The sequence below is a fragment of the Endozoicomonas elysicola genome, from assembly GCF_000710775.1.
Taxonomy (GTDB): domain Bacteria; phylum Pseudomonadota; class Gammaproteobacteria; order Pseudomonadales; family Endozoicomonadaceae; genus Endozoicomonas; species Endozoicomonas elysicola.
In genome coordinates, this window is sequence record NZ_JOJP01000001.1 from 3,137,429 (window position 1) to 3,195,099 (window position 57,671).

At 45.2% G+C, this 57,671-nt stretch carries 51 protein-coding genes, 4 tRNA genes and 1 pseudogene (2 of these 56 running past the window's edge); 33 read left to right on the forward strand and 23 right to left on the reverse strand.

Features of this window, described 5'->3' with window-relative positions; genetic code table 11:
* The 4 genes in view from GV64_RS13450 to GV64_RS13465 are tightly spaced (at most 23 nt apart) and all read right to left on the reverse strand, a layout consistent with a single transcriptional unit that may run on beyond the window.
* Positions 1–285, reverse strand: the 5' portion of a protein-coding gene (locus GV64_RS13450; protein WP_020583442.1) for a sulfatase-like hydrolase/transferase. Its footprint begins 1,377 nt before the window's first position; only the first 285 of its 1,662 coding nucleotides appear in the window; the start codon lies at positions 283–285; its stop codon lies beyond the left edge, outside the window.
* A gap of 23 nt (positions 286–308) precedes the next feature.
* Positions 309–1,127, reverse strand: coding sequence for an SDR family NAD(P)-dependent oxidoreductase (locus tag GV64_RS13455; protein ID WP_020583443.1), 819 nt, complete (start codon positions 1,125–1,127; stop codon positions 309–311).
* A gap of 21 nt (positions 1,128–1,148) precedes the next feature.
* On the reverse strand, positions 1,149–1,538 hold the full coding sequence (locus GV64_RS13460) for a DUF4260 domain-containing protein (RefSeq protein WP_020583444.1): 390 nt from the start codon (positions 1,536–1,538) through the stop codon (positions 1,149–1,151).
* Positions 1,535–2,755: an NADH:flavin oxidoreductase gene (locus GV64_RS13465; protein ID WP_020583445.1), complete on the reverse strand. Its 1,221-nt coding sequence runs from the start codon at positions 2,753–2,755 to the stop codon at positions 1,535–1,537. The genes GV64_RS13460 and GV64_RS13465 overlap by 4 nt, the downstream gene beginning before the upstream one ends.
* A gap of 106 nt (positions 2,756–2,861) precedes the next feature.
* Here GV64_RS13465 and GV64_RS13470 point away from each other — a divergent pair, with 106 nt between their 5' ends.
* Complete coding sequence (locus tag GV64_RS13470) at positions 2,862–3,431, forward strand: TetR/AcrR family transcriptional regulator (protein ID WP_201772490.1); 570 nt, start codon at positions 2,862–2,864, stop codon at positions 3,429–3,431.
* Here GV64_RS13470 and GV64_RS13475 read toward each other — a convergent pair.
* A complete protein-coding gene (locus GV64_RS13475; RefSeq protein ID WP_020583447.1) occupies positions 3,418–4,485 on the reverse strand; it encodes a hypothetical protein in 1,068 nt (355 codons plus the stop codon). The genes GV64_RS13470 and GV64_RS13475 overlap by 14 nt on opposite strands.
* Before the next feature lie 209 nt (positions 4,486–4,694).
* Positions 4,695–6,011, reverse strand: coding sequence for an isocitrate lyase (aceA, locus tag GV64_RS13480; RefSeq protein ID WP_020583448.1), 1,317 nt, complete (start codon positions 6,009–6,011; stop codon positions 4,695–4,697).
* A 155-nt stretch (positions 6,012–6,166) separates the two neighbouring features.
* Here aceA and GV64_RS13485 point away from each other — a divergent pair, with 155 nt between their 5' ends.
* From GV64_RS13485 to GV64_RS13505, 6 genes are all read left to right on the forward strand, one after another.
* Complete coding sequence (locus GV64_RS13485) at positions 6,167–7,099, forward strand: LysR family transcriptional regulator (protein WP_020583449.1); 933 nt, start codon at positions 6,167–6,169, stop codon at positions 7,097–7,099.
* A gap of 181 nt (positions 7,100–7,280) precedes the next feature.
* Complete coding sequence (locus GV64_RS26130) at positions 7,281–7,412, forward strand: hypothetical protein (protein ID WP_020583450.1); 132 nt, start codon at positions 7,281–7,283, stop codon at positions 7,410–7,412.
* A 201-nt stretch (positions 7,413–7,613) separates the two neighbouring features.
* A complete protein-coding gene (locus tag GV64_RS13490) occupies positions 7,614–8,774 on the forward strand; it encodes an alpha-hydroxy acid oxidase (protein WP_020583451.1) in 1,161 nt (386 codons plus the stop codon).
* 238 nt (positions 8,775–9,012) lie between these two features.
* Complete coding sequence (locus tag GV64_RS13495; RefSeq protein WP_020583453.1) at positions 9,013–11,193, forward strand: malate synthase G; 2,181 nt, start codon at positions 9,013–9,015, stop codon at positions 11,191–11,193.
* A gap of 201 nt (positions 11,194–11,394) precedes the next feature.
* Positions 11,395–12,420: an HlyD family secretion protein gene (locus tag GV64_RS13500; protein ID WP_020583454.1), complete on the forward strand. Its 1,026-nt coding sequence runs from the start codon at positions 11,395–11,397 to the stop codon at positions 12,418–12,420.
* A complete protein-coding gene (locus GV64_RS13505; RefSeq protein ID WP_020583455.1) occupies positions 12,410–13,906 on the forward strand; it encodes a DHA2 family efflux MFS transporter permease subunit in 1,497 nt (498 codons plus the stop codon). The genes GV64_RS13500 and GV64_RS13505 overlap by 11 nt, the downstream gene beginning before the upstream one ends.
* Before the next feature lie 2 nt (positions 13,907–13,908).
* Here the strand turns inward: GV64_RS13505 and purB are convergent, their stop codons facing one another.
* From purB to mnmA, 3 genes are all read right to left on the reverse strand, one after another.
* Complete coding sequence (purB, locus tag GV64_RS13510) at positions 13,909–15,279, reverse strand: adenylosuccinate lyase (protein WP_020583456.1); 1,371 nt, start codon at positions 15,277–15,279, stop codon at positions 13,909–13,911.
* Positions 15,280–15,420: 141 nt separating this feature from the next.
* A complete protein-coding gene (hflD, locus tag GV64_RS13515; RefSeq protein WP_020583457.1) occupies positions 15,421–16,032 on the reverse strand; it encodes a high frequency lysogenization protein HflD in 612 nt (203 codons plus the stop codon).
* Positions 16,033–16,140: 108 nt separating this feature from the next.
* A complete protein-coding gene (gene mnmA / locus GV64_RS13520; protein ID WP_282706024.1) occupies positions 16,141–17,274 on the reverse strand; it encodes a tRNA 2-thiouridine(34) synthase MnmA in 1,134 nt (377 codons plus the stop codon).
* A gap of 340 nt (positions 17,275–17,614) precedes the next feature.
* On the opposite strand from mnmA, the gene icd reads away from it, so the two are divergent.
* The 3 genes from icd to clpA all read left to right on the forward strand — a co-directional run bounded on the left by icd (position 17,615) and on the right by clpA (position 21,933).
* Positions 17,615–18,871 carry an NADP-dependent isocitrate dehydrogenase gene (gene icd, locus GV64_RS13525; RefSeq protein ID WP_020583460.1) on the forward strand — a complete coding sequence of 419 codons (1,257 nt, stop codon included), beginning with the start codon at positions 17,615–17,617 and terminating at the stop codon, positions 18,869–18,871.
* A gap of 378 nt (positions 18,872–19,249) precedes the next feature.
* On the forward strand, positions 19,250–19,606 hold the full coding sequence (gene clpS, locus GV64_RS13530; RefSeq protein WP_026258388.1) for an ATP-dependent Clp protease adapter ClpS: 357 nt from the start codon (positions 19,250–19,252) through the stop codon (positions 19,604–19,606).
* A gap of 20 nt (positions 19,607–19,626) precedes the next feature.
* Complete coding sequence (gene clpA / locus GV64_RS13535; protein WP_020583462.1) at positions 19,627–21,933, forward strand: ATP-dependent Clp protease ATP-binding subunit ClpA; 2,307 nt, start codon at positions 19,627–19,629, stop codon at positions 21,931–21,933.
* Between the two features lie 33 nt (positions 21,934–21,966).
* Here clpA and infA read toward each other — a convergent pair whose 3' ends face one another.
* The 3 genes from infA to aat all read right to left on the reverse strand — a co-directional run bounded on the left by infA (position 21,967) and on the right by aat (position 23,711).
* Complete coding sequence (infA, locus tag GV64_RS13540) at positions 21,967–22,185, reverse strand: translation initiation factor IF-1 (RefSeq protein WP_020583463.1); 219 nt, start codon at positions 22,183–22,185, stop codon at positions 21,967–21,969.
* Positions 22,186–22,287: 102 nt separating this feature from the next.
* Positions 22,288–22,995, reverse strand: a complete 708-nt coding sequence (locus tag GV64_RS13545) for an arginyltransferase (protein ID WP_020583464.1) — start codon at positions 22,993–22,995, stop codon at positions 22,288–22,290.
* The gene (aat, locus tag GV64_RS13550) at positions 22,995–23,711 is read right to left on the reverse strand and encodes a leucyl/phenylalanyl-tRNA--protein transferase (RefSeq protein ID WP_020583465.1); all 717 of its coding nucleotides are present in this window, start codon (positions 23,709–23,711) and stop codon (positions 22,995–22,997) included. Before aat ends, GV64_RS13545 begins: the two co-directional genes overlap by 1 nt.
* Positions 23,712–24,095: 384 nt before the next feature.
* Between aat and GV64_RS13555 the strand changes: the two genes are divergently transcribed.
* A complete protein-coding gene (locus tag GV64_RS13555; protein WP_020583466.1) occupies positions 24,096–24,491 on the forward strand; it encodes a hypothetical protein in 396 nt (131 codons plus the stop codon).
* Between the two features lie 242 nt (positions 24,492–24,733).
* Positions 24,734–25,012 carry a 4a-hydroxytetrahydrobiopterin dehydratase gene (locus GV64_RS13560; protein WP_020583467.1) on the forward strand — a complete coding sequence of 93 codons (279 nt, stop codon included), beginning with the start codon at positions 24,734–24,736 and terminating at the stop codon, positions 25,010–25,012.
* 466 nt (positions 25,013–25,478) lie between these two features.
* Here GV64_RS13560 and GV64_RS13570 read toward each other — a convergent pair whose 3' ends face one another.
* Positions 25,479–26,417, reverse strand: a complete 939-nt coding sequence (locus tag GV64_RS13570) for a YiiX/YebB-like N1pC/P60 family cysteine hydrolase (RefSeq protein WP_020583469.1) — start codon at positions 26,415–26,417, stop codon at positions 25,479–25,481.
* A gap of 199 nt (positions 26,418–26,616) precedes the next feature.
* Here GV64_RS13570 and GV64_RS13575 point away from each other — a divergent pair, with 199 nt between their 5' ends.
* Positions 26,617–27,192 (forward strand): DUF1285 domain-containing protein, encoded by a 576-nt coding sequence (locus tag GV64_RS13575; protein ID WP_026258389.1) that lies wholly within the window; start codon positions 26,617–26,619, stop codon positions 27,190–27,192.
* Positions 27,193–27,240: 48 nt separating this feature from the next.
* Here GV64_RS13575 and GV64_RS13580 read toward each other — a convergent pair whose 3' ends face one another.
* On the reverse strand, positions 27,241–28,899 hold the full coding sequence (locus tag GV64_RS13580) for an electron transfer flavoprotein-ubiquinone oxidoreductase (RefSeq protein ID WP_020583471.1): 1,659 nt from the start codon (positions 28,897–28,899) through the stop codon (positions 27,241–27,243).
* A 436-nt stretch (positions 28,900–29,335) separates the two neighbouring features.
* On the opposite strand from GV64_RS13580, the gene GV64_RS13585 reads away from it, so the two are divergent.
* From GV64_RS13585 to GV64_RS13630, 10 genes are all read left to right on the forward strand, one after another.
* Positions 29,336–30,085 (forward strand): electron transfer flavoprotein subunit beta/FixA family protein, encoded by a 750-nt coding sequence (locus GV64_RS13585; RefSeq protein ID WP_020583472.1) that lies wholly within the window; start codon positions 29,336–29,338, stop codon positions 30,083–30,085.
* Positions 30,085–31,014: an electron transfer flavoprotein subunit alpha/FixB family protein gene (locus tag GV64_RS13590; RefSeq protein ID WP_020583473.1), complete on the forward strand. Its 930-nt coding sequence runs from the start codon at positions 30,085–30,087 to the stop codon at positions 31,012–31,014. Before GV64_RS13585 ends, GV64_RS13590 begins: the two co-directional genes overlap by 1 nt.
* Positions 31,015–31,209: 195 nt before the next feature.
* On the forward strand, positions 31,210–31,854 hold the full coding sequence (uvrY, locus tag GV64_RS13595; protein ID WP_020583474.1) for a UvrY/SirA/GacA family response regulator transcription factor: 645 nt from the start codon (positions 31,210–31,212) through the stop codon (positions 31,852–31,854).
* Between the two features lie 209 nt (positions 31,855–32,063).
* Positions 32,064–33,908 carry an excinuclease ABC subunit UvrC gene (gene uvrC, locus GV64_RS13600; RefSeq protein WP_020583475.1) on the forward strand — a complete coding sequence of 615 codons (1,845 nt, stop codon included), beginning with the start codon at positions 32,064–32,066 and terminating at the stop codon, positions 33,906–33,908.
* 65 nt (positions 33,909–33,973) lie between these two features.
* Entirely contained in the window at positions 33,974–34,537 is a 564-nt protein-coding gene (pgsA, locus tag GV64_RS13605; protein WP_026258390.1) for a CDP-diacylglycerol--glycerol-3-phosphate 3-phosphatidyltransferase, read from the forward strand.
* Positions 34,538–34,636: 99 nt separating this feature from the next.
* A tRNA-Gly gene (locus tag GV64_RS13610) sits at positions 34,637–34,712 on the forward strand.
* Positions 34,713–34,718: 6 nt separating this feature from the next.
* Positions 34,719–34,792, forward strand: a tRNA-Cys gene (locus GV64_RS13615).
* 61 nt (positions 34,793–34,853) lie between these two features.
* Positions 34,854–34,940: transfer RNA gene (locus GV64_RS13620), tRNA-Leu, on the forward strand.
* Positions 34,941–34,975: 35 nt separating this feature from the next.
* Positions 34,976–35,049 (forward strand) — tRNA-Cys (locus GV64_RS13625).
* Positions 35,050–35,228: 179 nt separating this feature from the next.
* Positions 35,229–35,705, forward strand: coding sequence for a nuclear transport factor 2 family protein (locus tag GV64_RS13630; protein WP_020583477.1), 477 nt, complete (start codon positions 35,229–35,231; stop codon positions 35,703–35,705).
* 92 nt (positions 35,706–35,797) lie between these two features.
* Here GV64_RS13630 and GV64_RS13635 read toward each other — a convergent pair whose 3' ends face one another.
* The 5 genes and pseudogenes from GV64_RS13635 to GV64_RS13655 form a co-directional block, all read right to left on the reverse strand.
* Entirely contained in the window at positions 35,798–36,619 is an 822-nt protein-coding gene (locus tag GV64_RS13635; RefSeq protein WP_152554058.1) for a hypothetical protein, read from the reverse strand.
* Positions 36,620–36,755: 136 nt separating this feature from the next.
* Entirely contained in the window at positions 36,756–37,373 is a 618-nt protein-coding gene (locus GV64_RS25905) for a protein DA1 (RefSeq protein WP_020583479.1), read from the reverse strand.
* Positions 37,374–37,703: 330 nt separating this feature from the next.
* A pseudogene (locus tag GV64_RS26280) lies at positions 37,704–37,814 on the reverse strand (hypothetical protein); the annotation flags it as partial.
* A 73-nt stretch (positions 37,815–37,887) separates the two neighbouring features.
* Positions 37,888–39,003, reverse strand: coding sequence for a tyrosine-type recombinase/integrase (locus GV64_RS13650; protein ID WP_020583481.1), 1,116 nt, complete (start codon positions 39,001–39,003; stop codon positions 37,888–37,890).
* Positions 39,000–40,079 (reverse strand): coiled-coil domain-containing protein, encoded by a 1,080-nt coding sequence (locus tag GV64_RS13655; protein ID WP_020583482.1) that lies wholly within the window; start codon positions 40,077–40,079, stop codon positions 39,000–39,002. The genes GV64_RS13650 and GV64_RS13655 overlap by 4 nt, the downstream gene beginning before the upstream one ends.
* A 123-nt stretch (positions 40,080–40,202) precedes the next feature.
* Between GV64_RS13655 and GV64_RS25290 the strand changes: the two genes are divergently transcribed.
* Positions 40,203–40,355 (forward strand): hypothetical protein, encoded by a 153-nt coding sequence (locus GV64_RS25290; protein WP_020583483.1) that lies wholly within the window; start codon positions 40,203–40,205, stop codon positions 40,353–40,355.
* 580 nt (positions 40,356–40,935) lie between these two features.
* On the opposite strand, the gene GV64_RS13660 is transcribed toward GV64_RS25290, so the two are convergent.
* The gene (locus GV64_RS13660) at positions 40,936–41,265 is read right to left on the reverse strand and encodes a MarR family winged helix-turn-helix transcriptional regulator (protein WP_020583484.1); all 330 of its coding nucleotides are present in this window, start codon (positions 41,263–41,265) and stop codon (positions 40,936–40,938) included.
* A 586-nt stretch (positions 41,266–41,851) separates the two neighbouring features.
* Here GV64_RS13660 and xthA point away from each other — a divergent pair.
* From xthA to GV64_RS13680, 4 genes are all read left to right on the forward strand, one after another.
* Positions 41,852–42,664, forward strand: coding sequence for an exodeoxyribonuclease III (gene xthA / locus GV64_RS13665; protein WP_020583485.1), 813 nt, complete (start codon positions 41,852–41,854; stop codon positions 42,662–42,664).
* A 130-nt stretch (positions 42,665–42,794) separates the two neighbouring features.
* Positions 42,795–43,943 carry a hypothetical protein gene (locus tag GV64_RS13670; RefSeq protein ID WP_020583486.1) on the forward strand — a complete coding sequence of 383 codons (1,149 nt, stop codon included), beginning with the start codon at positions 42,795–42,797 and terminating at the stop codon, positions 43,941–43,943.
* Between the two features lie 272 nt (positions 43,944–44,215).
* Entirely contained in the window at positions 44,216–45,325 is a 1,110-nt protein-coding gene (locus GV64_RS13675) for an efflux RND transporter periplasmic adaptor subunit (RefSeq protein WP_020583487.1), read from the forward strand.
* Positions 45,326–45,331: 6 nt separating this feature from the next.
* Positions 45,332–48,427 carry an efflux RND transporter permease subunit gene (locus GV64_RS13680; protein ID WP_020583488.1) on the forward strand — a complete coding sequence of 1,032 codons (3,096 nt, stop codon included), beginning with the start codon at positions 45,332–45,334 and terminating at the stop codon, positions 48,425–48,427.
* 52 nt (positions 48,428–48,479) lie between these two features.
* Here GV64_RS13680 and GV64_RS13685 read toward each other — a convergent pair whose 3' ends face one another.
* Complete coding sequence (locus GV64_RS13685) at positions 48,480–49,322, reverse strand: MOSC domain-containing protein (RefSeq protein ID WP_152554059.1); 843 nt, start codon at positions 49,320–49,322, stop codon at positions 48,480–48,482.
* 80 nt (positions 49,323–49,402) lie between these two features.
* Between GV64_RS13685 and GV64_RS13690 the strand changes: the two genes are divergently transcribed.
* Complete coding sequence (locus GV64_RS13690) at positions 49,403–50,233, forward strand: TatD family hydrolase (RefSeq protein WP_020583490.1); 831 nt, start codon at positions 49,403–49,405, stop codon at positions 50,231–50,233.
* On the opposite strand, the gene GV64_RS13695 is transcribed toward GV64_RS13690, so the two are convergent.
* Together GV64_RS13695 and GV64_RS13700 are read right to left on the reverse strand one after the other, a co-directional pair.
* A complete protein-coding gene (locus GV64_RS13695; RefSeq protein ID WP_020583491.1) occupies positions 50,190–51,173 on the reverse strand; it encodes a cation diffusion facilitator family transporter in 984 nt (327 codons plus the stop codon). The genes GV64_RS13690 and GV64_RS13695 overlap by 44 nt on opposite strands.
* A gap of 38 nt (positions 51,174–51,211) precedes the next feature.
* Positions 51,212–51,460 (reverse strand): glutaredoxin family protein, encoded by a 249-nt coding sequence (locus GV64_RS13700; RefSeq protein ID WP_020583492.1) that lies wholly within the window; start codon positions 51,458–51,460, stop codon positions 51,212–51,214.
* A 137-nt stretch (positions 51,461–51,597) separates the two neighbouring features.
* Here GV64_RS13700 and GV64_RS13705 point away from each other — a divergent pair, with 137 nt between their 5' ends.
* The 4 genes from GV64_RS13705 to GV64_RS13720 form a co-directional block, all read left to right on the forward strand.
* Positions 51,598–53,562, forward strand: a complete 1,965-nt coding sequence (locus GV64_RS13705) for a cation:proton antiporter domain-containing protein (protein WP_020583493.1) — start codon at positions 51,598–51,600, stop codon at positions 53,560–53,562.
* 129 nt (positions 53,563–53,691) lie between these two features.
* The gene (locus GV64_RS13710) at positions 53,692–55,284 is read left to right on the forward strand and encodes a hypothetical protein (protein ID WP_020583494.1); all 1,593 of its coding nucleotides are present in this window, start codon (positions 53,692–53,694) and stop codon (positions 55,282–55,284) included.
* Positions 55,285–55,542: 258 nt separating this feature from the next.
* Entirely contained in the window at positions 55,543–57,327 is a 1,785-nt protein-coding gene (locus GV64_RS13715) for a hypothetical protein (protein ID WP_020583495.1), read from the forward strand.
* A 245-nt stretch (positions 57,328–57,572) separates the two neighbouring features.
* On the forward strand, positions 57,573–57,671 hold the 5' portion of the coding sequence (locus GV64_RS13720; protein WP_020583496.1) for a DUF2970 domain-containing protein. The gene runs 105 nt beyond the window's last position; the window shows 99 of its 204 coding nt (coding positions 1–99); its start codon is at positions 57,573–57,575; the stop codon falls past the right edge of the window.

Genomic DNA, 57,671 nt, shown 5'->3' on the forward strand with positions numbered 1-57,671 from the left:
AACGCCAAGGCGCATAGGGTCCCGCCCTGTCATCAGTGCCGCACGGGTAGGGGAACAGATTGGGGCAGTATAGAAACGGTCAAGGGTCATGCCTTCTTCTGCAAGGCCATCCAGCGATGGGGTGTCTATACCTGATCCCCTGAAACCGGGGTCTGCATAGCCGATATCATCCGCCACCATAATGATGATATTCGGTTTATCCGGAACCGGTGGATTATTTTCGGCAAGTGCTGGGAGGCTGACAGCAACAGCAGCTGCGAGAGCAGTCTTTATTATTTTTTTCATTAGTAGTGCTCTTTTTAATAGACTCAGGCCGCCCTGGATTGTCTGGCAATTTTCACCATGGGTTTCAGGATAGCAGTCGGTAGTAGTCGTTTAATAATGTCCATAATGATGGCATCTTTACCAATTCTCAGACGGACTTTGTTCTTTTCAATGGCTTCAATAATCTCATTGGCGGCAAATTCCGGAGTAACTCCCATCTTTTGAGCCATTTTGTAGTTTCGTTTCGCAACGGCAATATTGTCAGACTCTTTGAGTGTTGCCTGTATCATTTCGGTTTTAATGCATCCCGGATGGACTGAAGTGACTCCGACACCATCGTCTTTCAACTCAGACCAGAGTGTTTCACTTAATCCTCGAACACCTGCTTTAGTCGCACAGTAGGAACCCTGATTAGGCAGCCCTGTATAGGCAGCCATACTTGAGAGGTTAACAATATGAGCATCTTTGGACTGTTTTAAGGCATTCAGGAAAAAGTGACAACCGTATATCGTTCCCCACAGATTAATATTGATCATCCGCTCCCAGTCAGTCAGCGAGTGGGTCGCCATGCTTTTCTGAATGGTGATGCCAGCATTGTTAATCAATAAATTGATGGTTCCAAACTTTGTAATAACGGCAGTGGCCATCTGTTCCATCTGCTCACGATTGCCAATGTCGGTGGTAAACAACAGAACATCAATACCTGGGCGCTGAACTTGCTTTTTGGTTTCCTCAAGCGCCTGGAGATTGATGTCAATAAGAGCAAGGTGGCAACCGCGACTGGCAAGCTGTTTAGCAAGAGAACGACCCAAACCACCACCAGCACCGGTAATAACGGCAACATGTCCTTTTTTTATTTTCATTGTCAGGTTAACTCAGTCAGATTATTTCAGCAGGGGCGTATCAATTGGTAACTGATTCGTCCCCAGATCGGTGTGGCAGAAGCTGTCTTCATATTTCAGCCCCCAGCCAATCGTACGATCGAATGCGCAGTGGGCTAACCATACAAGGCCGATCTGTTGCGCCATTGGAATCTCAACAGTAAGCCCTACAACCAGCAACAGGGTTGGCCAGATAAAGCAATGCACCAAATTGTAGGTAAAGGCTCCAAATGATTTACTTCTGAGATAGCCCAGTATGGAGAGATCAGGCAGAGCAAAGGTCAGGGCAAAAAACAACCATGAAAAGCCGAAGTAATGGTACAAGTAGAGGCTGCAGGCCAGAACTGCCGTTGCTTCCAATCGTTTCTGAATCGTCGGATCAGTAAACTTCATGCAACCTGTTCCTGCTTGATGTTCAACGGACAGTGAACGCCACCAGGCACTTCGATTGTCGTCACACAACGGTTGCAATGGGTGCAGCCATTTACATAGTTACTTTGCTGAACCATGGCATTTTTGACGTAATCAGGATCTTTAATTAGCGCACGACCAATCTGAACAAAATCGATGCCTTCAGCCATGACCGTTTCCAGGCTTTCCATGGTGTGGCAGCCACCGATATAAACCAGCTGGGCATTTTTTACCCGGTCGCGAACCCGCTTACAGCCTTCCAGAAAATAGAGTTCTTCGTATGGGTATTCCTTGAACATCTTTGGGCCCATGAATTTGAAGGCGGCTTTCATGATGGGGTTGGTTTGCGACTCTGCCATACCCTCAGCAATTGAGTCGCCCCGGAACATGTGCATCACGTTGTAACTACTGGTGCCGCCACTGGTAATCAGGGCGTCTATACCGCCTTTATCAAGATGGGCCGCCACTTCAATGGCTTCATCCCTTGATAAGCCGCCACGAACTGCATCGGTCAGCCCCATTTTCCCAAGAATTGGAAAATCATCACCAACTGCTTTACGAACCGCTTCAAGGGCACGGAGTGGAAGGCGCATACGGTTTTCGAGGCTTCCCCCGTAGCGGTCAGTCCGTTTGTTGGTCTTGGGGCTAATAAACTGGCTCAGACCATAGCCATGACCGAAATGAATTTCGATGGCATCAAAGCCAATCTCCTTCATCATCAACCCAGCCTCATAATAGGTACTGACCATATAGTCGATGTCTTTCTCAGTCATGGCATCAGACCATGGCTTACCAACTGTCAGCCCTAACGGATTGACCATTGCAGTAGGGCCTTTTGGGCGCTTCAACCGCTGGAGTTTACGGTTTTTGGAAAAGTGGCCGCAGTGAGCCATCTGGCCAGAAACTCTGGCGCCTGTAGATTTCAGGTCGGCAAGCATATCGCCCAGAGGCTTACGGACGTAGTCGCCCATATACATCATCTGGTCATTGACCCGACCATCAGGGTCTGTGGTGCAATAACCGATGGTGGTCATGCCAACACCGCCATCACAAAACTGTCGATGAAACTTATGCAAAGCCTCACCGGGAATGCCATCCGGTGTCTTACCTTCAAAGGTGGCAGCCTTGATGATACGGTTACGAAGTTCAAGTGTTCCCAGCTTTGCGGGGCTGAATGCTTTCTGGAGTAGTTGGCTCATTTTCTTATTGTTCTGATTTATGTAATGATGATGCATAAGTTATGCAATGAGATTGCATAAATCAACTTTTTTATGGATTTCTGAGAAGGGCTGCTGTAGATCTGTGGTGGAAAAAAGAAAAACTCAGGCAGAAAGAAGGGCTGAAACACGACAACAGGTTCTGGATAGTGCCTGTCATTTATTCGGCAAAAATGGCTATAACAATACTTCTCTGGAAGAGATAGCCAGTAACTGCGGCCTGACTACCCGTCCTGTATACCATTATTTTGGGAACAAACTGGCTCTTTTTCAGGCAGTTAATGATGTGATGGTGTCACGGATTCTCGATATACAGCATCAGCCTCGATCTGGTGACAAAACGTCCAGGTTTATGGCTATCTGGGAAGCTTTTCTTAATCTCTGCGATGACCCAGGGTTCAGGCAGGTAGTTCTTATTGATAGCCCAACAATACTTGGGCGTGAGCGTTGGAAGAATAGTCCGGTTACTGCCAGGGCTGAGTCTCTCTTGCTAAATCATCAGCAAGGAAGTGATGGACTTTTCCGGCAGAAATTACTGAGTAGAATGGCCATCGCTGCGATGGCAGAAGCCGCACTGATGATTGCTGAAGCGGAGGATATTCAACAGGCGAAGCAGGAGGCCAGGGAAGTCGTTAACCTGGCCATTAATCTTCTATAGAGAAAAGAATAGTCAGGGAAAATTCAGCTTGTTTAAGCTGTTTTTGGCCCTCATCTCTGATGATCATAGCTGCTTCAGATGTCAATGTTTGTGGGATTTCTGGTTTTGGAAATTGAAATAATGAGTTAGCAAAGAAATTGCATAACATCTGTTTATCTGTGAGCCCATCTCTTCCCTCATTTGGAGCATGCTGATATGCAAGTTTCATGAGGTAAAGTGTATCTTTAAACCATGCTTTCTCCGCAGGCATTTTAGGGGTTACACTCTGATATGTTTTTTTCACAAGGGCTAAAGCTTTTTCTCGTCCTTGCTTACTTCCGGAGAGGGAAGCTGCGTGCAGCATGTTGGATGTTAATTGTTCAGTAAAAGGTGCTGATGACTTAACCACTGCTTTGAACAGACTGGATAGCAAGTCAGGGTTATTTAATTGCTCTTGCTCGAGAGGAGTTATTGCTATCTCTTTTGCAGGCTTCTGATACTGGCCTGTTACACCTGACTTTCTGAATAATCCGGGTTGATAATTGTTGATATACTCTTCTAATTGTTTTTTGATGAGTTTTTTGTTGATGGCTTCCAGATAGGGCGAAGTGAGTTGGTGCTTCCCTTTTTTGCGGGCAATACTATTCTCCAATGTTTCTTTCGCAGCTTGGGCCAATGAAAAAAGCTCAACGATACTACATTGTTCCAGCAAGCCCCAGAATCGGGATAAATCCTGGCCAGCCTCCTTTATACAGCGAAGAGCATCGGCACAGGCTGTCGCTACCTCGGGAGAAGGGGCTGGCTGAACAACCACTTCACTAGATAGTTTTGGATCTATTGATGAATGCGATGAGGAGTCACGCTCTTTCAGTGCTTTATTGAGTTCTGGCAAAAAAGCGTTTGCTTCGTTTGGTTGAAGTCTTTTGGTGGCTTCCCACACAATGACTTTACGAGTACAAAAGCTGCTGACCGCTTTTGAAAAAGCCTTCAGGGTCTTTAGTCTGCTATTCGGGTGAGCATCCAGATAGTTACGATAAGTTTGCTTGGCTGCATCTATGCGTTCGCTGAAGGACATGGCTTCCTTTCCATGGCATGTATCAGGAGGTTGTCCTTAAAGAATATGTCATGATTATTCAGTGTTCAAAGTTGGATGAGAATTGGGTTGTTGATCAAGGTAAAACAATAAAGGGTGGCCGCTTTAGATCAATCAAAACCTTATACATGTTTTGGTTAGATAAAAAAAACCCGCATTCGCGGGCTTTTTCAGAGATTCTGTCTAGGAGATCAGAATTGCTCTTCTTCAGTAGATCCGGTCAGAGCTGTTACTGAAGACTGACCACCCTGAATTACTGTGGTCATATCATCAAAGTAACCTGTACCTACTTCCTGCTGGTGAGCAACGAAGGTGTAGCCTTTTTCTGCAGCAGCAAACTCTGGCTCCTGAACCATTTCTACATAATGCTTCATGCCTTCGCCTTGGGCGTAGTTATGAGCCAGTTCAAACATGTTGTACCACATGTTATGGATACCGGCGAGGGTAATGAACTGGTACTTGTAGCCCATATCGCTCAGTTCCTGCTGGAATTTGGCAATGGTGGCATCGTCAAGGTTCTTCTTCCAGTTGAAAGAAGGAGAGCAGTTATAAGCCAGCAATTGATCAGGATATTCAGCTTTGATGGCGTCAGCAAACTTGCGGGCTTCATCCAGATCTGGAGTTGCAGTTTCACACCACAGCAGGTCAGCGTATGGTGCATAGGCCAGACCACGGGCGATCGCCTGATCAATACCTGCCTTGGTGCGGAAGAACCCTTCAGCGGTTCTTTCGCCAGTCAGGAAAGGTGCATCGTACGGATCACAGTCAGAAGTAATCAAGTCAGCTGCGTTGGCGTCGGTACGAGCCAGAACAATCGTTGGCACGTCAGCAACATCCGCTGCGAGGCGGGCCGCAACCAGTTTTTGTACGGCTTCCTGAGTGGGAACCAGTACTTTACCGCCCATGTGGCCACATTTTTTCACAGAAGCCAGCTGGTCTTCAAAATGAACGCCGGCAGCCCCTGCCTCAATCATGGCCTTCATCAGCTCATAAGCATTCAAGACTCCCCCAAAACCTGCTTCTGCATCCGCTACGATAGGCGCGAACATATCAACATAGGTTTCATCATCAGAGGTTTTTCCAGTTTTCCATTGCACCTGGTCGGCACGACGGAAACTGTTATTAATGCGTTTAACCACTGCAGGCACCGAATCAACCGGGTAGAGAGACTGGTCAGGGTACATGGTACTGGCACTGTTGTTGTCTGCTGCAACCTGCCAGCCGGAAAGATAGATCGCTTCAATACCTGCCTTTACCTGTTGAACTGCCTGCCCACCAGTCAACGCGCCCAGACAGTTTACATAACCTTTTTTTGCCTGATTCCCGTATACCAGGTCCCAGAGTTTCTCTGCACCCTGTCTGGCGATGGTATTCTCAATATTAATGGAGCCTCTCAGGCGAACCACGTCTTCTGCCGTATAGGTTCTCGTTACATTTTTCCAGCGAGGATTTTCTGCCCAATCTTTTTCGATGCGGGCGATTTCTTCTGAGCGGTTGTAGCGAGCCATCTTATTTTCCTCCCCCGGGAAGCGAGGTGTAGTTATACGACTATTTATTCATAAAAAATGGAATAATTCAAACAATCGTTTGATTTACGGTATCCATCCTAAACACCTGAGAAAGATTCTGGTAATTTATAAGCGTTATCTCGGGTATTTATAAAATGAATATTGCACGTGTTGATCTGAATCTGATGGTTTATCTGGATGTCCTGCTGAGAGAACGGAATGTTACCCGTGCAGCAGAACAACTTGGTATCACCCAGCCCGCCATGAGTAACGGACTTCGTCGGCTTCGTGAATTGTTTGGCGATCCTTTATTAATAAGAACCAGTGAAGGTATGACTCCGACTGAGCGAGCTCTGGAGCTACAGCCGTTGATCCGGGACGCGTTGCTGGCCATGGAAAAGACAATACAGCCCAAGGAAAAGTTTGATCCACAAAACAGTCAGCGGGTATTCCGTATCATGGCATCGGACTACGCTGAGTCAACTCTGATCCCACTGGTTTTGAAGCAGGTGCGTTCACTTGCCCCGTACGTCACGCTTGATGTATTAACGCCCAGTGATGTCAGTTTTCATGATGTAGAGCAGGGCTGGATTGATATGGCAATTAACCGCTTTGACAGTTTGCCTCAGTCATTTTATCAATCTCGCGTATGGCAGGATGATTTCTCCTGTGTGGTTAGTAAAGAAAACCCGATACTGAAAAACTTCACCCTGGATAGCTATCTGGAAGCCCAGCATATCTGGGCGAGTAAGACTGGAATGGGTATTGGCGTTGGGGTTAACCCCGAAGATGTGCAGCGGTTAGGGTGGGTTGATGAAGCATTGGCTGCCGTTGGCAAAAAACGTAAAATCAGTGTTTTTACTCGGCATTATCAAGTTGCGATGCTCCTTTCTGCACAGAATGACCTGATCGCGACGCTGCCAAGCCGCCTTGCAGATATAGAGCGTTTTAATAGCTCGCTGGCTGTTGTCAGGCCTCCTTTTGAGGTTCCTCCCTTTGATTTGTCTATGGCCTGGAGTCCTTTGTTACATCATGATTCTGCACATCAGTGGCTGAGAAATATCATTAAATCAGAGGCGATCGGCTGAGCTGGCTGCTTAAAAATCACTCATAAAAACATTAATTAACATCTATGGACATATATTTCTGTTATCCAATGTTATTGTATGTTCTAATCTGACTGCTTTCGCTGATTTGTGCGAAATCAGAGGTGTTGAGTTATCATCCCTAGCAGAAGTATAAAAATCAGTTGGATAACAGGAGATAAAAATGGATTGGCTGAGTGATTTGGAAGCAGAACATGCACTGTATGATGTTGCTGAAGAGTGTAAGGAGTTTATGGCCGAGTCATACTACTTGTTAATCTCTGAGCAGCAGCAGGATGTTGTTCTGGACGACTGATGTACTCGTTAGATTACTAATTTTTCTTAGAAACCCTTTTCCTTTGTGACTTCTATTAAGGAAAAGGGTTTTTTATTTGTTCGCGAACATTGAAGAATACCCCCTCCTATTGTCTTCCTAATCATTTCCCCCATGTTTCACTGGCTAAAACATTCTTACTAGCTAGATTTAGTCCACTCTGTTGTCATGATGGACAATCACATGTTTGCAATTCGCTCTCCTCTGGACAAGGTTTGTACCATTGAAGATTTACAGGTTCTGGCGAGGAAACGAGTTCCTAAAATGTTCTATGAGTACGTAGACTCAGGTTCATGGACAGAAGGAACTTATCAGCAGAATGAGCAAGATTTCAAAAAAGTCTTCTTTCGCCAGCGTGTTGGTATCGATGTATCTCAACGCAACACCTCGTCCTTTATGGCTCAAACAAAGGTGACTATGCCTGTTGCACTCGCCCCTGTGGGGTTGACGGGCATGCAATATGGCGATGGCGAGATTCTTGCTGCCCAGGCAGCAGAAGCATTTGGCGTTCCTTTTACTTTATCCTCCCTGAGCATCTGTTCTATAGAAGATGTTGCTGAGCAAACGGAGCAGCCTTTCTGGTTTCAGCTTTATGTATTTAAAGATCGGGAATTTACTCAACAGTTATTAAAACGGGCAAAGTTAGCGGGCTGTAAAACATTGGTTGTAACGTTGGATTTGCCAGTGATGGGCCAGAGGCATAAAGATGTTAAAAACCAGCTGTCAGCACCACCCAAAGTTTCCATATCCTCACTTATCCAGTTTCTGAATCATCCCAGGTGGTGCTTTAACATGATGCGTTCGAGCCACCGTACCTTTGGCAACATTGTTGGACATGCCAGGGGGGTTAACAGTCTCAGCTCTCTCGCTAAATGGACATCAGAGCAATTAGACGCAACATTAACCTGGAAAGACCTTCAGTGGGTTCGGGATGAATGGGATGGTTTTTTGATACTGAAAGGTATTCTTGATGTTGAAGATTTGTACCAGGCCGCCAGCATCGGTGCTCAGGCCGTTGTCATTTCAAACCATGGCGGGCGTCAATTAGATGGGGCACCGACAACCATCAGTGTTTTGCCAGAAATTATAAGCGCTGCAAATAACCAGACTGATATATATATGGATGGCGGTGTCCGTTCAGGGCAGGATGTTTTAAAAGCAATAGCACTGGGCGCGAAAGGCGTCTTTATAGGACGTGCTTTCATTTATGGATTGGGTGCCGCTGGAGGGGCCGGTGTAACCCATGCACTGGAAATCATCCATAAAGAGATGCTCACTACCATGGCCTTGCTTGGTGAAAGTAAAGTCTCTGGAATCGGACTGCATAATTTGCGGTTACCATAGATCCTCACCTTTTCTGGCCACTTTTACACCATTCATGTGAAAAATAGCCGGCATTGCTGTTGTTAATTGGAAATCTGACCGTGCTTGGATACCATGGGAAACGTTTAAAAAGCCAGTAGATAGTTTCAAGACCATATTGTGTTTCTGTCTACCCACTCGTTGACTTTTCCATCGACTGAGCAGCAGGATAGTGCTTGTGACAGTTGCATAATAATGACAATCAGGAAATGAGGTTTAAATGACTGAACGTATCCAGAAGGGTGGCCTGCAAATAGCACCGGTACTCTACGATTTACTGGTAAATGACATTATTCCTGGAACTGGTATTGATGCTGACCAGTTCTGGCATAGCCTGGAAAATATAATTATTGACCTTGCCCCTGAGAATAAGGCATTACTGGCTCGCCGCGATGAGTTTCAGCATCAAATTGATCAATGGCATCTGCAGAATGCGTATACACCGGATACTCGTGCGAACTATAAGTCCTTCCTTGAGAGTATTGGTTATTTATTGCCAGAAGGTGATGACTTCGCCATTACGACTGAAAATGTAGACAGTGAGATTGCCTCTCAGGCAGGCCCCCAGCTTGTTGTGCCAGTAATGAATGCCCGCTTTGCCTTGAATGCTGCCAATGCCCGCTGGGGAAGCCTTTACGATGCATTGTATGGTACAGACGTTATTCCCGAAACGGATGGTGCTGAAAAAGGCAAAGGTTACAACCCTGTTCGTGGCAGAAAAGTCATTGAGTTTGGCAGGGAGTTGCTCGACACCGCAGCACCTTTAGCCGTAGGTAGCCATAAAGATGCCATTCAGTATCAAGTGCTTGAAAGCAATCTCGCCGTTTCTCTGAAAGATGGCTCAATAACTTCACTGAAAGATACCGGACAGTTTGCCGGCTTCACCGGATCAGAAGAAAAGCCGCAATCAGTTTTATTAAAAAACAATGGATTACATATCGATATTCAGGTTAATCCTGATGGCGTTATTGGCAAAGAAGATGCTGCCGGTGTTCAGGACCTGGTCATTGAAGCGGCAATTACCACCATCATGGATTGTGAAGATTCAGTGGCGGCTGTTGATGCGGACGACAAGGCTCAGGTATATCGCAACTGGCTTGGCTTAATGAAGGGAAATCTTGAAGATACGTTCATGAAGGGTGGCAAGTCCCTGACCCGCACACTGAATGCTGACCGCGTTTACACGGCTCCTCATGGTAGTGAATTGGTTTTACCCGGCCGAAGCCTGATGTTTGTCAGGAATGTGGGTCACCTGATGACCAATGACGCCATTCTGGATGCCCAGGGCAATGAGATTCCTGAAGGCATTATGGATGGGATGTTCACTTCTCTGATAGCCATCCATGACCTGAAGAGCAACGGTCAGCGCCGGAACTCTCGTGAAGGCAGTATCTATATTGTAAAGCCAAAGATGCACGGCCCTGAAGAGGTTGCCTTCACCTGTAAGCTCTTCAGTCGTATCGAGCAAGCTCTTGGTCTTGCGGTCAATACCCTGAAAGTTGGCATTATGGATGAAGAGCGTAGAACGTCTATTAACCTGAAGGCGTGTATACGTGCCGCGAAAGAGCGGATTGTTTTTATCAATACCGGGTTTCTTGATCGAACGGGGGACGAGATTCATACCAGTATGGAAGCAGGCCCAGTGGTTCCTAAAGGGGAGATGAAGCAGTCAACCTGGATTCAGGCCTACGAAGACCAGAATGTAGATATTGGTCTGCTTGCAGGTCTTCCTGGTAAAGCCCAGATTGGTAAAGGTATGTGGGCCATGCCTGATGAAATGGCAAAGATGATGGAACAGAAGATTGCTCACCCTCAGTCTGGAGCCAACACTGCCTGGGTTCCTTCTCCAAATGGAGCCACACTCCATGCGGTTCATTATCATCGAGTTAATGTTCTGGCCAAGCAGGATGAACTGTCTAAGCGTAAAAAAGCCAGTGTTGATGATATTCTGGAAATTCCGTTGATGGCAAATCGAGACAATCTTCCTGCTGAAGTGATTCAAAAAGAGCTGGACAATAATGCCCAAGGCATACTGGGCTATGTCGTACGCTGGATTGATCAAGGCGTCGGCTGCTCCAAAGTGCCTGATATCAATGATGTTGGTTTGATGGAGGACCGGGCAACATTGCGAATCTCCAGTCAACACATTGCTAACTGGCTGCGCCATGGCATTTGTTCAGAAGACCAGGTGGTAGAGACTCTTAAGCGTATGGCGAGTGTCGTGGATCGGCAGAATACCGGTGATGACACTTATCAGGCAATGGCTCAGGACTTTGACAACAGCATAGCCTTTACGGCAGCCTGTGATCTTGTATTCAGGGGATGTGAGCAGCCTAATGGCTACACAGAGCCTGTTTTGCACAGACGCAGGAAAGAGTTCAAGGCCAAGCAACAGGGATAAACCTTGTCTGGCATCGGGTAACAAACAGTTAAAATGCGTTCTTAATCAGAGAATTATAACTCTGATTGAGAGCGCTTTCTAAATTAGACCATCTCTCCTCTCTATACTAACCTTTTTCTGCATCACCACTTCAAATCTCTTTATTAAAAATTCTTTTTTAGCAAAGAGAGTTCGGTTTCTTCCTTTATTCTGGTTTCGAGAATGGATAATACAGCCCCTCATCCAGTACGACGCTGGTTACTTACAGTTGCTGTTCTACTGCTTGCATTCATTGCAGGCTATTTCTATTTTGAACACCAGAAAAACTATCCCAGCACGAATGATGCCTATGTCCATGGCAATATTATTTATATAGCCCCCCAGATAGGGGGGCGAATCAGTGTCGTTAATGTCGACAATTATGAGCATGTCCATACGGGAGAAATGCTGCTTCAGATTGACCCTTCCTCCTATGAGGCGCAACTGAATAAAGCGAAGGCATCCTATCAAGTAGCTACTGAAGAAAATGAAGCGGCCAGCGAAGGAATACTGGCTGCGAGTACCAATATCTCAACGGCAGCGGCAAATCTTCGAAAAGTCCAACTCAACTTTAGACGAACCATGACACTGGTTTCAGAAGGTGTTCTTCCACAGCAGGAAGCCGATACAGCCCGGGCAGCATTGGCAACAGCGCAGGATAGCCTTACCAGTGCAAGGGCCCATATGGCGCAACTGATCGCAGAGCAGGGGGCTGAAGGCGAAGAGGCCCCTGCAGTCCAGGAAGCTGCAGCTGCTTTGATGCTCGCCACGTTGAACCTCTCTTATACCAATATTGCAGCACCAGCAGACGGTGAGCTGGGCAAAGTTAATGTCCATCCAGGAAGCGTTGTTTCTGTTGGGCAGGCATTGATGCCATTGGTCGTTGCAGAAAGCTTCTGGATTCAGGCGAATTTTAAGGAAGATGATCTTGGTCGGATTCAACCCGGCATGTCAGCCAGAGTCCAGTTGGATATGTATCCAGATTCAAGTTTTTCTGGGAAAGTGGAATCAATTTCTCCTGCCAGCGGTTCAGCCTTTTCACTGTTGCCCCCGGAAAATGCGACGGGAAACTGGGTAAAGATCACTCAGCGTTTTCCGGTAAGCGTGCGGCTGGCAGATGCCGACAACCAGCGCGGAAAAGAGCCTTTGAGAGTAGGTGCCAGCGCCACTGTAACAGTAGATACGATAGCCGCTGATCATGAGCAATAATATCAGCCGTCAGGCAATTACCATTACCATCATTTTATCCTCATTGATGGTGTTGATTGACATGACGGTAGCAAATGTTGCGTTGCCGGACATGATGGGGACACTGGGAGCCACTTCTGAGCAGATTACCTGGGTATTGACCAGTTTCAGTATGGCGGAAGCCATTTGTATTCCTTTAGCGGGCTTTCTGACCTTGCGCTTTGGTGAGCGTCAGTTGCTGCTTTATTCCATCGCCGGGTTTATCGTAATGTCAGCCATGTGTGGTCAGGCTGACTCACTGATGGAAATGATCTTTTTCAGGATATTTCAAGGGATATTTGGTGCCGCGGTTATCCCGCTGAGTCAGTCAGTTCTAATGCAGGTCTACCCAAAAGAAGAGCAGGGGAGAGCCATGGCGCTGTTCGCTATTGGTGTTATGGTCGGCCCTGTTCTTGGACCGGTTATTGGGGGCATTCTCACGGAGCATCTTAACTGGCGTTGGGTGTTCTATATCAATTTGCCAGTAGGTGGTGTGTGCCTGTTACTGATTTTTAGAAATATACAGATCAGTAATCGAGGTAAGTCATCGGTAGACTGGCTTTTGATCATAACAATGGCTCTGGGGATAGGGTTACTGCAAATGGTGCTTTCTCAGGGTAATGAGAAAAACTGGTTCAGTTCAGACTTTATCCTGCTCTCAACCATCATCAGTGTTTTGATGATCACCGCTTTTATTATTCGCTCATTCTGGACCAAAGGTGAGATCGCACCTGTGTGGCTGTTAAAAGACCGTAATCTTGCAATTTCCTGTCTTATTGTCAGCTGTTTTGCTGTGGGGACCTTTGGTGTCCTTCAACTGCAACCCATGCTTCTTCAGGAGTTGCTCAATTATCCCGTTGAGACATCAGGTTTTATAATGGCTCCACGAGGGGTAGCATCGGCGGTTGTGTTGATTATGGCTGCACCCTTGATGGATAAGCTGGACAGTCGGATTCTGATTTTTGTCGGGCTTGTATTCAATGCTGTGGGTGTTTGGCAGATGAGTTTGTACTCTCTGGAAATAGACCCGTTCTGGATTGTTCTTCCATCGATTATTCAAGGTGCAGGATTGGGGCTTGTATTTGCTCCATTATCGAAAATTGCTTTCTCTACCCTTGATCCAGCGTTCATCACGGGTGGAACCGCCATGTTTAATCTTTGCCGGACTATTGGGTCATCGATTGGAATTGCGGTTATTAACACCTACTTCAGTTATGTGAAACAACTGGAGTGGCAAAGTCTTGGGGGCAGTTTATCGCCAGATAACAGGCTCTTACAGAATTATGCTGAAGTTGCAGGTCAGGGTATTACAAATACCGATTTTCTTGAACAGATTGCTGCTTTACTCAAGCAGCAATCTTCCATGCTGGCATTTGTTTATTGCTTTACCCTGATGGTTTTTATCTATCTGTTTCTTATCCTGTTACTGCCTATTTTCAGGAAAAAAGCCCCAGCCAGCTCGTCTTAGGCTCAGATTGCCAGAGCCTGCTCAACAGCATTACCGATATAGGTAGCAGGGGTCAGTGCCTTGAGTTCCTCTTTAATGTTGGCTGGAAGCTCCAGACCATCAATAAAGGTTGCCAGGGAGGCCTTGGTAATACCATCCTGGCCACGGGTCAGTGCCTTGAGTTTCTCGTAAGGCTGCTCAATACCATAGCGACGCATCACGGTTTGAATCGGCTCCGCCAGCACTTCCCAGGCATTATCAAGGTCTTGCTCAATACGGGCAGGGGAAGCTTCCAGTTTGCCAATGCCTTTCAGTGTGGCCGCATAAGCAATAAGACTTTGTCCCAGACCAACACCCATGTTACGCAATACTGTTGAATCCGTCAGGTCACGCTGCCAGCGGGAAACTGGAAGCTTTGCCGCCAGATGTTGCATGATGGCATTGGCGATACCCAGGTTGCCTTCAGAGTTTTCAAAATCAATCGGGTTCACTTTATGAGGCATGGTGGAGGAACCAACCTCTCCGGCCACAGTCTTCTGCTTAAAATATCCCAGAGAGATGTAACCCCAGACATCCCGGTCGAAATCGATCAGAATGGTATTGAAACGGCAAATGGCATCATACAATTCTGCAATGTAATCATGGGGCTCAATCTGAGTTGTATAGGGATTCCAATCAAGGCCAAGGCTGGTAACGAACCGTTCAGCATGTTCTGCCCAGTTAACTTCCGGGTAAGCCGAGAAGTGAGCGTTGTAGTTGCCAACCGCACCGTTGATTTTCCCCATCGGTACTATGCTTTCGATCTGTTTAAGCTGTCGCTTAAGGCGATAGGCAACATTGGCCATTTCCTTGCCCAGCGTTGTCGGTGATGCTGTCTGGCCATGAGTTCTAGATAGCATTGGCTGGCTGGCATGGGTTTTGGCCAGGTTTTCAATGGACTCGATAATCGTGCGCATTACAGGCAGAACTGCTTCGTCCATACCGGTTTTCAGCATTAATCCATGGGAAAGGTTATTAATATCTTCTGAAGTACAGGCAAAATGGACAAACTCGCTGATAGACGCCAGTTCCTCATTACCCTGAAAACGCTCTTTGATAAGATATTCAACCGCTTTCACATCATGATTTGTAGTTCGTTCAATCTCTTTGACCCGTTCGGCTTCAGCCATGGAAAAATCAGTCACCAGACTATCCAATAGCTGATTCGCCTTGTCTGAAAACGCTGGAATCTCCGTAATAGACGGATGGTTAGCAAGAGTTTGCAGCCAGCGAACCTCAACAGCTACCCGGAATCGAATCAATCCATATTCACTGAAAATGGTTCTGAGGGATTGAGTCTTGTCACCATAGCGCCCGTCAATGGGGGAGACGGCGGTCAGTGCATTCAGCTCCATGTTTTATGCCTTAAGCTCAGGGGGAAAAGGGCGCATCATAACTGATACCTCTGACAGTTTCTAATCATTGCCGGATACCATGCATCTGATGCTTTTTCAAAATGTATATGAATGGGTACCGGGAAGTACCCATGTAAACGTTTAAAGGCTATTCAGGCCATCCTGTAGCTTTTTACGGCTGATGAACAAATGCCAGCGACTGCCACCGCATTGACGCCAGAGGGTGGCAGAACGAATACCCGCTAAAAGGATCGCGCGGATCCGGTTGGCATTGACCGGATTCTGCAAATAACGCATATCACCGGCAACCTGCACTCGTGTTCTGAAGGTGCTGATGGTATCGAGGTAGATACTGGCAAGACTGGACATCACATTTTCATGAAGCATTCCAAAATGTTCCACCTGCTCTTTGGTTCTACCCAGGCGTTGGCCAATGGTATTAAGCATTTTCGGGTTTCTACTGAGTTTTTTCTCAATGTGGATCAGAGCCAGAGCATAACGAATAACATCTCCCTGAATCGCAGAGCTGTCTCTGCTCAGAACGGAGTCCAGCGTTTTACGGCCCATCATTAATTTGTCGAAGCCGCCGTATACCTCTGACACATCACCGGGTGAAGTGACAAAAATGCTATGGATAGAAGGGGTCAGAGCCTCTTCACTCAATTGCCCGGTTCTGGCCAATTTGTCTACCAGCTCTGCGGCCTGGAATACACCAGATAATGCAGCCGCCTGATCCTTTGTAGAATATCGCACCAATCTTCTTCTCTGGGAGTTTTCGTTGTGGTTGAGAACGTTTTCTATGTGCCCTGAGGGTCAAATAGATGCCGGAAGCCTGTCGCGGGTCAGCGCGACGCACCCCTTTTAAGTCCGTGTTTCAATAACACCACCGCCAAGACAGACCTGGTCGTCATAGAAAACCACTGACTGGCCTGGAGTTACTGCTCTTTGCGGATGGTCAAATGTAACCTGATAATCGCCATCAGCTTCTCTGGTCAAGACACAGCTCTGATCCTGCTGGCGATAACGTACTTTTGCCTTGAGCTTACAGGGCATTACCGGTGCTTCGCCTGAGACCCAGTCAATATGTGAACATGTCAGGCTCTGGGAGAAGAGCAGTGGGTGATCCTTGCCCTGGCCGACGATCAGGACATTTCTTTCGAGGTCTTTATCCAGAACATACCAGGGTTCTTCATTTGCATTTTTCAACCCGCCAATGCCGAGTCCCTGTCGTTGGCCAATGGTATGATACATCAGCCCGGAATGTTCACCGATTACTGCACCTTCAACGGTTTCAATATTGCCCGGCTGGGCAGGCAGGTACTGCTGAAGAAAATCCTTAAACCGGCGTTCACCAATAAAACAAATACCCGTACTGTCTTTTTTATTATGGGTAATCAACCCATGCTCTTCTGCTATATGCCGTACTTCCGGCTTTTCAAGCTCTCCTACGGGAAACAGAGTTCTGGCAATTTGTGCCTCATTGACGGCATGCAGGAAGTAGGTTTGATCCTTATTATTATCAACCCCTTTGACCAGATAGCTGTGACCATCCCGGTCAATCCTGCGACAATAATGCCCCATGGCAATTAAATCACTGCCCAGCGTCAGCGCGTAATCCAGGAAGGCCTTGAATTTGATTTCCTTGTTACAGAGGATGTCAGGGTTAGGCGTTCTGCCATTGCGATACTCATGAAGGAAATGCTCAAAAACATTATCCCAGTATTCCGCGGCAAAATTAGCTTTATGTAATGTAATGCCCAGTTTGTCACATACCGCCTGGGCATCAGCCAGATCAGTCATGGCAGTACAATATTCAGAGCCGTCATCCTCTTCCCAGTTCTTCATGAAGAGACCTTCCACCTGGTAGCCCTGCTGCTGCAGAAGCAAAGCGGATACGGATGAATCAACACCGCCGGACATGCCAACAATGACCCGGGGGTTCTTTGCAGAGCGTTGCGAAGAGGGCTGTGGGGGAAGGGAAGGTTGTTTTATCACTGGGGAATACTGCCACCTGTCAAAAAATAGCTGCACATTTTACCTTTACCAGCAAATAAGCGCCAGAACGCTTGAAATTTATAGTGGTAAATCCAGATGACAGTTTCGCTTTTGTAACAAATCTTCATTTATTCCTGATTAAGGATGGTATATGGTATACGCGCTATTTCATGAGCCACGGCGTTGTCCAGACAGAGTCTTTGTTGTCGGTTATAAGTTTTTCTGGCATGACTGTCGGATTCAACTGCCTGTTTATATAACGGCTTTGATATTAAGAAAAAAGTAGCGTTGAACCAGGCTTTCATCTGGCCAAACCGATGATTAGAGAACGGAGTTGATAATGGGATACCAAAAGATCAAGGTGCCTGCCAGCGGTGACAAAATCACTGTCAACGAGGACCTCTCCCTGAATGTTCCAGACACCCCTGTTATTCCTTACATTGAAGGCGATGGCATTGGTGTTGATGTATCACCAGCAATGCTTAAAGTAGTTGATGCAGCTGTTGAAAAAGCTTACGAAGGTAAGCGCAAAGTTGAGTGGATGGAAGTCTTCTGTGGTGAAAAAGCGACTCAGGTGTACGATGAAAACACTTGGATGCCGGAAGAAACACTGGAAGCTCTTAAAGAATATGTTGTCAGTATTAAGGGCCCTCTGACTACCCCTGTGGGTGGAGGCATTCGCTCGCTGAACGTAGCGCTTCGTCAGGAACTGGACCTGTTTGCCTGTATCCGTCCGGTTCGTTGGTTCCAGGGCGTACCAAGTCCTGTTAAAGAGCCAGGAAAGACAGACATGGTCATCTTCCGTGAAAACTCGGAAGACATCTATGCCGGCATCGAGTGGAAAGCTGGTAGTGCAGAAGCAGATAAACTTATTAATTTCCTCCGTGATGAAATGGGTGTTACCAAAATCCGTTTTGAAAAAGATTGCGGTATTGGTGTTAAGCCTGTTTCCAAAGAAGGTACTGAGCGACTGGTAAAAAAAGCCATTCAGTTTGCCATCGATAATAATCGTAAGTCTGTTACCCTGGTTCACAAGGGTAACATCATGAAGTTTACTGAAGGCTCTTTCAAAGACTGGGGCTATGAGACTGCCGTAGAATATTTTGGTGGCCAGCCTTTGGATGGTGGTCCATGGCACACTGTCAAAAACCCGAACACCGGTGAAAACATTGTCATTAAGGATGTCATTGCTGACGCTTTCCTGCAGCAGATTCTCCTTCGCCCTGAAGAGTATGATGTTATTGCTACGTTGAACCTCAATGGCGACTACATCTCCGATGCACTGGCAGCTCAGGTAGGTGGTATCGGTATTGCACCTGGTGCAAATATTGGTGCGCCAACTGCAGTGTTTGAGGCCACTCACGGTACAGCACCAAAGTACGCAGGTCAGGACAAGGTTAACCCTGGATCTGTTATCCTTTCAGCTGAAATGATGCTCCGCCACATTGGGTGGAATGAGGCTGCAGATCTCATTATCAAGGGTATGGATGGAGCTATTGCAGCCAAGACCGTTACTTACGACTTTGAGCGACTGATGGACGGTGCAAAACTGGTCAAGTGCTCTGAGTTTGCTGATGAAATCATTAATCACATGTAATTTTTTCAGTTAATTTTTAACAAGTTAAAGCCGGAAATCCATTTTCCGGCTTTTTTGTATTAAACCTGTTCACTATAAGTTTTTCTCATTTTTCTCACTTCTGACAAATACGTTATCTGATCAATTTCTGGTAGCTCATCATTGTGATTTGCTCAAGTATCTTTAGAATGAGAAGGGAAGTCTTGGCAATATTGTCAATTTCTTAATATATGTGCACTAAATTTATCTTCTGTTATCAAATGTCTGTAAACAGTGCCGATCAGTTATTTGTACTCGTTGTTTTTATTATGATTGGCAGTAGTAGCTTTAGGCATCATTATTGTGGTGCGAGTTACCAGACAGTAAAGTTGGATATTGAAGGTTGGCAGTCATAAAACCATGAGTAATCTCGAACTGTTTCGTCTAAGCTTGGAAAAAGAGGGAGAGGAACAGGAAGGTGATCTGGACGTTGCAGTCGTTCCGGAAAAAACTAGACTGGCTCCCCCTCCCATGTATCAGGTCTTGCTCCTGAACGATGATTTTACACCAATGGATTTTGTTGTTGAGGTACTGGGGAAGTTTTTCAGTATGCCGGAGGAGAAGGCGACTCAAATTATGCTGATGGTACACACTCAGGGAAAAGCAGTTTGTGGTGTATACAGCAAGGATGTCGCGGAAACCAAGGCTCAGCAGGTTAATGAATATTCCAGAGAAAACGACCATCCCCTGCTGTGCAAGACAGAAAAGGCCAATTAGCGTTTTCAAGGTTACACCATATGCTCAACAAAGACCTCGAAGCAACACTGAATAATGCATTTAAAGATGCCCGTGATAACCGTCATGAATTTATGACTGTGGAGCACCTTTTACTTGCCTTGCTTGATAATGAGTCCGCAGCAAGAGTCCTGGTTTCTTGTGGCATTGATCTCAATAAACTTCGCCAGGATCTCACAGAGTTTGTCAGCTCAACAACACCACTAATCTCTGATAATGACAATGAGCGAGAAACTCAGCCAACACTTGGTTTTCAAAGAGTGCTCCAGCGGGCTGTTTTTCATGTTCAAAGTTCAGGTAAGAAAGAGGTTACCGGAGCTAATGTACTTGTCGCGATATTTAGTGAGCAGGAGAGTCAGGCTGTTTACTTCCTGAAACAGCAGGATGTAGCTCGAATAGATGTTGTTAATTTTATCGCCCATGGCATTTCCAAAACCCCGGGTCAGGAGCTTGAAGAGCTTGGTCATGATCTGACTGATGATATGGAGCCAGAATCACCAAGCGGTAGCAGCAAGAATCCTCTTAAGCTATACGCTACTGATCTGAACGATCAGGCTCGCCTTGGTAGAATTGATCCACTGGTTGGCCGGGCTGAAGAAGTTGAGCGTGTGTGCCAGATTCTAACTCGTCGCCGTAAGAACAACCCATTACTGGTTGGTGAGGCCGGCGTGGGAAAGACAGCCATTGCTGAAGGTCTTGCCCGGCGTATTGTTGATGGTGATGTGCCAGAAGTCCTGTCCAAGGCTGTTGTGTATTCTCTGGACCTGGGCTCGCTTCTGGCTGGCACCAAGTATCGCGGCGATTTCGAAAAGAGATTCAAACAGTTACTGAGTGAACTTAAGAAGCATGATCATGCTATTTTGTTCATTGATGAGATTCATACCATCATAGGTGCGGGTGCGGCATCGGGCGGTGTCATGGATGCATCAAACCTTCTTAAGCCAATGCTCACCTCTGGAGAGTTACGCTGCATCGGCTCGACAACGTTTCAGGAATTCCGTGGCATTTTTGAAAAAGATCGAGCTCTTGCCCGAAGGTTCCAGAAAGTCGATATTACTGAGCCCAGTGTTGAAGATACTATCCAAATCCTTCTTGGGCTTAAGAAAAAATTCGAAGAACATCATGAAATCCAATACCTTGATGAAGCATTAAAAGCAGCTGCCGAATTAGCTGGTCGTTATATCAATGACCGTCATATGCCGGATAAGGCTATTGATGTTATTGATGAAGCGGGGGCCTATCAGCGTCTCCAGCCCGAAGAAAGCAGAAAGAAAGTCATTGATGTTGATGATGTAGAAAGCATCGTAGCAAAGATGGCAAGAATTCCGCCTAAGTCAGTTTCTTCTTCTGATAAAGAGTTACTCGGCAAGCTTGAACGCAACCTGAAAATGGTAGTTTTTGGTCAGGATGACGCGATTGCGTCTTTATCTACTGCCATTAAATTATCCAGGGCAGGGCTCAAGGCGCCTGAAAAACCCGTTGGTTCTTTCTTATTCTCAGGCCCAACCGGGGTTGGTAAAACAGAGGTTTGTCGTCAATTGGCTAAAGCTCTTGGTATTGAGCTGGTGCGCTTTGATATGTCTGAGTACATGGAGGCACACACCGTATCAAGGTTAATTGGCGCGCCTCCAGGTTACGTTGGTTTTGATCAGGGTGGTCTGCTCACTGAAGCTATTAATAAAACACCTCACTGTGTTTTATTACTGGATGAGATTGAAAAGGGTCACTCTGATGTCTTTAACCTGCTATTACAGGTTATGGATCACGGCACTCTGACGGATAACAATGGTCGTAAAGCCGACTTCCGCAACGTCATTCTTATCATGACCACTAATGCGGGCGCTGCGAATATGACCCGAAGCTCAATTGGCTTCCTGGAGCAGGATCACACGACTGATGGCAATGAAGCTATCAAGAAGACGTTTACACCTGAGTTCAGAAATCGGCTGGATGCGATTATTCCTTTTGCCTCACTGAATGACGATATCATTAAACATGTTGTCGATAAGTTCCTGACTGAGCTGCAGGCCCAGTTGGATGAAAAGCGGGTTCAGTTAGATGTTGATGATAAGGCCAGAGGCTGGTTAGCTGAAAAGGGATTTGATCGTCAAATGGGTGCAAGACCCATGGGACGAATCATTCAAGAGCATTTGAAGAAGCCAATGGCTGAACAGATTCTCTTCGGTAAGCTTGCGGAGAATGGCGGCAACGTTAAAGTTACGGTTCGAAAAGGGGAGCTTTACCTTAAGTTTGAGGCAGCCAAAAGCAGAGCTTCAGATCTTGAGGCTATCGATGGTGGTGCGGGGTAGAAGTAGAAAACTCAGGGGCTGAGTGCCCCTGTTTTAGCGAGAACGGTAAGTGATTCGACCTTTGGTCAGATCATATGGAGTGAGTTCTACTTTTACCCGGTCGCCAGTCAGAATTCGGATATAATTTTTGCGCATTTTGCCGGAAATGTGTGCAGTGACAACATGACCATTTTCCAGTTCTACACGAAACATGGTATTTGGAAGGGTGTCGATAACAACACCCTCCATTTCCAGACTCTCTTCTTTTGCCATTAAATAACTACCTCAGAGGGGTTGGTACGGCTTGATTAAATTTGCTGGGCATTCTGCCTGAAAATAATTTGTAAAGCAAAGCACCCTTGATCTGCAAGAGAATTATTTCAATTGCCTCCACTCCTGACTGATATAAAGTTCAACAGGACGGTACTCAATTTTGTAATTCATTTTCTGACAGTTTCGGATCCAATAGCCAAGCTGGAGATAGGGTAATCCCAGCTTTTTCGCTTCCTGAATGAGCCATAAAATACAATATTTTCCAAGGCTGCGCTGCGAGAAATCAGGGTCGTAAAAGGTATAGATAGCCGAAAGGCTAGTTTTCAGGTGGTCTACGACAGATACTGCCAGTAGCTGTCCTTTAAGTCGGAATTCATAGAATGAAGTAAACGGGGGGCTCTCCACCAAGAATGGTGAGTATTGCTCAACAGATGCAGGATACATGTCACCATCCTGATGGCATTGGTTGATGTAGCGCTCATACAGCTGATAATGCTCATCCTGGTAACTTGCTGGCACCCGATCCACCATCAGGCTCAAATTTCTGTTCCAGGTCTTTCGCTGTGTTCTTCGCATCATAAAGAGTTTAACCGGTATTCTTGCCGGTATACATGCTTTGCAATGACTGCAGTGTGGCCGGTATATGTGTTGCCCGCTTCTTCGAAATCCTAACTCAGCAAGATCGCTGCATAACTGTTGATCAAGTAAAATCTCGGGATCCATGAATAATGTGGTTGCCTGCTCCTCTGGCAGATAACTGCACTCATGGGGTTGTGTGGCATAAAATTTCAGATCTTTGTACTGGCTCATTATTGATGGTCATTCCATTGCCATTCCTGTTTCCAGTTTGCACAGGAAGACATCTCTGAGCAATACCGTTTGAGATAATCAGAAAATTGATTTCTGGGCATCAACCAGGCTCCCATTGATTCAAGGTGAGCCGAATGAATCTGGCAATCGACTAACTCAAACTGCCATCTGGAAAGCTGGTCTGACAGTGCGGCCATGGCAATCTTTGAAGTGTTGTTTTCGATGCTGAACATGGATTCAGCATAAAAGATCTTACCCAGAGCAACGCCGTAGAGACCTCCAACCAATTTGCCTGTCTGCCAGATCTCAACAGAGTGGGCATAGCCGGCATTATGTAATGCTAAATAGGCATTAATCATATCGGTGGTAATCCAGGTGCCTTCCGAGTCTCGGCGAATAGCTGCACAGCCATGCATCACTGCGGGAAAATCATAATCAAAGGTAACCTGATAAATGTTCTTTCGAAGCAGCTTTCTCAGGGATCGAGAAATATGAAGCTCCCCTGGGGTGAAAACCATTCTTGGTGATGGAGACCACCACAGGATCGGATCACCATCGTTAAACCAGGGAAAAATGCCCCGCTGATAGGCCATGACCAACGTATTCACTTGCAGGTTCCCCCCAACAGCCAATAAGCCCTCTGGTTTCTCAAGCGCATAATCCAAAGGAGGGAATTCAGTAACATTTTCAGGCAAGAAGGTAATTGTGTCTCGCATTATTCCAAGCACTTGTTTAGAGCGTTATTTTCATAAAGTACAATACATCATTAACTCATACCTGCAATGAGGTTATCCTATAATACTGGCTGATCATATGGCTTTTCGCGCCGGCTATATTGTCATCTGGCAACATCGGATTTGGAATTGGGCGATTATGCCCGCAATAATTTTCGGAATTTTCCAGTCAGAGCTTTTCATATCCTGTTTTATGTATTAGAATCCGCCACCTAGTCTACTGATATTCTGCTATTTACCAGCCGCTTAATGAAGAATAACTCATATCTTCTTAATTTTTCTCTCGCTTCAGTGCGTAAACGTCGCGCTGGTAGAAGCTTTTTATTTTTTCCTATCCAATAAAACTCCCCGGAGGTAATCGAATCTATGGGTACCCTGAGCATGGGCGGAAGTATTGATACAAGCAATGAAATGGATATCATTGAACAGCAACGCCTGGCAGCTCTTATTGAAATTACAGAGCAGCACAATCGGGAAGTAAGTCAGCTCAAATCTCGCCTGGAAACTGCTGAGAAGAAAGCTGAAAAATCCGCTGCCCAGCTGAAAAATATGGAAAATGAGCTGAAAGACCTGAGAGCTAGCAATCCTGACCGAATGAAGAAGCAAATCAAGCGTCTTCAAGAGCAGAATCGTACGCTCACTGGTGAAAACAGCGGCCTGAAGAGCAAACAAAAGCAGCTTACTCAGCAGCTGAACACAGCGACTCAAGAGCTTGAGCAATTGAAGTCTGAAGAAGCTGAAGCAGAAACTGAGAAGGCATAATTCTATTAAGCTGAATTAGCAGTTCAGTAGGCATCCGGTAACTACTCAATCCCGTGCGTTGGGCTGTTACCGGTAGGCAAGCTGCAGGACATCTTTGTGCTGCTGGCTATGACATAATTCAGATAACCGCACATCCGCATGGCCAGACATTCCACATACCTGCATTTCTGATGCTAACCCCGTATATTTGAATTAGACTGTTTTTCTGTCTTTATTCAATAATCAATACTAGGAGTGCAAGTATGAGTGAGTGGATTTCCTGTCAATATGACAATATTGATCACATTGAAAAAACCTTTGTATTTAAGAAATACTCTCGTGCCCTGGCATTTTGTAATGCCATTGCTTGCCTTGCCGAAGCACACATCCATCACCCTCGCATTGTGATTGAGTGGGGAAGGGTTTCTGTGGCCTGGGGAACCCATCAGTCAGATGAGGGAAGTGGTGTGCTTGCTATTGATAAAGCATTGGCTCAGCGTTGTGATGCACTGTATGAACAGCTTAATCTCCCTCTCTCCTGACATCTTGTTCGTGCAGCCCAGACACAGCCCCCTCGGGTTGCACTCGACTTGAAGAGTATTCAACTGCTGTACTAAGCAGAGCACTCACCTATCAATAGTATTCAGTTCTTGGTTATTCCATACGTTGCAAAACAGTATTCTATCTCTGCCAGAGAGAGTAGCTCAGCCCTTATGCTCCGGTTTATGGATGATTAAATGGAAAAAAACAGCGCAAAACTCTAATTCTTTTAACGCATCTTATTATTATGAAAAGGTCTTAAAATTCAATGGACGTATTCTGATTCTGAATCATACTTATCATGCTGATTTGATCGACTTCCCCCTACGATTGAATCAGCCTAGGTCAGAAATGACCTTGGTACTTGGATTGTGTACCTATGTTTCACTCCTAATGGTCTTAGCCCGTGTCTTCTTCCCCCAGAAGCGCGGGTTTCTTTTTGCCTGACCATCAGGCTTTTTACCTCATTTAATGCGTTGATATTGGACCACTCTCACCACCATCCTTCTTATTATCGGCTAGAAAGAACGAGGAGTCTTGCAGACTTTCATCATCAACAGAGCTTTCTTTTTGCAACTGCCGGATTTGCTTGGAAGACATATAGAAGTCAGCCTCTTTTCCTTCGAGCACTCCATGCCCATGCCATGGCAGCAGACGATAATCTGCGTGATGACCGTAATCCAGAAATGGATACTTTATGATCTGAAAGTAGGGGGAGTAATCAAAGTCACTAGGGGTGCAGAGTTTTGGGTTTCGCTGAAAAAGCTGAACACCCGACTCACCATCATGTTTAACTAATGGCAGTATCGGAAAATGGATAAAGCTAAAAGCTTCAGCAATCATTGTGGAGCAGACTGTTTTGGTTTCCTGGCCCGGAGAATGCTGAAACAGTGAAGAGCCAAGACGTCTTGGAAGAAAAGAGTAGGGGAAGAAAAATCTGGCTAAATCAAGAATTTGCCGGACGTTGTAATCCATGCCTAACCTGCTGATCGCATAATGCACCACTTTCTGACTATCACTGTAGCTGATACCTTTAGGCCGGCAGATTCGTAAATGTTCTCCTTTGTAGCTATTCAGTGGTTGAATGGCTGTGCCTACCCCCAACTCACTTTCTATGACCAGCTGTTCATCAGGAGACCCACCATAAGATTTGCTGACAATCTGCCGGACCCTATCATCCTCAATATCATGAAGTCGACCAATATAAAGCATTGCATGAGACCATGGGCTTTGAGTTGTCTGCTTAATCACCTGACTGACCCTGGAACGCCCTTCAACCAAGAGGACATCGCAGGGCTTAACTTCATGGCGTATACGTTGGAAATCGCATAGTGGGCTGTCTTTTTCCTGAGTATTGCGACTCAGCCAGTCAGTCAGATATCCCGCAACCATTTTGAAAAGTTCCATGCTCCAACCCTGGACCCAATATTTATTCCTTTATGTTAGCATTTGTGATGGTTACGATTATAAATAGAGATATTATTGACAGCTTTTCATGTGTTTTAGCACTTACTCTGGCAGCACACTGAAAAACACCAAAAAATTGATATTTCCTTATTGTTCGAAATAGTGGATAAGCCAATCATTGCCAATGGGAGAAGTCATTGTGAGCAAACCATCCAAGCCAGGTGACATTGCCTCAAACCTGCAATTCCTTAAGAAAAAACAGGGCTTGCCTCCCATTCATAGTTGGAACCCTCCATTCTGTGGTGATATCGATATGCGAATCAGTAGAGATGGCCAATGGCATTATAATGGCTCACCTATTGGCAGAGAGGCGATGGTAAAGCTGTTTGCATCGGTATTAAGGCGTGATGATGATGACTGCTATTATCTGGTGACCCCGGTTGAGAAGGTTAGAATTCAGGTAGATGATGCTCCATTTGTCATTGTTCGAGCAGAAATAATAGATGGTGATCATGGCAAGCAGTACCTGTTTACCACCAATATTGGAGACAAAGTAGCTTTGGATAAGGGGCATCCGCTGGTTATGATGGAGGACTCTCTGACAAAGGAGCCAGCCCCCTACATTCGAGTCAGGGATCAGCTTAATGCCTTGATAAATAGAAATGTCTTTTATCAGTTGGTGGAAGAGTCTGAAGAGATTCCTGTAGAAGGGGGGGTAGATCTTGTTATCACCAGTCAGGGAGGGCAATACTCACTTGGACGTGTTCTGAAGTGAGAAGAGGGAGGGTGATTAACCACCCTCCGGATAGAAAACAATAGCGGGCTACATATTTGGATAATTTGGGCCGCCAGCTCCCTCAGGTGCCACCCAAGTGATATTTTGAGCCGGATCTTTGATATCGCAAGTCTTGCAGTGAACACAGTTCTGACTGTTTATCTGGAACTTGTCTTCACCACTATTCTCATCAACCACGATCTCGTACACACCTGCAGGGCAATATCTTTGTGCTGGTTCATCATAAACAGGCAGATTCTGTTTTAGAGGAATAGTCTCATCTGTCAGCTTCAAGTGACAGGGCTGATCTTCTTCATGATTGGTGTTTGAAAGAAATACGGAGCTCAAACGGTCGAATGTCAGAACACCATCAGGCTTTGGATAGCTAATAGGGCTGCACTGTGCTGCTGGTTTTAACTGCGCATAATCTGGTGTTTTGTCATGCAAAGTAAAAGGCAGTTTTCCGTTGAAAATATTGATGTCAGTAAAAGCGAAGGCTGCGCCAAAGATATTACCAAACTTGTGCATGGCAGGACCAAAGTTGCGCTGCTGGTGCAGTTCCTTATAAAGCCAGGATGCCTTAAATGCTTCATTGAACGACTCAAGTCTGTCACCACCCTCAGATCCGCTGCTAACGGCTTTAAAGACCTCTTCTGCAGCAATAATCCCTGACTTCATGGCTGTATGAGAGCCTTTGATTTTCGCACCATTCATCGTCCCGGCATCACAGCCAATCAAAAGTCCACCCGGGAACGTCATTTCTGGCAATGACTGGGGGCCGCCCTTTGCAAGGGCTCTTGCACCATAAGAGACACGCTTGCCACCTTCCAGATATTGCTTGATAACAGGACTCTTCTTGAATCGCTGAAACTCTTCAAAAGGACTCAAATGGGGGTTGGAATAACTTAGATCCGTAATAAGACCCAAAACGACCTGGTTATTCTCAAGGTGATACAGGAAGCCTCCACCGGTGGATCCGCTTTCAGCCAGCGGCCAGCCAGCCGTGTGAACCACAAGCCCCTGCTGATGTTTTTCTGGGGGTATATCCCAAAGTTCTTTAATGCCAATACCGTAATGCTGAGGGTCGCGACCTTCATCCAGGTTAAAACGATTGATAAGCTCTTTACCTAAATGCCCCCGACACCCTTCAGAAAATAAAGTGTATTTCGCATGCAGCTCCATGCCTGGCATATAGCTGTCTTTCTCTTCTCCAGAGGCTGAAACCCCCATATCCCCGGTAGCAATACCCTTAACACTGCCATCATCATTAAACAAAACTTCCTGGGCAGCAAAGCCGGGGAAAATTTCGACACCTAGACCTTCTGCCTGCTCAGCAAGCCAGCGGGTAAGGTTGCCAAGGCTGATAATATAATTACCTTCATTGTGCATTGTTTTAGGCACAAATAGATTAGGTACTTTTATGGATTTCTCTTCTGAACGAAGAACATAAATATCATCAGAGGAGACCTGGGTATTCAGTGGCGCACCTTGCTCTTTCCAGTCTGGAAACAGCTCATTCAGTGCGGATGGCTCAAAAACGGCACCTGACAGGATATGAGCACCCACTTCTGAGCCTTTTTCAACAACACAAACACTGACCTCTTTACCCTGTTCCTGAGACAATTGCATCAAGCGACAGGCGGCCGACAAGCCGGAAGGGCCTGCACCCACGATAACGACATCAAATGCCATGGATTCGCGTTCCATGATGAGCTTCCTCCCTGTCGGAGTGTTATTCTATAAAAGAAATAATTCAAACAAGTGTTTGAATTTGTTTGGCATTATACTCAGTGTTTCCCTGAATGGCCAATATATCAGTAGCTATTAATACCTATAAACGAAATTTTCTGCCTGATACTAACCGGTGAAGCAGATAACGCTATAGACATGAAGCTCAGACAAACAGGTGTATCCCGGCTGAATGATAGTATCAGACAAGTGTCTTTCAGGGGATCGTTTGTATGAACTAGTTGGAACATACGTTTGAACCCTTATTGACGTACTGGTAGACTGCGCTTGCGCAGATGTGTGAACACAGGTTGCTGAATGAAAATAAAATCTGTCTGGTTCCCAAACCGGTTGTTCGTTATCTGTTCGATAATTCAAGATCAAGCCAATAACGAGAAGGGAAGGCTGCGAACTCATGAAAATATTAGTAGCCGTCAAAAGAGTCATTGACTATAACGTCAAGGTTCGTGTGAAGACGGATAACACTGACGTCGATCTCACCAACGTCAAGATGGCAATCAACCCTTTCTGTGAAATTGCTGTTGAAGAAGCAGTAAGACTCAAAGAGAAAGGTGTCGCTACAGAAATCGTTGCTGTATCCCTTGGACCCAAGGAGTGCCAGGAACAGATACGAACAGCGCTGGCTCTTGGTGCTGACCGTGGCATTCAGGTTCAGACTGATGACCCTCTGGGCTCCCTCTCAGTCGCTAAATTACTTAAGGCGATTGTGGATGAGGAGAAACCGGATCTGGTTCTTCTGGGTAAGCAGTCCATAGACAGTGATAATGGTCAGACCGGACAGATGCTTGCAGCTCTGGCGGGCATGTCACAGGGAACTTATGCATCAGAAGTCAATGTTGACAGCGGTAAAGTCAGCGTGACTCGAGAAGTTGATGGCGGTTTGCAGACCGTCAGTCTTAATCTGCCAGCAGTAGTTACTACGGATTTGCGTCTCAATGAGCCCCGTTATGCTTCACTGCCCAACATAATGAAAGCTAAGCGTAAACCTCTGGATGTAAAATCACCAGAAGACCTGGGTATTTCAGTGTCGTCTACTTTAACAACTATCAAGGTAGAGCCACCTGCAGAACGCCAGGCTGGTATCAAGGTGGCCAGCGTGGATGAGCTGGTAGAAAAATTAAAAAATGAGGCGAAGGTGATTTAATGGCCATATTAGTCGTTGCCGATCATGATAATGGCACACTTGCACCTGCAACCCTGAATACCGTAGCCGCTGCTACAGCAATTGGAGGTGATATTCATCTTCTGGTTGCTGGCTCAGGTTGCGGCAGTGTTGTAGAGCAGGCTTCTGCCGTATCCGGTGTTTCCAAAGTTCTCCATGCTGATAACCCGGCACTCGAAAATCGGCTTGCAGAAAATGTCAGTCTGCTGGTTGCTGAACTGGGCAAGGATTATTCCCATATTCTGGCATCTACCTCAACCGATGCCAGAAACACGATGCCTCGTGTAGCTGCCATGCTGGATGTGGATCAGATATCTGACATTATCAGTGTAGTGAGTGAAGATACTTTCTCACGTCCTATTTATGCTGGTAATGCTATTGCGACTGTTCAGTCCAATGCTTCCATTAAAGTGATTACTGTCCGCAGTACTGGCTTTGATCCTGTTGCCTCCGAAGGTGGTTCAGCAGCAGTTGAAGCGGTTGCCAGCAATCACGACGCAGGCATATCCAGCTTTGTCAGCGAAGAGCTTGCTCAGTCTGACCGTCCCGAACTAACCGCTGCAGACATCATCGTATCCGGCGGTCGTGGTATGGGTAACGGTGAAAACTTTGAGTTACTCTATAAGGTGGCGGATAAGCTGGGGGCTGCTGTTGGCGCTTCCAGGGCAGCCGTTGATGCTGGCTATGTACCTAACGACATGCAAGTTGGGCAGACCGGCAAGATTGTTGCGCCTAACCTATATGTTGCAGTTGGTATTTCCGGAGCAATTCAGCACCTCGCAGGCATGAAGGACAGCAAGGTTATTGTTGCCATCAACAAGGATGAAGAAGCCCCTATTTTTCAGGTGGCGGATTACGGCCTTGTCGCTGATCTGTTTGAAGCGGTCCCAGAGCTTGAAGGTAAGCTCTGATCAGCAATAAAAGACAGTATTCTTTTTTATAAATAGAAATACCACTTTCCAGTAAAGTGGTATTTTTTATTATGAAAATGCTGCTCTTTAAAATTAATCGTCTTCTGTCTTTTTTCTGTCTGGGGGTTTCCAGACTCAAAAACTCTGTGCATAATCGTTCACAATAAAATTATAAGAAACGTACCGGAGTATATTGTGATACGAGTTCTGGTTGCGGATGATCATGATTTGGTGAGAACAGGCATCTCACGCATGCTGGCGGACATTGAAGGCATTGAAATTGTTGCCCAGGCCGTCAGTGGTGAAGAGGCCATCAGTCTGTATCGAGAATTCACCCCGGACGTCACATTGATGGATGTCAGGATGCCCGGCATCGGGGGGCTCGAAGCAACACGAAAAATCTGCCAGATTAATCCCCATGCGAAAGTAATCGCTGTTACGGTTTGTATGGATGATCCATTCCCTACAAAACTGATCGAAGCGGGTGCATCGGGCTATGTTACGAAAAGCTCAAATATTACTGAAATGGTATCAGCTATCAGAACTGTTTTTTCGGGTAAAAAATACATATCCCCTGAAATTGCCCAGCAAATGGCCCTGAAGTCCATACAGCCCGATAGTGCCTCGCCCTTCAGTCAGCTGTCACACCGGGAAATGCAGATAGCTCTGATGATCGTTAATTGTGAAAAAGTTCAAACCATCTCAGACAAACTCTGCCTTAGCCCAAAGACAGTCAACAGTTATCGTTATCGTTTGTTTGAAAAGTTGAACATCGCCAGTGATGTAGAGCTGACACATCTAGCCATTCGTCATGAGCTCGTCGATACCCTCGCCGAATAAAGTGCAGATAGAACCGTGTGCAATGAAACTGATTTTTCATTGCCTACTTCTAAAAAGCCTTGTTACTGTTTTCTCCTCATTTCAGCACCTCGCATTGCTCAGGCCGGTAAATTAACGTTATTCGGTTTAAATCCATTCAAGATTGTTCGTTTCCAGCCCCTCTGAAGATATAATTCACAGGCGGTTTGATAAGCTTCTTTTGGTGTTTCATGGCAGATAGTGAAGGAAATAAAACATTTGATCACAAGGCTTTTCTGGAAAAGGCTTCGAGCCGTCCAGGTGTCTATGATATGCGTGATCAAAAGGGTAAAACGCTTTATATCGGTAAAGCCAAGAACCTCAAAAATCGTCTATCCAGCTATTTCAGAGCGACGGGCCTCACGACAAAGACAATGGCACTGGTCAGCAAAATTGCCGATATCCAGCTAACGATCACTCATACCGAAACCGAAGCGCTCCTTCTGGAGCAGAATCTTATCAAGGACAGGAAGCCGCCTTACAACATATTGTTGAGAGATGATAAGTCCTATCCTTATATTTACATATCGGGTGATAGCGACTTTCCCAGGATGGACTCTTGCAGAGGCCGCAAACGTCAGAAGGGACATTACTATGGCCCATACCCCAGTGGAGGCGCGGTAAGAGAGAGTCTCCACCTGCTCCAGAAGATTTTTAAAGTCCGCCAGTGCTCAGACAGCTATTTCAGAAACCGTACCAGACCCTGCCTTCAGTATCAGATTGACCGCTGCAAAGCGCCTTGCGTTGGGTTGGTAACGCAAGAAGAATATCGACAGGATATTTCAGACACTCAGCAGTTTCTTGAAGGTAAAAGCCAGCAACTGATTCGGTCTCTGATCAAGCGTATGGAAACTGCGGCTGAAGAACTTGATTTTGAAGAAGCCGCTGCAGTTCGTGACAAGATTAATCATCTCAGAGCAGTTCAGGAGCAGCAGTCTGTTACAAAATCGGCCGGTGATATCGACGTTATCGGTTTTGCACAAATTGCTGGCAACAGTTGCTTTGATGTTCTTTTTGTTCGATCCGGGAGAGTGCTTGGCCATAAATACTATTTTCCTGACTTTAAGATTGAAGCAGCGTCTGCTGATCACCTTGAAGACTTTATGGCACAGTTTTATGTTCGACTGTTTGCAAGTCGTGACCTACCGGATGAAATTGTAGTGCCATTTGAACTCCCGGGAGCAGATACAATTGAGAATGCAATCACCAGCGTTTCCGGGAAGAAAATTAAAATTAAGAGCAAAGTCCGTTCTGACAGATATGACTGGCTCAGCCTTGCCAATAAGAACGCACAGCAAAACCTTGAAAGTCATTTGGCCAGCAAAAGTCATCTGGCCAAGCGCTTCTCTCAACTTCAAGGGCTAATGGGTATTGATGACCCAATACTGCGCATGGAGTGCTTTGATATCAGCCATACCATGGGCGAAGCCACTGTTGCATCCTGCGTTGTTTTTGGGCCTGAAGGACCAATTAACAGTGAGTACAGAAGGTTTAATATTGCAGATATAGAGCCAGGTGATGATTATGCCGCTATGGCGGCTGCTCTTGATAAACGTTACCGAAAGCTTGCCCTGAACCCAGAGGGGGAGGGTGTAAAGCCCGACCTGATTGTCATTGATGGAGGGAAAGGCCAGTTGAGCAAGGCTTCTGAGGTTATGTCTCAGCTCAATCTTGCAATCCCATTACTTGGTGTTGCGAAAGGTGTAACCCGAAAAGCAGGTCTTGAAACACTTTTATATAAGAGCAAAGAGCTCAACCCTGCTGGTCATGAGGCAGCACTGCTTTTAATACAGCAAATCAGGGATGAAGCGCACCGGTTTGCAATTACGGGACACCGACAACGCCGTCAGAAGGCAAGAAAGCGCTCGATTCTTGAAGATATCCCGGGGATAGGCGGCAAAAGGCGTTCTGCGCTACTAAAGTTCTTTGGTGGCCGCGAGGGTGTGAGCAATGCAACCGTTGATGAATTAAAAAAAGTTGAAGGCATTAGCCTTAAACTGGCACAACAGATACATGATTATTTACATAATGACTAGCACCGGGGAGCAGTACTGTGTACCGTATGCCCCAAAGAATCTCCTGCTTTGATTTCTGGCTTTTTATGAACGTCCCAAATTTTCTAACACTAACACGAATAGTTCTGGTTCCTTTTCTTGTCATCATATTTTATCTCCCCTTTGAGTGGAGTTATCTTGCCTGCGCAGGAATATTTGCATTTGCTGCTGCAACGGATTGGCTTGATGGCTACCTTGCCCGGCGCCTCAATCAAACAACCCCTTTTGGGGCCTTCTTTGATCCAGTGGCTGATAAAATCATGGTTGCAACGGCGTTGTGCTTGTTGATTGATGAATTTCGAGCATTCTGGGTTACTGTGCCAGCATTGATCATTATTGGCCGTGAGATCGTTATATCTGCGCTCAGAGAGTGGATGGCTGAACTGGGTAAGCGAACCAGTGTAGCGGTGAGTATGATCGGTAAGGCAAAAACAATGGCCCAAATGGCAGCAATCACTTTGTTACTGTTATCACCGGTACCGGTTGACTCGTGGATTGGTTTCCTCGGCATTCTGCTGCTTTATCTTTCTGCAATTCTGACACTATGGTCCATGTATATTTACCTCAAAGCAGCCTGGCCAGACCTTTCTCCATTCAACAAGCCTGACTGATGTGACGGAAAGCGGTTGACATCAAAACAAAAAAACCTACAATACGCTTCGTGTTCGGGCGCTGACAGGAAGTTAGCCAAAGTCGTCTAGCACGAGATTGCGGGAATAGCTCAGTTGGTAGAGCGCAACCTTGCCAAGGTTGAGGTCGCGAGTTCGAACCTCGTTTCCCGCTCCAGTTTGTGGCGAGTTAGCAAAGCGGTTATGCAGTGGACTGCAACTCCATTTAGACCGGTTCGACTCCGGTACTCGCCTCCAGAATAAAATTGCAGGCCTAAGCCTGTTTTTTTATGGTTTTACTCTGTACTATTCAAGTACTGCCCGAGTGGTGAAATTGGTAGACACAAGGGACTTAAAATCCCTCGATCGCAAGATCGTGCCGGTTCGAGTCCGGCCTCGGGCACCATCCTTTTATATTTTTAACTGTTTATTTGAAAACAGGGCGAGTTAGCAAAGCGGTTATGCAGTGGACTGCAACTCCATTTAGACCGGTTCGACTCCGGTACTCGCCTCCATTTCTTTAACACATACTCCCTTCTTTTTTTCTGCTAAATAAAACTTGGCTAAATTTGTTTTTCCTATGCAACTGAATCAATAGTCATAACTATTGAGGGTAAGGTAGAATGCTACCTCAAAATGCAGGTTGAAGATCTCAACTTTCATTTGGAAAACCAGTCAATAAAGGAAAATAATAATGCTTGACCTGGTCGCTATTGAGCAAATTAAACAGCTAAAATCCCGATATTTCCGCTTTCTGGATACTGCAGACATTGATGGTCTTAAGACAGTGTTTACTGAAGATGCAGGAATACACTACAGAAGCCCAAGTTATGAGTTCAAAAAAAATGGCTGGACTGAGCTGGCTGATTTTTTCCTTGAGTGTTTCACCAAAACCAAGTTTGGGATCCATACCGGCCATCACCCCGAGATCTCCGTTGATGGTGATCAAGCGAAGGGGGTCTGGTACTTACATGATAAATTTGTGAATCTTGATGAGGGCATCACATTTGAGGGGAGTGCTATCTATCAAGACAGGTATGTTCGCGAGCATGGTGAATGGAAAATTTCATTTTCTGAGTATGATCGTTTGTTTGAGGAAATTACCAAGCGAAACGCCGATATGATAGTCACCTCAAAGCCGGTAAATAAAAAAATTGTAATAACTGATTAAAAGATTTTGATGCCAAAAAACACTTCTCTCGAACAGCTGGTGAGCGAAGTGTTTTTACTAACATGAATTCAGCTGCTAGCAGGCAGTCGTAGCTACTCAGATAAAGCTGGAAATTTAGACCGGTTATGAGGAATTAAAATATAGGAACTCGTAAAGTATTCAGCTGAAATTTGGTTGATACCCCATGCATCAGCATAAAGCTCTGAATTTCTAATATAGAAGGGTATTGCTTCACCACTAACTATACTTGCATTCACATGCCCCAGCTGCGCAGGGCTGCATACAGACTTCGTAACATGTAACCTGGACTCCTCTATCTCATCTTCTGAATTATAAACAATCACATCAAAGTCTATTGGATGGCTTGATGGATATAGTCGGTAATATTCCAGGTAAGCCTGTACGGGTCTTATTTGTAGCGTCCTCGCGTTTCGCTGCTCTTTTGGCTGGTACGAATTACCTTCCCCCTTTGCAAACTGGAACTGATTAACAATACTGCCGCTAGCAATATAAACCTCCTTAATTAGCCAGCCATCCTGGGCTTGAATTTCCAATGCGCCACAGAAGCCGTCAAATGTAGAAAATGCAGAAGCTAGCGACCTGATAACGGTTGCGCCATGCTTGAAATAATTCAGCGGCCAGATAACTTCCAAGCCAAGAGCAAGCGCAGAATCCATACTACCAGTGCCAGACGGTTGCTGCCTGCCAGATCTATAGGAATTTTTTTGCACCGCTTGCGTGCTCTCTATGCTGCCAGTATTGATGCTTGTTCTTGATGCTGCTTCTATTTCACTTGCGTTTACGAGCATGATATCCGAGAAGGATATAGCTGATACAAGAAATAGTACGATATAACAAAAACTGTTTTTTGATGACAGTAATGTGCTGCAGAGGTTGATCTTTGAGAAAGTCATAGCCAACGGTCTTGAGGTTTAATAATCACATTGGACAATAACTTTATTTTGAAGTTCGTAACCGATAGTGCTGTTGTATGAATTCTCGCCAAATCATTGTTTGTTGAGAGCAAGATGATGAAGGTGTAAACCGTCTTTAGCTGTAAAAAAAAGAGCTCCAGCGTCCCGGGAATTTTTTCTTCTCCTTGATAAACTCAAGAAGTGACGTAAGCGGCATATACTTCAGCGATTCTTTTGCTTCTCGAAATCCATCCCCATAAATAGGATCAGTACTAAGCTCTATTTGCTTTCTCCTGAACTCAGCATCTTTGGTGTCAAGATTTTTCAGCCAGATATACTCCATTAGAACGCACATCCCTTCTTCAACATTCAGTGGTAAATTCTCGTAGTAATTGTAAAAAAACCAAGCATGGGTGAGCTCATGAATCATTACTGTGCGAAAATGCTCTTCTGGCAAATTGATTTGAATCAGGATGCAGTCAAAGTTTCTCGCTAGAACCCGGCCTTTCTGGTGGGTTATCGTGGTACGGGTAACGCCCAGAATGGGGTGATTCTCATGAAAGTCGTGATGACTGGCATCATTTAATTCATCCCGAGCGCATAGTTTGACCGGAGTTTGTGTCGAGTTGAGCTTTAGTCCAACTGATGCCAGTGCTGAGCGCATTTCTGCAGCAATGCTGTCCGCACGTTCCTGAGAGGAAACGCCATTCAGGCTACACCGGTTGCATATAACAACACCATCCGGGTATTGCATGCCGCCATCAGTAAGATTTGCACACACAAGCCGACTACAACTAGAACACTCTGGATGATTTTCGTGCTGATTGCAAAAAGCATTACCCCAAAAATCAATATAATAATTTGGAGTTAGCGGATTTCTACATACCGAACAGAGTGGGGCAGTCTGCTTCTGGGCGCAGACTGGATGCCATGGCATTCTATCAACTTCAACATAATTTCCTTTTACAGGCTTTCTACAGCCGGGGCACTTGAGGCAGTCAGGATGAAAAGCCCGATTTCTGAATACAACAAACGCCTTTCCTCCAAAGGGCTTCTTGCACCCACTGCATTTGAAGCACCCAGGATGCCACCTGGCTCCCATGGCCTTAACACACTGCCCCTTGAGTGGTTTTTTACAGCCCTGACAAAAATTCATGATCTTCCCTGACGCATGATTAATAAGCCCCCAGACCATTCTGGAAGAATTCCCCCCGCGTTAACTGTGACAACAATTCTTCATAGATATATGGTCTTCTCTTCCTGTCGTATCAGATATGATGATCGGCAGCCATCTTTTTCAGTCTACTTGCTTCTGCATGATAGTACTGGCTTGTGGTATTAATCGAATCATGACCTGCAAATATAGCAAGATCTTCGATATCCATTTTTCGAGCCAGATGTGTAAGGGCTGTGTGACGAAGCGTGTGAAATGGCAAGTCCTGTAGCCGGTGTTTAATGGCCGGCGTTGCCTTGCTTTGACAATAGTCTATAAATGATTTCCACCAGTACCGGAGCCCTCTGGCGGAAAGGGCTGTTATAACACCCTCTGCATTACGGATCTTTGGTGCCAGTGGAAAGCTGTCTCCATACAGCCCGGAGTACCCATTAATGCGCCTGTAATCAATGATTCCCCGTTGAAGCGCTGCATTTATAGGAACCTGTCTTCTTTTTCTGCCCTTTCCCAGAATGCTGAGATAATAACCATCATCATTATCCGGGTGTATGTCAGAACAGGTATGTCCCGTAAGTTCAGACTCTCTTAAAGCCAGCCCATAGCTCAGAGAAAGAACGAACCGGGTGCGTGCTGACTCAACACGCTCTCTGGGGGTGGCTGACGGCAGCTTTTCCAGGCATTCTTTGATAAATTGCCACTCATTATCATAAAAATATCTGATGATAGTATTGCCACGAGCGACTTTTTCGCCTGAGCGTACTAACGAGGATGCTGGATTTCCGAGTGTATAGCGATTTTTTTCAAGAAAAGAGAAAAAGGAAGAAATCACATCAATGACCTGATCAGTGCTTTTTCCAGATTTTATCGATGATCGAAACATGATCCTGTTTGGTTGACCGGGAAGAATGCCAGCCATAAGCCAGCGTTGTGGTAAATTTTGAATAAAATGCAAGTACGCTTGTAGATGTTTAAGTCGAACGTCTTTGTATCCAATACCTAATTCCAAATATAAAAAAGCGGTCAATCGAGTAATCTCTCTCTCATAGCGGCGAAGAGTCTCTTCAGATCGAGCACCAGACTTATTCAGAAATAGGGTCATGGCCTCGCCATCACTGCTCGCTCCCATCAGGTTATCGTGCCCATGATCACGAGAGGAAAAAGGGGAGAGGGTAGTGTTCAGTATAATGGGAGGAATAACAGAGTGACTCACTGCTTCATTCCTTCGATCTCAGTTCTTTTTGGTAATGCCTTTTCAAATGCCTCTGCAGCACCACGGGCTCTTTCAAGCTCAAGCTCCATGGCGCCAATCTGTTTGATTCGCTCTTCTGTTTCTGTGAGGCGGTTTTCCAGCTTTTCATTTGCTATTTTCATTGCATTGTAGTGTTGTTGCATCATCAATGACTCTCTGGAGTCAGCTTGCAGATTACGCACTGCACTCAACAAGTCATTCTGGCTGCAGTCTAGCAAAACCATTAGCTGATTAGTCAGCTGAGCAATGGCTTCTATCTTGTCTCGCCCCGAAGCCAGCGTATTTCTCTCCTCGCAAGCTTGAATGTATGCTTTTGACTTACTATCTAACCGGCTCTGCAATTCAAGATTGGCTTTTTTTAAATTTTGTTGGTCTTCGTTTAGCTTGTTTATCTTTTTTTCCAGCCCTTGCTTTAGCCTTCGCTCATCATCGACCACGCTCAGCCAGTGGTTCAGTTGCTCCTGGTTTCTATGATCCATCTGTTTTTCCAGCGTACTTATGGCCTGGGAGTGGAGAGTCTTCTGCTCCTCTACCATTGACTGGATCTGCTCATTTTGCTTCTGTTCCGATCTTAAGAGGGATTCCAGTTCTTTGAAATCCTGCTTTTTACTTTCCAATTCAAGTTTTATAGCCTTGAGGTCCGAAGCTAGTTGCTCATTTGCATTCTGTAGATCAACATTGCTTATGGTCAGCTGATCGTTTCTACCTAAAAGTTGGCTCAGGCTTTCTTTCAGCTCATCTATCTCCTGGTTTGCAGCTTCTTCGCAAGCTCGTTTCTCTTCCGATAACTCATACTTCCACTTGGCGATACCTCTTTTCAGACCTCTAACCAAATCATCTGGCAGTTCAAGTTCCTGCTCTTCGCCGAGAGTGCCCAGAAATCGCCATTCGTTGTAATAGGGCAGTATGGTCTGCTTTCCCATTTTTCCTATACGGGCAACTTTATCGGCGTTAATCCTTTCACCTTTCTCTTTCAAGTCATCAAGAATACTGAAAATGTGCTGCCTTCTCAGTTGCCCCTGGTCAGAACCTTTCATAACTTTCAAAATCCACTTAAAGTTGAACCAACAATACCAGTATTATAATACTGGTATTGTTGGTTTCGCCATAAGTTCATTTACTGCCGGTAACTGAACTTACCGGTAGTAGTAAATTTAGTTATGACAACAAGGGTTAAAAAGTACTGCTTAGATGAAGGGGTAAGTGCTGGTTTTATAAAAAGAAGTGAGGAGAAGAGAGAAGAGAATAGTGATGTGGATGAAAAACTAGTGATTACACCCCAAGCTTATTTCTTCATTGATACGGGTGTCTGATAGCCAACGGTACTACCTGATCACCATCCTCAAACCATACTTGTTACTGATACTCCTTAAGCAGGTTAGGCTGGGATTTATAGACAATGCTATGAAAAGATCAGGAAAGGCTCAGCAATATTAATAATATGGATGAGTGCTTCATTGATGCTTCTTTCTTCTCTGCAAAAAAAGGGGAGGGTAAGGAGTAAGAATAGCTATGGACATACAGTCATCTTATGGCAGCGTGAAACTCAGCTAGTCGATGAGCTTTAAGGCAGAGAACACATAAGAATATTGACAGGCGACAGAACTTATAAAATCTAACCTAGCGAGTACACACGCTATAGAGATGGAAAAGAGCTCTCACACAAGATTTGACAAGGTATAAGCGGCGATGGAATTTTGTCTTCCGTCATAATTTGAGTCTCTTGTCACGCGCCATGAATACAAGGGAAAAATTATCAAGGGTTGCTATGAGATAGGCTCTAGCAAAGCAAAAGGAGAGAAGAAGGACGTTAGAAAAGGGAGGGTGAGGGCCCCATAGAGTAACTCCTATAATACTCTCACAACGTGTAGAGCCCTTATATTATTGACTGACTCATTTTAGATAACGAGCTTTCTGCTTAATTTTCTCAACCAGCTTTTTACCTTTCGCAGTCAACGTCAGCTTGAAATAGCGACCATCATCTTCATGCTGCACTTTTTTAATCAACCCCAGACCAGGTCTGTCATGCCTTCCTTCACCCAGACGCTTAACACTTACAGCAATGTCACTAGGGGTACCACAGGTAAGCTTTTCTGCATTAACAAGATCTGTAATGGTTTCCCCAGGGTTTTCTGCAACCACAAGTAGGATTTGCCATTGGATCACAGTCAGTGGTTGCTCCTGCATCAACTGGGTTAATTTAATAAGACCTTTCAAAGTCATTGGCAGTTACCTTTCTCTAGTTGGTTATGAGGTTTGTTGTGGACTAGTAGCGTCGTTTACTTTCCATGCTATTAGGCTTCAGCCTAGTCTGTACAACTGTTACGGCGACTGCTATACCAGAATAAATGTTAGACAGTTTTCTACTGTTATAGCAAGTTTCTGATCACAGTCGTTAAATATTTCGGCAATGGGTAACAAAACTGTTACGTTAAGAAACAGCCTGTCAAATGTCATTCAGTTCACTATATAGAGCGTCCAGGCTGTTCTTTAGCTCAGCCAATGACGACTGATGGCAGATAGAGCACGATGACGTCTAATCAGTTAAGTCTTTTAGTTATGCCTCCTTGAAACTACTGAAGTGTTGGACAACTACTTTTTGAAAAAATTCTCTAAAAAAAAACATTACGCATATATTGTCGTGAATAATGCTCTTGACAGGTGTTTTTTTTCCTGAGGGATGGGTTTTATCTCGACGATATTCTTATTCGCATAATATATATTATGTTAAATGGATATTATATTTGTCATAGATAATAACTAGTAAATACAATACAGAGTAAGAGTTTGTCAGAGTGAAAATGGAACGATGAAAATAGTAAGCTTTAATGTTAACGGCTTGAGATCACGTCTACACCAACTAGCCCAAGTTATTGATAACTATAGTCCTGATATTATTGGCCTTCAGGAAATAAAAGTATCTGATGAAGACTTTCCAGTTAATGCCATAGAGGAAATGGGTTACAAGGTACTATTTCATGGTCAGAAAACCCATTACGGCGTTGCTTTACTCAGTAAAGCTTCCGCTTTAAATATTCAAAAGGGATTTCCAACTGACCTTCCTGACGCCCAACGGCGAGTTATTATCGGAGATTATGAAGTCAATGGAAAAACGTTAAGAGTGATTAATGGCTACTTTCCACAGGGAGAAAATAGAGACCATGAGATAAAGTTTTCAGGGAAAGCAAAATTTTACAATGATTTACAAGGCTATTTAGAAAACCACTGCCTTCCCTCCTCCAATGTATTGGTCATAGGTGATTTCAATATATCTCATACAGATCAGGATATCGGTATCGGTGCTGATAATGCCAAGCGATGGTTAAGAACGGGGAAATGCAGCTTTCTGCCCGAAGAGCGAGAGTGGTTTGACCGCCTTCTCAACTGGGGGCTAACTGATTGTTTTAGAAAGCTAAATCAAAATCTAGCTACTCAATTCAGCTGGTTTGATTATCGAAGTCGCGGTTTTGATAGTGAACCGAAAAGAGGATTGAGAATAGATGCAGTTTTAGCAACGGCTTCTTTAATGAAAGAGTGTCGATCAGTGGTTATTGATTATGATATCAGGGCAATGGAGAAACCATCTGATCATGCACCCGTAATCGCTGAATTCTTTGGTTAAATATAAATTGATTTTTATAACAGGTGCTGTAATTTAGTCATATTCTTTATTTGAGAATCATTCTTATTTGCATCATTTTAAAGGCGGTCTATTCTAAGCCCAATCAATAACAAATGATCGGGATATAACTATGACCGCTTTTCAAAAAAGCAGACAGCTTTTGATGGTTTTCTTTATCTTTCTTTCAGGAAGTTTATCAGCGGGGCCAGATGATAGTATAAATGAGCATGAAATATCATTAAATTACCTAAATAATGGAGCCCTAAATGGTCACATTCGTGTTGACTGTTTTGATGAAAACAATAGCTGTGAATCAACATTGGAGTTTGAACAGGATGGCGATACTCAATACAGGGTCACACCACCTTCATTGAGAGGAATGAAGTTCCAGGGGCATTTTCAAAGAGATTTAAATGAATTGTTAGAGCTGGGTTCAATAACTGTACAAAAAGGCAGTGAAAAGACCAAAATTCCTTTGAGTATTGATTATGACGAATTACCACTTGGTGATAAAGATAACTCAATAACAAGGGCTATTATTGCCCATCTGCACCCTTCCATAATTAGTCATGCCAGGAAAGAATTAGAGCATATCACTGAGATTTCAGACTATCTGACTGGTTCAACAAAAAATTCTGAAACCCTTCATCTATTTAAGCCAGAACCACACAAAATTTCCTATAAAGATGCTGAGAAATTGGCAAACTCAATCAATGGGGATTATATGGTGCTTGATATTGGTGAAAGCTACTCGATGGTTCTTATTTTCAATCAGGATAATATACCAGAGTCCATTTATGTGCTTGACCGATGGAAATTGTATAGGGATCCGATTTTTAAAACAATCATTGGCTATGGCGATTTATTCGGGCTAGTACTGCATGGATTAGATTTTTATGATTACAGTAAAGCGATATTAGGCTTTGGTAAACATGCTGGTCATGCCCACAGTTTTATTGGTGCTGGTTTTCATATAGCGGAGATTATTGACCATACTCATGGCGTGGCTGAGTTTATTTCTGGAGGTCAGAAGCACTATCATGATCATGATCATGGAGTATGGGGAGATATTTTTGGTTACATGCATTTAGGACACACAATCTATGAAGTGGCAACTCATCCTACTCCAGCGCATGTCATTCAAACTGCTTTAACGTTTGCAAGCTTTGGCTATCACCATGTCCCACATCATTATTATGAATATTCAATGACAGAGGTTTTACGTCCTGTAATAAACTCCCAGAGTCAATCTTCTCTTGATTCTAGAAATCTGAACTAGCTCATTACATTCACTTAGCACTCTGATCACTATTAAACGGTGTTCAGAGTCACCCTCACCCTTCATCGTCTTGTTGAACTATAAGAAACTGGTCGCATTTCTAATGAGATATTGCGAGAATTGCAGACCTTAAGGACATAAGTACGCGTCCGGCGTTGTATTTTTTCTATAAATGCTTCAGTAACTCGCCGGGTAGACGCTAAAAAACGAACACACGTCAGGGCAATGACTGCCAACTCAGAATAAGAATGTGATACTGGGGTAATACAAGAGTGCAAAAGTTAGTCAATGTGAACGGCTCATGGTTAGCCGCCGGTGTTATTGCGGCTGGCATTGGTATCTACCTGTTGACCGCTGATGTCGTTAATATCAACGATACTGAAAAAGTTACCCCTCCTGCCCAGGATAGCCATAAGAATACGGTGATTCCCGTCGTTCAGGCTTCTCACTTTGAGCAAGTACCGCTAAAACGTACACTGACACTCTATGGGACAACGGAAACTGATCGAACCGTCACGGTCAGTGCTGAACTGGCAGCCCGAGTTATTACTATCAGTGCTGAACGCGGACAGCTGATGGCTGCAGGCGATGAAATGATCCGCCTGCGTGAAGGCAGCCTGATAGCTCAATTGAAATCGGCTGAGGCTCGCGTAAGACAGGCTGAACAGGATTACCAGTCAGCCCTGTCTCTGCAAAAGAAAAAACACATTGCCGATAATCAGATCACTCAACTTGAGGCTTCCCTGGCTGAGGCGCTGTCGCAAAAAGAACAGCTCCAGACTCAATGGGAAAATACGCTGATTAAGGCGCCCGTTTCCGGCATTCTGAATAAGCGTCACGTGGAAGTCGGTGACTTTATTGATAAAGGCAAGCCGGTCGCTGAAATTCTCGACCTTGACCCTCTGGTGGTCCATGTCGATGCTCCCCAGAATCACATTAATTACTTTAAGTCTGGCCAGAAAGCGGTTGTCCGATTTCTTGGTGGAGCAACCAGCGAAGCGACTATTCGTTTTATTGATCGACAGGCAAATGCATCCACCCGGACATTTTCTGTCGAGTTAACGATCCCTAATCCCGATATGAAAATTCCCGCAGGCCTAAGCGTTGAAGCCGACCTGCTGATGGAAGAAGTACTGGCACTTGAAATCAGCCCAGCATGGCTCGCATTGAGTGAAGATGGAGAACCGGGTATTAAGTGGGTGACAACAGGGAATCGGGTCGAGTTCACCCCAGTGGATGTGGTCAAGTCTGAAAGTAACCGCCTCTGGGTCACTGGAATTCCCGAACAGGCCAGAGTCATCACCCGGGGTCAGGGCTTCGTTCGATCCGGTGATCAGGTTGATGTTATCAACCCTGATGTGTCTCTGGTTGCCGGGGAGTAATGACCAATGCGAAGTCTGATTGCTGCATCACTGATGCGAACCCGTACCGTTATGATGCTGCTGGCGTTAATCCTGGTTACCGGCCTTGCCAGCTATCTTACTATTCCCAAAGAATCGAGCCCTGATATTACGATTCCGGTCATTTATATTTCCGTATCACACGAAGGTATTTCGCCGGAAGATGCCGAACGCTTGCTGGTACTCCCCCTGGAGAATGAACTCAGGGCTATAGAAGGTGTTAAAGAACTCAAGGCAACCGCATCACAGTCACATGCCTCCATTACCCTTGAGTTTATCGCTGGACTGGATACGGATGAGGTTCTCGCAGACGTCAGGGATAAGGTGAATCTGGCTAAAAGCAAGCTGCCTCAGGATACGGATGAGCCTATTATCAACCAGATCTCCTTTGCCAGTATGGAGCCGGTGATTACGGCCGTACTTTCTGGCAACTTACCCGAACGTGCGCTGGTCAAAATAGCTCGTGAGCTCAGAGATGAGCTGGAATCCAGAAAGCAGATTCTGGAAGTGGATATCGCAGGCGACCGAGAGGAAGTCGTTGACGTTATTATTAATCCACTCAAGCTGGAAAGTTATGGGTTGGTTCCAGCCGATGTTATTAACCTGGTTTCCCAGAACAACCAGCTGGTTGCGGCCGGCAACCTGGACAATGGTAAGGGGCGATTTTCAGTCAAGGTCCCCGCTGTCTATAAAACAGCCGCAGATATTCTCTCTCAGCCCGTCAAAGCAGATGGTGATCGGGTCATTACCTTCGGTGATATTGCCAGCGTTCTCAGTACGTTTAAGGATGGTGGCGGTTACGCCAGAATGAATGGAAAGAACAGTATCGCCCTGGAAATCAAGAAGCGCCCCGGGGAAAACATCATTGAAACGGTGGGACTGGCTAAAGCCATTATTACTGAAGGCCAGAAGCTTTCACCTAAAACCCTGAATGTTGATTACGTGGGTGATCAGTCTGAGGATGTCATGGGTATGGTCAATGACCTGCAGAACAGTGTTCTGGCGGCCATTATTCTGGTGGTTACGGTTATTGTAGGAGCACTGGGCTTTCGCAGCGCCGTGTTGGCAGCCATCGCCATTCCAGGCTCCTTTCTGACCGGTATTCTGATCATTGCCATGATGGGCTTAACCATCAACATGGTGGTTCTTATCTCACTGATGATGGCTGTGGGTATGCTGGTTGATGGCGCCATTGTAGTTACCGAATATGCCGACCGGAAAATGAGTGAGGGCGTTGCCCGCAAACAGGCGTATCAGGAAGCCTCATTACGCATGGCATGGCCAATCATTGCTTCGACAGCAACGACTCTGGCCGCCTTTTTCCCACTGATGTTCTGGCCGGGCATTATGGGCGAGATGATGACCTATCTGCCATTAACCCTGATTGCGACCCTCTCCGCATCTCTGGTGATGGCACTGATTTTTATACCGACCATCGGCTCCCTTATTGGCAAGCCCAGAAAGCTCAGCGAGCTGGAAAAGCGATCCATCACCGAGGCGGAAACAGGAGATTTGCAGAATGTTCCCGGTTGGGCCGGCGTATATATCCGCACGCTGTCCAAGGCGATTCAGCACCCTTTAAAAATTCTGTTCTCGGGCATGGCTATGGTGACAGTCATTTATTTTGCCTTCATTAGCTTTGGCAAAGGCTTTGAGTTCTTTCCCGATGTTGATACCAATAACATCATGGTCAAGGTAAGGGTTAATTCCAGCAACCTGTCCATTGATGAAAAAGATGAAATCCTTAGAAAGGTAGAAGCAATTCTGCTCCGGCAACCAGAATTAAAAACGCTGTATGCCCGCACTGGTGACAACCAGGAGGTGGGTACCATTCGTCTGAATATGGTGGACTGGAAATATCGCAGAAAAGCAGCCCTTGTCGCAGAAGAGATTAATCAGAAGCTTTCACACTTTGCCGGACTGGATATCACTGTTGAGCGAAGAAAAGATGGCCCTCCCCAGGGGAAACCCCTGGAACTCGTGATCAGTGCCAATGACCTTGATGTGCTGCACGAAACGGTTGGCAAAGTCAGGTCCGTTCTGGCGGGCATTGATGGCTTTACCAATTTAGAAGACGACGGCCCTACTCCCGGCTATGAATGGCGCATTGATGTAGACCGTGCCGGAGCTGCCCGTTATGGTGCGGATGTCAGCAGTGCCGGCGGCCTTGTCCGTCTGGTTACTTCTGGTTTAACAGTGGGCAGTTATCGTCCGGATGACAGCAGTGATGAAGTGGATATTCGTATTCGTTTTCCTGAGTCAGACCGTCACCTTGAGAGTATCGATCAACTTCGATTAATGACCCAGTCGGGCCTGGTGCCTATCAACAACTTCACAACACGGGAGATTGCCCCCAAGGTTGACAGCATCAAGCATCTCGACGGTAAACGAACAGTCAGCGTCGGTGCCAATCTGGCCGAAGGGGCCCTGTTGAATGACCTCCTGCCTGAGTTAAAAGCAAAGCTTGATACATTGGAAGTACCACAGGAAGTCAGTTTCACCATTAAAGGTCAGAATGAAGACCAGCAGGAAAGCAGTCAGTTCCTGATTAAGGCATTCGCAATCGCCCTGTTCGTGATGGCCATGATACTGGTGACTCAGTTCAACAGCTTCTACCAAGCCTTCCTGATTATGTCAGCTGTTGTCCTTTCTACCGGTGGTGTGTTGCTTGGACTACTCGTGGCCGGAAAACCCTTTGGCATAGTGATGTGTGGTATCGGGGTCATTTCTCTGGCAGGCATCGTCGTAAACAACAATATCGTATTGATTGATACCTACAATCTGTTGCGCAAACAGGGAATGAAAGCCGAAGAAGCCATTCTTCGAACCGGTGCCCAGCGTCTGCGACCGGTAATGTTGACTACCATCACCACCATTCTGGGCCTGATGCCGATGGTGCTCTCCACCAATATTGATCTGTTCAACCACCGGCTTGAGATTGGCGGTCCCACCGCTCAGTGGTGGAATCAGTTATCGACCTCCATTGCCGGAGGTCTGGCATTTGCGACCCTGCTGACACTGGTTCTGACACCTTGTCTTCTGGTCATTGCAGGTCGGAGGCAGGACAGAAAAATGGCTGAGTAAACCATCAAAAACAGGCAATAGCAGAGGCTATTGCCTGAATTATTAAAGTCACTTACTCCAAAATAGTCACCTTATCTCCGACCCGGATAATGCCTGCCTGGTCCGGAATAAGATTCTGACCAAAGATAACCCCCATCTCCGTTCGACGATATTGAGCCAGTGTAAACAATGGCTCCCTCCCCTCTTTCTCTCCGGTTTCAGGGTTGACGGTGGTCATTACACACCGGGAACAGGGTTTGGCTACCCGAAAGGTGATATCTCCGATCTTGATCACTGACCAGGTGTCTTCTTCATAGGGTTGTTGACCACTGACCACGATATTGGGTCGGAAGCGTGACATGGACACGGTATCGGTCAGGCGTTGGTTCAAATCGGCTAAAGACGCTTCATTGGTCAGAAGAAATGGGAAACCGTCGGCAAAACTGGTGTGATCTTCTGGTTTTGAATACCGGGCATCGGTGGATCGTATTGACTGTTCTGGCTGATAAAACAGTCTGCATTTCATATTCAGAAAATCACTGAACCACTGAGCGGCATCATCCCCGGCATCAAGGGCATGGCAATCATCTTTCCAGACGGTGACTGTTGAAGAATAAGCTCCGGCTGACGGTGTTGATACACGGAGACTCTCAGCCTCTGGTCGTGTGATCTGCAACCCTCCATCAACGATAGAGGTGACCACTGTTGCCAGGACTGGGTATTGTCGCTGAGTAATGAACTTGCCATTTTCATCAGTCAGGAGCCAGCGACGATCATGTTCAAAACCTCTCAGGGTTACATGGGCACGCTCAAGGGGGATTGCCCTGGTTGATTTGATCGGATAGACCGTCAGCCCGGTTACTTCCATCAGCTCCAGCTCCTGTACTTTATATGACCAGAATATTATTACCGCCAAGGATACGGCTATCCCTTGTTTATGAGAACAATGGGAATCAAAATATCCTGCAAATTATTTTAGTGATAACAGGATTCTCAATGACACTGCAGCTGGTTGATATAGGCGTTAACCTCAGTGATAAGGCTTTTGACAAGGATCGCGATGAGGTAGTCAGTCGCGCTGTTGAGCACGGTGTTACCACCATGATCCTCACTGGCACTTCTCTGGCAGAGTCTCAGGAGGTGTTGGGTCTGGCAAGAACCCACGCTGGCCACTGCTTTTGTACTGCCGGTATCCACCCACACGGGGCTAAAGATGCAAATGTGCAGGCCTTTAATGAGCTGAAGACCTTATTCAATGAACCAGAGGTGGTTGCTGTTGGAGAGACAGGTCTGGATTTTAACCGTGACTTTTCTCCCCGGCCGGTTCAGGAGAAAGTGTTTGAGCGTCAGTTGGAGCTGGCTATTGAGAGTAGACTGCCCCTGTTCTGTCATGAAAGAGATGCGTCAGAGCGCTTCGCAGAAATCATCAGAAGCTACCGGGATCAGATCAACAAACTGGTCGTACACTGCTTCACAGCGGATAAGAAAGCTCTGTATCGATATCTGGACCTGGATTGCCATATTGGCATTACCGGATGGATCTGTGATGAACGACGGGGAACCCACCTCCATCCGCTGATGAAGGATATTCCTGCAAATCGATTGATGGTGGAAACCGATTCACCGTGGCTACTGCCAAGATCGTTGGTGAAAAAGCCGAAAAACCGGAGAAATGAACCGGCCTTTCTGCTTGAGGTTGTCCAGATGATCGCTACTCACACCGGGCAATCCCTGGAACAGGTTGGCCGGCAAACCAGAAAAACATCACTGGAATTCTTTAATCTCACGGCTCGTCATCATGACCTTCAGGGTCAAGATGGACAATAACGTCCGCTTCGGGCAGGTATTCTAGTACTGCCCGCTTTGCTTCAACCCCCAGTTCATGGGCATGGATCAGCGGCGTATTGGGTTCAAGGTCCAGATGCATCTGAATAAACGGAATTGAGCCTGACACCCGGGTTTTTACGTCATGAATACCCAAAACACCGTCTACGGAGAGGGCTCGTTTCTCAATTTCCTGAAGATCTTCCTTGGGCAGCGCTTGATCCATCAATTGCTGAATAGCTTCCCAGGCCAGATTTCTAACACTGAACAACATATAACCACCAATAAACAGCGCCAGAATATTATCTACCTGCTGATAGCCATAGCTGGCACCAATCAGTGCGGCAAGTACAGCCAGGTTGGTCAGGAGGTCTACCTGATAATGAAGCGAGTCAGATTTAATAGCCGCTGAATTGGTTTTCCTGATGACATACCGCTGGATAGAGAGCAGAATCAATGTGGCGATGATCGAAAAGATCATAACTATAATGCCAGCACTTTCATTACCCAGCACAACATCTTCACCCGTTATCCGGTCAAGCGTGTTCAGCACCAGAACAATGGCTGAGCCACCAATAAAGGCAGACTGAGCCAATACGGCAAGTTGCTCAGCCTTCCCATGGCCAAAATGATGATCCTCATCTGCTGGCGCAATGGCAATCCTGACGGCAAATAATGTGATCAGGGAAGCCAGAATATCCATTGTGGAATCCAGCAAAGTAGCGAGCAGGCTCATGGAGCCGGTCATGAACCAGGCGACGAGCTTAGCGATAATCAGGATGCTTGCAGTAGCAACCGAAGCGTAGGTTGCCAGTTTGAGGAGGCGGTTTTTGTCTTCAGACACGTGCTTTCCAGAGTTGCTGTCATTAAGCTCAGACGATGTCATCCTTTGACGAGACTCTTGTCTTTGAGCCCGTCTTTGAACCAGAGCGTAGTTAATCATGCGATCCCTGCTAATTAACAACCGACGATCTTTCTATCCTATCCTGAAACGGGTTGGATCAGCCAGTCATTCAGGGCCTCGAGCGTAAATGGCCATCCAAGCTCCCTGCCCTCTTCCGTCGCTATGACAGGAATCCGTACACCATAAAGATCAACCAGACGATCATCCTCACTGATCTCTATAGCCGCCCAGCGACAGACCTGCTGACCTTGCAGAAAATTGAGCATTTCTTCAGCTTCTTCACACAGGTGACATCCGGACGTGGTATATAAAGTCAGTTGAATCATAAACTATCCCCTAAAAAGGGGGTCTATGATAGCGATAATATAACCATAGAGTTAGTAAAGATTATGTAGATATAACTACAGCATAGTGTTTTTGCTTATACTCTCACTGGGCACTAATAAATTCAGCTGGCGATCCCATGGACTTTACATTTTTCAATCAACTCATGCTTATCCTGGCTCTGTCAGCCGTCACCATTGCCTTTTTCAAGCGCTTTCAACTGCCTGAAAGCCTTGGTTATTTATTTGTAGGCATCATTCTTGGACCAACAACCTCTGGTTTGATTCAGCAAGACTTTGACATTGCCCTGCTGGCCGAAATTGGCGTTGTCTTCCTGCTCTTTACACTGGGTCTCGAGTTTTCCATGAAAACCATTATGGCCATGAAAAAAGAGGTATTTGGCCTGGGGGGATTGCAGGTTCTACTGACAGGGATGGGGATTTTTGGGATCTTAATGGCCTTTGACTTTGCCCTGCTTACATCTTTGGTCTGTGCCTCGGCACTGGCATTGTCATCCACAGCGATTGTTTCCAAAGAGCTTACCCAAAGCAATGAAATTCGCTCTAGGCAGGGACAATTGGCGATTGGTGTCCTTCTATTCCAGGACATTGCTGCTGTTATCTTTCTGATTATGATCCCTGCCCTTATTGGAGGCAGTGACTCTATCGCCTCTTCCCTGGGTTTTGCCTTTGCTGAAGGCGTCGTTTTTGTGGTGATCATGCTGGCCATCGGTAAATGGGTGCTTCCCATTATTTTCCATGAAGTGGCCAAGGCAAGGTCTGAGGAACTGTTTGTCTTAATGGCACTGGTCATTGCCTTGATGGCAGCCTGGCTGTCTCATGCCATGGACCTTTCCATGGCTCTCGGGGGCTTTGTGGCGGGCATGATGATGGGTGAAAGCCATTACAAACATCAGGTTGAAGCCGATATTAAGCCTTTTCGTGATGTACTTTTGGGGTTGTTTTTCGTTTCAGTTGGCTTAATGCTGAATATGAATGTTCTGGCAGATTTCTGGAAAGAGATTTTGCTGGGTACAGTAGCGCTGATCGTTTTCAAGTTTCTTGTTATTTACACCCTGGCCAGAACGTTTTCTGAAACAAAGAATATTTCCCTCAGAACCAGCCTCTCTCTGGCACAGGGGGGAGAGTTCTGCTTTGCGCTGGTTGCATTGGCTTCACAATATGGTGAAAGCGGCGGAGATTTAACCTCAATCGTTCTTGCTGTCACCATTCTATCCATGATCATTGCCCCTCTCCTTATCAGGAACAGTAATGCGATTGTTAAGCTGGTCAAATTCGATAAATCCGAGCAAAGCATTCATCGTGTCAAAGAAGAGGAAGTTCGCAAACAGACGGCTCATATACATCATCATACCCTGATTTGTGGCTATGGCCGGGTGGGTCAGACAATCGCACGCTTCTTAACGCAGGAAAACAAGGCTTATGTCGCTATTGATGATGACCCGATTCATGTGCATGAAGCTGGCCTTGCAGGTGATCCGGTTTTCTTTGGCGACTGTAGAAAGCTTGAGCTGCTGATGGCTGTGGGGTTAGAAAGAGCAAGCCAGGTGGTTATCTGTATTGATCGCCCGGAAAATGCACTCAAGATACTGGAGGCTGTTCGTCAACAATCGCCTCAGATACCGGTTCTTGTTCGTACAAGAGACGACAGCCAGTCTGATGAACTTAAGAAGGCAGGCGCTACGGTTGTGATTCCAGAAGTACTTGAGTCAAGTCTGGTCATTGTTAAACACGCCCTGCTGATGCTGGGTATGAATCCAGCCCATGTCCGTCAAAGAGTTCATGAAGCAAGAACCAAAGGGTACGAAATTCTGAATGGCTTTTATCCTGGACTCAGTGATTACCTGCTGGAAAATGATAAGAAAACATATCGCCACGCTGTTACGCTAAGTAAGAACTGCAAGGCCAGCCAGAAAACGATCGAATCCCTTGATTTTAAAGGTACTGATGTCTCTATTGTGGAGGTTCGACGGGATAACATGGTGTTGCAACCCCAGCTTGGCATGATTCTACAAACGGGTGATATTGTGGTATTGACAGGAAGTAACAGTGATATTTCTCATATTGAGAAACTTTTTGACTGATTCATAGACTAATAAAACGCTAACACCGTTTAAATAAACCGGTTTGTTTCAGGCTATGTCTGCATAGACTGAAATACATAGCCATAGAGTGAAATGGCAACGGAGTGCCTCCCATTCAGGATGGTAGGCATGCCAGAAAAAAGCCTCTTTAAGTATTACTTCAGATATTTTCTATTGTTACGTCATACCTCATTAATTTTTTACCTTTGTTTACTAGTTAACTCCCCTCTGGTTATTGCATTTCATCAAGATGAACTTTACCTGCTATCTCCAGACATGAGGACTGATTTGGAGATAGATACTGCAGGACACCAGGAAATAACAATAGCCATAGACACAAAAGTTCTTGAGCAAGACCTTCAGGGAAAAATCCCAGTACAACTTATTTTGGATAATGATAATGTAACATTTGAAAATGGTGAGCAGCAGCTATTCTGGCACAACAGGACATTTACTCTGGAACAAGAAAAAAACAAGCTGCTTAATAACGATCCTTTTATCTATCTAAAACTGAATATGGATGAAAACTTCTTTGAAAAAAAAATAAAAGTAAGAATTAGAAAGGAAGAAGATATTTCGAAGCTCTCGGCAATGGCCGCTTTTTTCCCACAGATGTTGCCCATTATCCTTATGGGTGAAGTCACATGGGGGCCCAAGCCAGTAATTTTCTATGATGCACTGATGCGATGGAATTATAAGGTTCTTGAGGGTGATATCATCAAATCAACTCGCGAACTTATCCTTAGTCAGTCTTTTGGAAAGAACAAACCTCTACTGGCCCAATGTTCAGCAGATTTCATAGAGAGCTTCCTGCTTTTCGAAGTCGCAAACTACGGAGAAACCTCAGCTTCTATAAAGACAAAAACACAAACATTCCGGACATATATTATGAGTGCGCCGTTCAAACGGCTAATGGATTGTATGTCAAGCACAGTATCAGCAACACTCTTTGACATTCAGGAAAATCAAATTAGTGACGAGTGGCAATATCTGAAAAAGATGAACAAAGAGTCAATTAATGGCCTTTCAAAAATAATGGTCGGATATAGTTTTAACACGTTTGCATTTGAAGCTGGAGACTTCTTTAAATCATTAAAGAAGACCATTGGATTTTCTAACGCTACTGATGATTTACTATTACAAACGGATCTGGACCGGTCATTAGTTAAAGCAGCTCAGTACACACTTCAATCAGGATATGAAGATTTTTTTAAGGGCCAGCTAAAATATCACAATTTAAATGAGAAATATTCCATGCCACTTTCCGTTGGTGCAGGCGTTATTGAAATACTATGGAGGTTGAATGCCTATCAGAGTATGACAGGGCGTGATCAAATGCATCAACTCCACTCGTTCACTAAGCGGGCAGAAGCAATAGGCGTCTCGATCAATAAGGCACTGGCATTAACGGATCTATCTGATGTTCAGCTACTGATGCTTGGTGTAACAATTCCAGCCATGATCTATGGTGTATTTAAAGTTTCTACTGGATATTTTTCTTCAGACCCGGTGTTTAACCTGTTCAATACTGCATATGAAGGAATGGTTCTTGGAGCCGTTACCCATTTAATCTCACCAGTTCTACAGAAATATGGCATCTGGGCAGCACAAACAATTCAAAAGCCAATTATTGAATATATGGATTCAGAATCAGGCAGCTGGGCTGAATATTTTCTGGCTGATAGTATTCGGTACAGAATAGATATTTTTACTGAAAATTAGTCATATCTCATTTCAAAAGAATCGACTAGTTGTTTCTATGATTTTAATAATTTAACATATAAAAATTGTTTTATATCTTTTTGAGTAATATAAAAGAAATAAAAACGAAAAATATATCTCAATTAATTATGACAAAAAAAACTTAAATTCGTTTAGAATATATAGAAAGTTTTCTCAATAAGAGATTTAACTACTTAAAAACAGTTGAATTTAGGTTTTTCTCCGGCAATGGATAGCCAAGCTACCGAGGTGGTAATAATGGCTTACTTGTTGCTATTTGAATCCAGCAAAAACATTGAACAATCAAATTCTATAGCATTCGTTCGCCACCATTTAATAAAGCTATTATCAGCTATAAAGAAAATTGCAAGATACAGAACTATTCCAATAATTTTTATTTGTACAATATTTTCTGTCAATGCTATTGCCTTAAATCCTCAGATACTTTCACCTGAGAAAAATAATTCTATAGAGATCACAGTCAACAGCAATGACCCTCTGCATATTGAAATTGATACAAAGACATTAAAAGAACAAATCTACGGAAAAATACCTATAAGATTTCGATCGGACTATGATCAAGCTTTTTTTAATAGAGGGGATGATGTAGCCAATGAACTTTATTGGCATAACCAGAAAACCCCAGTTCTGGAAAATGGAAGAGTTACTCCATCAAGCAATGATCGATATATTTATTTAACGTTGAATACTACCGATGAAATGGTAGGTAAGAAAATAAAAGTTGTTCTTGAGAAAGAAGAAAATCTTTCCAAAGTAGCAGCAGTGGGTGCATTTGTCCCTCAGATATTACCCATTTTGGCCATGAGCACTGTAACGTGGCAGCCCCACTCATTCTGGCCATCATTGTTACGTTGGAATTATCTGCTACTCGAAGTGGATATCATTCATTCAATTCGAAATCTCATTCAAACTCAGGTGTTTGAAGACAGGAATTCTCTTTTTGCACAGTGCTCAGCAGATTTTGTTGAAGGCTTTACGGTATATTCCTTGTTGTCAAATCATGGCGGAGCCGTTACAGGAGACCCCAACAGGCCATCGGCAGCTGCTGCAAGTGCCAGTGACATTACGAAGAATGTAGTTAACAGGAGTAAAACTGAAACATTCCAATTGTATCTCAGAACAACTCCAACTAACCGTATGCTGGACTGCATTTCATCAGTGGTAGCCAGTTCACTCAAAGCTCTTCATAGCGATGGTCATTTACACAAAGTTTTTGGTAAATGGTCAATGCTGGATACCCTCAATGATGAAACACTGGATGGTATTGCCATGCTTATGGTGGGGTATGGTTTCAATCTTTTTGGTAACGTTCCGGGAGATACTCTTTCACTATTCAGGAGAGACCTCGGCTTTGAGAATATTGCCAGCCTTGCCGGTGACTTTAATGACTCAATAAAAACCAGTATTCAATACACTATTCATAATGGTTACATGAAATTCTTCAAAGGCAGAGGCTGGGACGCAACATCGGCATATGCCTTATCTGCAGGAGCTGGATTACTTGAAATTGGTTATCGGTTTTATCAGGTTAAAGAAATAATTCCGACTGGTCAGGATGAACGCATGGCCCACTTGGATCCTTCAGATCCCAAGAATATTAACCTGCTTGCCAACCTGCAGCACCAGATAACATCGATTGGTGAGCGAGCTGAAGCGATTGCTTCATCTGGTTATCAGTTGATTCCCATGCCTGAAAATATTAAAGAATATGCAGTCCCTGTAGCGGCAGCAACTATTATCCCTATGGTTACCTATTATGCTGTGAATGGAATACTTAATTACTATGCAACCGGAGGCTTAAACATTGCGCTGCAAAAAGCACTGACTTCAGCGACCAATGGACTGGTTCTGGGAGCCATGGCCTACGTGATACTGCCTCACGTCAAAGAATATGGAGCCTGGCTGACTCAACTGGCTGCCGATCAATTTGTCTCATGGTCAGAGGCTGAGAAAGACAGCTGGATCGGGTATTTTGCAGCAAGAGATACTCAATACAGAATCAGGGTCATCGTTGTTAACTAACCATACTGATTTACACCTGTCGCCTTTGAAGTTGCTAGTTTGTTGGCTGCGCTCGCTCGGCAACTGCTCCATGCGTTGCTCTGCATCCATTCAGTGGTAACCCCGGTCACTTTGAATATCAAAGCTCCCGGGGCTTCGCTCTCTTTCCGCCGTGTAGCAACTCCAAATCCTTTAGGTATAGCAACTCAAATGACAACATCTTAGAATGATGGAACTATAGCTAAAGGCGAGGCGAGAATTGGCTGATGTCTGACAGAAAAGGAACGGGCATAAAATCAGTTGTATTTAGCGCACTGTCTGCTGCTTTTGGCGTGCAAAAAAAATCGAACCTGGAAAGGGACTTC

Excerpts from the sequence above, each read along its gene's own strand:
- GV64_RS13455 (WP_020583443.1), bottom strand. The coding sequence starts at position 1,127 with ATGAAAATAAAAAAAGGACATGTTGCCGTTATTACCGGTGCTGGTGGT.
- GV64_RS13460 (WP_020583444.1), bottom strand. The coding sequence starts at position 1,538 with ATGAAGTTTACTGATCCGACGATTCAGAAACGATTGGAAGCAACGGCA.
- GV64_RS13465 (WP_020583445.1), bottom strand. The coding sequence starts at position 2,755 with ATGAGCCAACTACTCCAGAAAGCATTCAGCCCCGCAAAGCTGGGAACA.
- GV64_RS13475 (WP_020583447.1), bottom strand. The coding sequence starts at position 4,485 with ATGTCCTTCAGCGAACGCATAGATGCAGCCAAGCAAACTTATCGTAAC.
- aceA (WP_020583448.1), bottom strand. The coding sequence starts at position 6,011 with ATGGCTCGCTACAACCGCTCAGAAGAAATCGCCCGCATCGAAAAAGAT.
- GV64_RS13485 (WP_020583449.1), top strand. The coding sequence starts at position 6,167 with ATGAATATTGCACGTGTTGATCTGAATCTGATGGTTTATCTGGATGTC.
- GV64_RS26130 (WP_020583450.1), top strand. The coding sequence starts at position 7,281 with ATGGATTGGCTGAGTGATTTGGAAGCAGAACATGCACTGTATGATGTT.
- GV64_RS13490 (WP_020583451.1), top strand. The coding sequence starts at position 7,614 with ATGTTTGCAATTCGCTCTCCTCTGGACAAGGTTTGTACCATTGAAGAT.
- GV64_RS13495 (WP_020583453.1), top strand. The coding sequence starts at position 9,013 with ATGACTGAACGTATCCAGAAGGGTGGCCTGCAAATAGCACCGGTACTC.
- GV64_RS13500 (WP_020583454.1), top strand. The coding sequence starts at position 11,395 with ATGGATAATACAGCCCCTCATCCAGTACGACGCTGGTTACTTACAGTT.
- GV64_RS13505 (WP_020583455.1), top strand. The coding sequence starts at position 12,410 with ATGAGCAATAATATCAGCCGTCAGGCAATTACCATTACCATCATTTTA.
- purB (WP_020583456.1), bottom strand. The coding sequence starts at position 15,279 with ATGGAGCTGAATGCACTGACCGCCGTCTCCCCCATTGACGGGCGCTAT.
- icd (WP_020583460.1), top strand. The coding sequence starts at position 17,615 with ATGGGATACCAAAAGATCAAGGTGCCTGCCAGCGGTGACAAAATCACT.
- clpS (WP_026258388.1), top strand. The coding sequence starts at position 19,250 with ATGAGTAATCTCGAACTGTTTCGTCTAAGCTTGGAAAAAGAGGGAGAG.
- clpA (WP_020583462.1), top strand. The coding sequence starts at position 19,627 with ATGCTCAACAAAGACCTCGAAGCAACACTGAATAATGCATTTAAAGAT.
- infA (WP_020583463.1), bottom strand. The coding sequence starts at position 22,185 with ATGGCAAAAGAAGAGAGTCTGGAAATGGAGGGTGTTGTTATCGACACC.
- GV64_RS13545 (WP_020583464.1), bottom strand. The coding sequence starts at position 22,995 with ATGAGCCAGTACAAAGATCTGAAATTTTATGCCACACAACCCCATGAG.
- aat (WP_020583465.1), bottom strand. The coding sequence starts at position 23,711 with ATGCGAGACACAATTACCTTCTTGCCTGAAAATGTTACTGAATTCCCT.
- GV64_RS13555 (WP_020583466.1), top strand. The coding sequence starts at position 24,096 with ATGGGTACCCTGAGCATGGGCGGAAGTATTGATACAAGCAATGAAATG.
- GV64_RS13560 (WP_020583467.1), top strand. The coding sequence starts at position 24,734 with ATGAGTGAGTGGATTTCCTGTCAATATGACAATATTGATCACATTGAA.
- GV64_RS13570 (WP_020583469.1), bottom strand. The coding sequence starts at position 26,417 with ATGGAACTTTTCAAAATGGTTGCGGGATATCTGACTGACTGGCTGAGT.
- GV64_RS13580 (WP_020583471.1), bottom strand. The coding sequence starts at position 28,899 with ATGGAACGCGAATCCATGGCATTTGATGTCGTTATCGTGGGTGCAGGC.
- GV64_RS13585 (WP_020583472.1), top strand. The coding sequence starts at position 29,336 with ATGAAAATATTAGTAGCCGTCAAAAGAGTCATTGACTATAACGTCAAG.
- GV64_RS13590 (WP_020583473.1), top strand. The coding sequence starts at position 30,085 with ATGGCCATATTAGTCGTTGCCGATCATGATAATGGCACACTTGCACCT.
- uvrC (WP_020583475.1), top strand. The coding sequence starts at position 32,064 with ATGGCAGATAGTGAAGGAAATAAAACATTTGATCACAAGGCTTTTCTG.
- pgsA (WP_026258390.1), top strand. The coding sequence starts at position 33,974 with ATGAACGTCCCAAATTTTCTAACACTAACACGAATAGTTCTGGTTCCT.
- GV64_RS13630 (WP_020583477.1), top strand. The coding sequence starts at position 35,229 with ATGCTTGACCTGGTCGCTATTGAGCAAATTAAACAGCTAAAATCCCGA.
- GV64_RS13635 (WP_152554058.1), bottom strand. The coding sequence starts at position 36,619 with ATGACTTTCTCAAAGATCAACCTCTGCAGCACATTACTGTCATCAAAA.
- GV64_RS25905 (WP_020583479.1), bottom strand. The coding sequence starts at position 37,373 with ATGCAATACCCGGATGGTGTTGTTATATGCAACCGGTGTAGCCTGAAT.
- GV64_RS13655 (WP_020583482.1), bottom strand. The coding sequence starts at position 40,079 with ATGAAAGGTTCTGACCAGGGGCAACTGAGAAGGCAGCACATTTTCAGT.
- GV64_RS25290 (WP_020583483.1), top strand. The coding sequence starts at position 40,203 with ATGACAACAAGGGTTAAAAAGTACTGCTTAGATGAAGGGGTAAGTGCT.
- GV64_RS13660 (WP_020583484.1), bottom strand. The coding sequence starts at position 41,265 with ATGACTTTGAAAGGTCTTATTAAATTAACCCAGTTGATGCAGGAGCAA.
- xthA (WP_020583485.1), top strand. The coding sequence starts at position 41,852 with ATGAAAATAGTAAGCTTTAATGTTAACGGCTTGAGATCACGTCTACAC.
- GV64_RS13670 (WP_020583486.1), top strand. The coding sequence starts at position 42,795 with ATGACCGCTTTTCAAAAAAGCAGACAGCTTTTGATGGTTTTCTTTATC.
- GV64_RS13680 (WP_020583488.1), top strand. The coding sequence starts at position 45,332 with ATGCGAAGTCTGATTGCTGCATCACTGATGCGAACCCGTACCGTTATG.
- GV64_RS13690 (WP_020583490.1), top strand. The coding sequence starts at position 49,403 with ATGACACTGCAGCTGGTTGATATAGGCGTTAACCTCAGTGATAAGGCT.
- GV64_RS13695 (WP_020583491.1), bottom strand. The coding sequence starts at position 51,173 with ATGATTAACTACGCTCTGGTTCAAAGACGGGCTCAAAGACAAGAGTCT.
- GV64_RS13700 (WP_020583492.1), bottom strand. The coding sequence starts at position 51,460 with ATGATTCAACTGACTTTATATACCACGTCCGGATGTCACCTGTGTGAA.
- GV64_RS13705 (WP_020583493.1), top strand. The coding sequence starts at position 51,598 with ATGGACTTTACATTTTTCAATCAACTCATGCTTATCCTGGCTCTGTCA.
- GV64_RS13710 (WP_020583494.1), top strand. The coding sequence starts at position 53,692 with ATGCCAGAAAAAAGCCTCTTTAAGTATTACTTCAGATATTTTCTATTG.
- GV64_RS13715 (WP_020583495.1), top strand. The coding sequence starts at position 55,543 with ATGGCTTACTTGTTGCTATTTGAATCCAGCAAAAACATTGAACAATCA.